At 69.3% G+C, this 56,622-nt stretch carries 49 protein-coding genes and 1 riboswitch (1 of these 50 cut by a window edge); of the genes, 21 read left to right on the top strand and 28 right to left on the bottom strand.

What is annotated here, in order from left to right; translation table 11 throughout:
* On the bottom strand, window positions 1-1,833 hold a 1,833-nt coding region (locus DEU37_RS13545; RefSeq protein WP_183043690.1), incomplete at its 3' end, for a leucine-rich repeat domain-containing protein.
* 518 nt (window positions 1,834-2,351) lie between these two features.
* Entirely contained in the window at window positions 2,352-2,975 is a 624-nt protein-coding gene (locus DEU37_RS13540; protein WP_121191147.1) for a hypothetical protein, read from the bottom strand.
* Window positions 2,976-3,325: 350 nt separating this feature from the next.
* On the opposite strand from DEU37_RS13540, the gene DEU37_RS13535 reads away from it, so the two are divergent.
* The 9 genes from DEU37_RS13535 (at window position 3,326) to DEU37_RS13490 (ending at window position 16,534) form a co-directional block, all read left to right on the top strand.
* Complete coding sequence (locus DEU37_RS13535; protein ID WP_220699850.1) at window positions 3,326-4,309, top strand: beta-ketoacyl-ACP synthase III; 984 nt, start codon at window positions 3,326-3,328, stop codon at window positions 4,307-4,309.
* A 381-nt stretch (window positions 4,310-4,690) separates the two neighbouring features.
* Window positions 4,691-5,014, top strand: coding sequence for a GNAT family N-acetyltransferase (locus DEU37_RS15185; protein ID WP_396652203.1), 324 nt, complete (start codon window positions 4,691-4,693; stop codon window positions 5,012-5,014).
* Window positions 5,015-6,179: 1,165 nt separating this feature from the next.
* Entirely contained in the window at window positions 6,180-6,758 is a 579-nt protein-coding gene (locus DEU37_RS13520; protein ID WP_220699849.1) for a CatA-like O-acetyltransferase, read from the top strand.
* A 68-nt stretch (window positions 6,759-6,826) separates the two neighbouring features.
* Window positions 6,827-8,965 (top strand): adenylate/guanylate cyclase domain-containing protein, encoded by a 2,139-nt coding sequence (locus DEU37_RS13515; protein WP_183043689.1) that lies wholly within the window; start codon window positions 6,827-6,829, stop codon window positions 8,963-8,965.
* The gene (locus DEU37_RS13510; RefSeq protein ID WP_121191142.1) at window positions 8,962-10,377 is read left to right on the top strand and encodes a mechanosensitive ion channel domain-containing protein; all 1,416 of its coding nucleotides are present in this window, start codon (window positions 8,962-8,964) and stop codon (window positions 10,375-10,377) included. Before DEU37_RS13515 ends, DEU37_RS13510 begins: the two co-directional genes overlap by 4 nt.
* Window positions 10,378-10,464: 87 nt before the next feature.
* Window positions 10,465-11,997 (top strand): DNA-3-methyladenine glycosylase 2 family protein, encoded by a 1,533-nt coding sequence (locus tag DEU37_RS13505; RefSeq protein WP_121191141.1) that lies wholly within the window; start codon window positions 10,465-10,467, stop codon window positions 11,995-11,997.
* A complete protein-coding gene (locus DEU37_RS13500; protein WP_121191140.1) occupies window positions 11,994-12,488 on the top strand; it encodes a methylated-DNA--[protein]-cysteine S-methyltransferase in 495 nt (164 codons plus the stop codon). Before DEU37_RS13505 ends, DEU37_RS13500 begins: the two co-directional genes overlap by 4 nt.
* A gap of 366 nt (window positions 12,489-12,854) precedes the next feature.
* Window positions 12,855-14,720 carry an ABC transporter ATP-binding protein gene (locus tag DEU37_RS13495; protein WP_121191139.1) on the top strand — a complete coding sequence of 622 codons (1,866 nt, stop codon included), beginning with the start codon at window positions 12,855-12,857 and terminating at the stop codon, window positions 14,718-14,720.
* Window positions 14,717-16,534, top strand: coding sequence for an ABC transporter ATP-binding protein (locus tag DEU37_RS13490; protein ID WP_121191138.1), 1,818 nt, complete (start codon window positions 14,717-14,719; stop codon window positions 16,532-16,534). The genes DEU37_RS13495 and DEU37_RS13490 overlap by 4 nt, the downstream gene beginning before the upstream one ends.
* Before the next feature lie 147 nt (window positions 16,535-16,681).
* Here DEU37_RS13490 and DEU37_RS13485 read toward each other — a convergent pair whose 3' ends face one another.
* From DEU37_RS13485 to DEU37_RS13450, 8 genes are all read right to left on the bottom strand, one after another.
* On the bottom strand, window positions 16,682-17,524 hold the full coding sequence (locus DEU37_RS13485) for an endonuclease domain-containing protein (protein ID WP_259457299.1): 843 nt from the start codon (window positions 17,522-17,524) through the stop codon (window positions 16,682-16,684).
* A 210-nt stretch (window positions 17,525-17,734) separates the two neighbouring features.
* A complete protein-coding gene (yicI, locus tag DEU37_RS13480) occupies window positions 17,735-19,969 on the bottom strand; it encodes an alpha-xylosidase (protein WP_121191136.1) in 2,235 nt (744 codons plus the stop codon).
* Window positions 19,969-20,862, bottom strand: coding sequence for a carbohydrate ABC transporter permease (locus DEU37_RS13475; RefSeq protein ID WP_121191135.1), 894 nt, complete (start codon window positions 20,860-20,862; stop codon window positions 19,969-19,971). The genes yicI and DEU37_RS13475 overlap by 1 nt, the downstream gene beginning before the upstream one ends.
* On the bottom strand, window positions 20,862-21,824 hold the full coding sequence (locus tag DEU37_RS13470; protein ID WP_121191134.1) for a carbohydrate ABC transporter permease: 963 nt from the start codon (window positions 21,822-21,824) through the stop codon (window positions 20,862-20,864). The genes DEU37_RS13475 and DEU37_RS13470 overlap by 1 nt, the downstream gene beginning before the upstream one ends.
* Before the next feature lie 63 nt (window positions 21,825-21,887).
* Entirely contained in the window at window positions 21,888-23,207 is a 1,320-nt protein-coding gene (locus tag DEU37_RS13465; RefSeq protein ID WP_121191133.1) for an ABC transporter substrate-binding protein, read from the bottom strand.
* A gap of 114 nt (window positions 23,208-23,321) precedes the next feature.
* Window positions 23,322-24,338, bottom strand: a complete 1,017-nt coding sequence (locus DEU37_RS13460; RefSeq protein ID WP_121191132.1) for a LacI family DNA-binding transcriptional regulator — start codon at window positions 24,336-24,338, stop codon at window positions 23,322-23,324.
* Between the two features lie 144 nt (window positions 24,339-24,482).
* A complete protein-coding gene (locus tag DEU37_RS13455; protein WP_121191131.1) occupies window positions 24,483-24,935 on the bottom strand; it encodes a GNAT family N-acetyltransferase in 453 nt (150 codons plus the stop codon).
* Between the two features lie 4 nt (window positions 24,936-24,939).
* Window positions 24,940-25,128: a hypothetical protein gene (locus tag DEU37_RS13450; protein ID WP_121191130.1), complete on the bottom strand. Its 189-nt coding sequence runs from the start codon at window positions 25,126-25,128 to the stop codon at window positions 24,940-24,942.
* A gap of 16 nt (window positions 25,129-25,144) precedes the next feature.
* On the opposite strand from DEU37_RS13450, the gene DEU37_RS13445 reads away from it, so the two are divergent.
* Complete coding sequence (locus tag DEU37_RS13445) at window positions 25,145-27,361, top strand: NADP-dependent isocitrate dehydrogenase (protein ID WP_121191129.1); 2,217 nt, start codon at window positions 25,145-25,147, stop codon at window positions 27,359-27,361.
* An 88-nt stretch (window positions 27,362-27,449) separates the two neighbouring features.
* Here the strand turns inward: DEU37_RS13445 and DEU37_RS13440 are convergent, their stop codons facing one another.
* Together DEU37_RS13440 and DEU37_RS13435 are read right to left on the bottom strand one after the other, a co-directional pair.
* A complete protein-coding gene (locus DEU37_RS13440; RefSeq protein WP_121191128.1) occupies window positions 27,450-28,961 on the bottom strand; it encodes a L,D-transpeptidase family protein in 1,512 nt (503 codons plus the stop codon).
* A gap of 106 nt (window positions 28,962-29,067) precedes the next feature.
* Window positions 29,068-29,517 (bottom strand): hypothetical protein, encoded by a 450-nt coding sequence (locus DEU37_RS13435; RefSeq protein WP_259457297.1) that lies wholly within the window; start codon window positions 29,515-29,517, stop codon window positions 29,068-29,070.
* A 111-nt stretch (window positions 29,518-29,628) separates the two neighbouring features.
* Here DEU37_RS13435 and DEU37_RS13430 point away from each other — a divergent pair, with 111 nt between their 5' ends.
* The 7 genes from DEU37_RS13430 (at window position 29,629) to DEU37_RS13400 (ending at window position 36,537) form a co-directional block, all read left to right on the top strand.
* Entirely contained in the window at window positions 29,629-30,804 is a 1,176-nt protein-coding gene (locus DEU37_RS13430; RefSeq protein ID WP_061683918.1) for an ROK family transcriptional regulator, read from the top strand.
* Between the two features lie 58 nt (window positions 30,805-30,862).
* Window positions 30,863-32,140 carry an extracellular solute-binding protein gene (locus tag DEU37_RS13425; RefSeq protein WP_036289583.1) on the top strand — a complete coding sequence of 426 codons (1,278 nt, stop codon included), beginning with the start codon at window positions 30,863-30,865 and terminating at the stop codon, window positions 32,138-32,140.
* Between the two features lie 185 nt (window positions 32,141-32,325).
* A complete protein-coding gene (locus tag DEU37_RS13420; RefSeq protein WP_121191126.1) occupies window positions 32,326-33,252 on the top strand; it encodes a carbohydrate ABC transporter permease in 927 nt (308 codons plus the stop codon).
* Window positions 33,252-34,091, top strand: a complete 840-nt coding sequence (locus DEU37_RS13415; RefSeq protein ID WP_121191125.1) for a carbohydrate ABC transporter permease — start codon at window positions 33,252-33,254, stop codon at window positions 34,089-34,091. Before DEU37_RS13420 ends, DEU37_RS13415 begins: the two co-directional genes overlap by 1 nt.
* Window positions 34,091-35,047, top strand: coding sequence for an ROK family protein (locus tag DEU37_RS13410; protein ID WP_121191124.1), 957 nt, complete (start codon window positions 34,091-34,093; stop codon window positions 35,045-35,047). The genes DEU37_RS13415 and DEU37_RS13410 overlap by 1 nt, the downstream gene beginning before the upstream one ends.
* A complete protein-coding gene (locus tag DEU37_RS13405) occupies window positions 35,040-35,819 on the top strand; it encodes a glucosamine-6-phosphate deaminase (protein WP_121191123.1) in 780 nt (259 codons plus the stop codon). Before DEU37_RS13410 ends, DEU37_RS13405 begins: the two co-directional genes overlap by 8 nt.
* A gap of 82 nt (window positions 35,820-35,901) precedes the next feature.
* The gene (locus tag DEU37_RS13400) at window positions 35,902-36,537 is read left to right on the top strand and encodes a hypothetical protein (protein WP_121191122.1); all 636 of its coding nucleotides are present in this window, start codon (window positions 35,902-35,904) and stop codon (window positions 36,535-36,537) included.
* 10 nt (window positions 36,538-36,547) lie between these two features.
* Here the strand turns inward: DEU37_RS13400 and DEU37_RS13395 are convergent, their stop codons facing one another.
* The 5 genes from DEU37_RS13395 to DEU37_RS13375 form a co-directional block, all read right to left on the bottom strand.
* The gene (locus tag DEU37_RS13395) at window positions 36,548-37,909 is read right to left on the bottom strand and encodes an FAD-binding oxidoreductase (RefSeq protein ID WP_121191121.1); all 1,362 of its coding nucleotides are present in this window, start codon (window positions 37,907-37,909) and stop codon (window positions 36,548-36,550) included.
* 13 nt (window positions 37,910-37,922) lie between these two features.
* The gene (locus DEU37_RS13390) at window positions 37,923-38,345 is read right to left on the bottom strand and encodes a YrdB family protein (RefSeq protein WP_005048002.1); all 423 of its coding nucleotides are present in this window, start codon (window positions 38,343-38,345) and stop codon (window positions 37,923-37,925) included.
* Window positions 38,346-38,383: 38 nt separating this feature from the next.
* Window positions 38,384-40,213, bottom strand: coding sequence for a sigma-70 family RNA polymerase sigma factor (locus tag DEU37_RS13385; protein WP_121191120.1), 1,830 nt, complete (start codon window positions 40,211-40,213; stop codon window positions 38,384-38,386).
* 437 nt (window positions 40,214-40,650) lie between these two features.
* On the bottom strand, window positions 40,651-41,787 hold the full coding sequence (gene nagA, locus DEU37_RS13380) for an N-acetylglucosamine-6-phosphate deacetylase (RefSeq protein ID WP_121191119.1): 1,137 nt from the start codon (window positions 41,785-41,787) through the stop codon (window positions 40,651-40,653).
* Complete coding sequence (locus DEU37_RS13375; protein ID WP_121191118.1) at window positions 41,784-43,358, bottom strand: family 20 glycosylhydrolase; 1,575 nt, start codon at window positions 43,356-43,358, stop codon at window positions 41,784-41,786. The genes nagA and DEU37_RS13375 overlap by 4 nt, the downstream gene beginning before the upstream one ends.
* Before the next feature lie 137 nt (window positions 43,359-43,495).
* Window positions 43,496-43,579: riboswitch (ZMP/ZTP riboswitch) on the top strand.
* A gap of 66 nt (window positions 43,580-43,645) precedes the next feature.
* On the opposite strand from DEU37_RS13375, the gene glyA reads away from it, so the two are divergent.
* A complete protein-coding gene (gene glyA, locus DEU37_RS13370) occupies window positions 43,646-44,920 on the top strand; it encodes a serine hydroxymethyltransferase (protein ID WP_036289598.1) in 1,275 nt (424 codons plus the stop codon).
* Window positions 44,921-45,066: 146 nt separating this feature from the next.
* Window positions 45,067-45,951, top strand: coding sequence for a bifunctional methylenetetrahydrofolate dehydrogenase/methenyltetrahydrofolate cyclohydrolase (locus DEU37_RS13365; RefSeq protein ID WP_121191117.1), 885 nt, complete (start codon window positions 45,067-45,069; stop codon window positions 45,949-45,951).
* A gap of 53 nt (window positions 45,952-46,004) precedes the next feature.
* Here DEU37_RS13365 and DEU37_RS13360 read toward each other — a convergent pair whose 3' ends face one another.
* Window positions 46,005-46,964 carry a cytochrome c oxidase assembly protein gene (locus tag DEU37_RS13360; RefSeq protein WP_259457296.1) on the bottom strand — a complete coding sequence of 320 codons (960 nt, stop codon included), beginning with the start codon at window positions 46,962-46,964 and terminating at the stop codon, window positions 46,005-46,007.
* Between the two features lie 7 nt (window positions 46,965-46,971).
* On the opposite strand from DEU37_RS13360, the gene DEU37_RS13355 reads away from it, so the two are divergent.
* Together DEU37_RS13355 and DEU37_RS13350 are read left to right on the top strand one after the other, a co-directional pair.
* On the top strand, window positions 46,972-47,910 hold the full coding sequence (locus tag DEU37_RS13355; RefSeq protein WP_121191116.1) for a DMT family transporter: 939 nt from the start codon (window positions 46,972-46,974) through the stop codon (window positions 47,908-47,910).
* Window positions 47,891-48,547 (top strand): GntR family transcriptional regulator, encoded by a 657-nt coding sequence (locus tag DEU37_RS13350; protein ID WP_121191115.1) that lies wholly within the window; start codon window positions 47,891-47,893, stop codon window positions 48,545-48,547. Before DEU37_RS13355 ends, DEU37_RS13350 begins: the two co-directional genes overlap by 20 nt.
* A gap of 109 nt (window positions 48,548-48,656) precedes the next feature.
* Here the strand turns inward: DEU37_RS13350 and DEU37_RS13345 are convergent, their stop codons facing one another.
* The 10 genes from DEU37_RS13345 to hpaE form a co-directional block, all read right to left on the bottom strand.
* Complete coding sequence (locus tag DEU37_RS13345) at window positions 48,657-49,415, bottom strand: amino acid ABC transporter ATP-binding protein (RefSeq protein ID WP_121191114.1); 759 nt, start codon at window positions 49,413-49,415, stop codon at window positions 48,657-48,659.
* Window positions 49,412-50,257 carry an amino acid ABC transporter permease gene (locus DEU37_RS13340; RefSeq protein ID WP_121191113.1) on the bottom strand — a complete coding sequence of 282 codons (846 nt, stop codon included), beginning with the start codon at window positions 50,255-50,257 and terminating at the stop codon, window positions 49,412-49,414. The genes DEU37_RS13345 and DEU37_RS13340 overlap by 4 nt, the downstream gene beginning before the upstream one ends.
* A gap of 22 nt (window positions 50,258-50,279) precedes the next feature.
* Window positions 50,280-51,143: a transporter substrate-binding domain-containing protein gene (locus DEU37_RS13335; RefSeq protein ID WP_121191112.1), complete on the bottom strand. Its 864-nt coding sequence runs from the start codon at window positions 51,141-51,143 to the stop codon at window positions 50,280-50,282.
* A 106-nt stretch (window positions 51,144-51,249) separates the two neighbouring features.
* Window positions 51,250-51,936, bottom strand: coding sequence for an NAD(P)H-dependent oxidoreductase (locus tag DEU37_RS13330; protein ID WP_121191111.1), 687 nt, complete (start codon window positions 51,934-51,936; stop codon window positions 51,250-51,252).
* The gene (locus DEU37_RS13325; protein ID WP_121191110.1) at window positions 51,933-52,385 is read right to left on the bottom strand and encodes a MarR family winged helix-turn-helix transcriptional regulator; all 453 of its coding nucleotides are present in this window, start codon (window positions 52,383-52,385) and stop codon (window positions 51,933-51,935) included. Before DEU37_RS13325 ends, DEU37_RS13330 begins: the two co-directional genes overlap by 4 nt.
* 86 nt (window positions 52,386-52,471) lie before the next feature.
* Window positions 52,472-53,269, bottom strand: coding sequence for a transglutaminase family protein (locus tag DEU37_RS13320; RefSeq protein WP_121191109.1), 798 nt, complete (start codon window positions 53,267-53,269; stop codon window positions 52,472-52,474).
* 81 nt (window positions 53,270-53,350) lie between these two features.
* Window positions 53,351-54,154 carry an HpcH/HpaI aldolase/citrate lyase family protein gene (locus DEU37_RS13315; RefSeq protein WP_121191108.1) on the bottom strand — a complete coding sequence of 268 codons (804 nt, stop codon included), beginning with the start codon at window positions 54,152-54,154 and terminating at the stop codon, window positions 53,351-53,353.
* The gene (locus DEU37_RS13310; protein ID WP_121191107.1) at window positions 54,139-54,924 is read right to left on the bottom strand and encodes a 2-keto-4-pentenoate hydratase; all 786 of its coding nucleotides are present in this window, start codon (window positions 54,922-54,924) and stop codon (window positions 54,139-54,141) included. The genes DEU37_RS13315 and DEU37_RS13310 overlap by 16 nt, the downstream gene beginning before the upstream one ends.
* A 26-nt stretch (window positions 54,925-54,950) precedes the next feature.
* Window positions 54,951-56,099 (bottom strand): 3,4-dihydroxyphenylacetate 2,3-dioxygenase, encoded by a 1,149-nt coding sequence (gene hpaD, locus DEU37_RS13305; RefSeq protein WP_121191106.1) that lies wholly within the window; start codon window positions 56,097-56,099, stop codon window positions 54,951-54,953.
* A 1-nt stretch (window position 56,100) separates the two neighbouring features.
* Window positions 56,101-56,622: the 3' portion of a 5-carboxymethyl-2-hydroxymuconate semialdehyde dehydrogenase gene (gene hpaE, locus DEU37_RS13300; protein WP_121191105.1), read on the bottom strand. Its footprint extends 993 nt past the window's final position; only the last 522 of its 1,515 coding nucleotides appear in the window; its start codon lies beyond the right edge, outside the window; its stop codon occupies window positions 56,101-56,103.

Genomic DNA, 56,622 nt, shown 5'->3' with positions numbered 1-56,622 from the left:
CCGGGTCGTGATGGTGATGGTGTATCTGTGGGTGACATTTGGAGCGAAGCCGTTGGTCCCGGTTACCTCGAATGTGAACGTGCCTGCCGCGGTCGGGGTTCCGGATAGCGCTCCCGTAGGGGAGAGGGTCAGTCCGTCGGGAAGGTTCCCCGCTGTGACCGAGACTGTTGGTGCGGTCGGAGTGCCCTGCAGGGTGAAGTCGTAGGAGTAGGGCACGCCCAGCTCGCCGTCGACGGGGGTCCCGGAGACCACTACCTCCGTGGTCGTGATGGTGATGGTGTATCTGTGGGTGACATTTGGAGCGAAGCCGTTGGTCCCGGTTACCTCGAATGTGAACGTGCCTGCCGCGGTCGGGGTTCCGGATAGCGCTCCCGTAGGGGAGAGGGTCAGTCCGTCGGGAAGGTTCCCCGCTGTGACCGAGACTGTTGGTGCGGTCGGAGTGCCCTGCAGGGTGAAGTCGTAGGAGTAGGGCACGCCCAGCTCGCCGTCGACGGGGGTCCCGGAGACCACCACCTCTCCGCTGACGGCGTACGTCACTACCCCTTCGAAGGAGCCGGTCGCTCCGCCAATTGTGACGGAAGTTGTCCAGGACGCTTTCCCCGTGCCGACTGTGTTCCAAGTGATGTTCGTCCCAGTCACACTTCCGTGACCCGACGACACCGTCAGAGGAACCAAGGCCCGGTCTGCCGAACGCACCGGAGAAGGTGAACTCACACCCACCACTGCTCTGGCGCTGATCACCTGCCCTCCGACGTTCAGGCTTGTGAGGTTAGTGAGTCCTGCTAGCGCCGACAGATCGCCGACGTGATTCCCATAAAGGTTGAGGTTCGTGAGCTTGGTGAGACCAGCCAGCGGTGAGACGTTCTCTACCCGATTCGAGAAGATGTCCAGACTTGTAAGGCTGCTGACACTCGCCAACGGCGACACGTCTCGCAGCTGGTTTTTGAAGAGAACAAGGTTTGTGAGCTTGGTAAGTGAAGCCAGGGACGAGACGTCCCCGATCCGGTTGTCGTTGAGATTCAGGTGTGTGAGGTTCGTGAGGCTCGCCAACGACGACAGATCATCAATCTGATTGCGCCCGAGGTACAAGGCTTTGAGGTTGGTGAGGCCCGCTAGCCCCGACAGATCAGAAATCTGGTTTCCGCTGAGACTGAGGGTTGGGAGCTTCGTGAGTCGCGACAGTCCTGTCACGTTCCTCAGCTGATTCTCTGAGAGGTCCAAAGTAGTGAGATTGGTAAGACCTGACAACCCAGATACGTCTTCAATCCGGTTGCGACTTAGGAATAGTTGCCTGAGGTTGGTGAGGTTCGCCAGCGGTGACACGTCCGCCACCTGGTTTCCGGCGAGGACGAGATGAGTGAGCTTCGAGAGGCCCGCCAGCGGCGATACGTCGCGCACTTGGTTCCCGTACAGGCTGAGGCTCGTGAGGCTGGTGAGACCGGCCAGGGGCGACACATTCCCAATCGGATTACCGCTGAGTTCCAGGGTTGTGAGGTGTGACAGCCTCGCCAGCGGGGACACGTCACCAATCTGGTTGTTCGAGAGGTTGAGGCTTCTCAACGCGGTGAGCCCCGCCAAGGCCGACACATCGCTGACCTCATTCTTGGTGAGGTCGAGGCTGTCAAGGCTGGACGCGTATGAGAGGGGCGCAACATCCCGGATGCTGTCGCCAGAGCAGTGCAAGGAACGGATCGATGCCATCTGCGACTCGGTGATGGGCGCGGTGGTTGGCAAGCCCAGCTGCCGGGTGATGCAGGCTTTCAGATTCCCGTCGGCGAACACCACCACGTCTGAGGGCGCGGCGTGAGCGGCTCCCGCCCCGACCGAGAACATCGCCACACCCATCAATAGGCCACTCGTGAACCTGCAAAAACGCCCCAAACGCCCCAAAGAAGACACGAATCCCACTACTCCAACGATCACGACAGAAGATGAACGCCTCAGCATCGCCCAGCTGTCACGTTCCGTCCCCGAACTGATCTTCAGATGTCACACAAAGTAGGTATGATGCCAAACCGTCCTCGGACGAGGATCCGTGCCAGGGCAGTGAAGCGCCGCCGGGGAGAAGTGCGGTCGGAGAGCCTTGCTCGTGGTTTCCTCAGCCCACCGGCGGCCGGCGTCAGCAACGTCTCCAATGACGCCGCACGCAATCTGTACGGGACTCGCGCCGACAGCCTGGCGCAGGTTCTTACGCTTTTGGCCATTGCCAGATGGACACCCCATCTGGCAATGGTGGGGCCCGAACCACGCAACGGCCCGCGCTTCACACCGACATAGCAACCTGTGGGACGCCTCCCCATCGGGTAACGTCTGGTCAGAACGACACGAACACGCTCGAAGGAAGCTACTGCTTACAACCCGTCTGGCCTCGCAGACAGCCATCCCTTGAAGTGTTCCCGAACTGCCTTGCGTCGCGATGGTTCGAGCATGAACGTGTCAATACCGCCGTCGTACGGTGCGTAGAGCGCGCTCAGATCGGGTGGGGCGATCAGTAAGTGAGCAGTACCGGCGGCGGCGAGATCCAGCAGCAGTTCTCTCCGTTGCAGGCCGAGGCTGGAGTCGACCCAGAAGAAGGAGGGTATCGCCATCCCTTCGATGTCGCCGGAACGTCCTTTCCGCCACGCGCGTCGACACGGAAGGGCTTCAGCGCTCCAACCAGCGGCGCCATCGCGCTCGTCCCAGTCCTCAGCGATCGCCACCAGCGTGCTCGAGCGACCCGCGATCTGAGTCAGCACCTCTCGCTGGCGACGGCGGACCTCCCAGCGGTCCTGGCTGCTGTCAGCGAGGCGTCGGCCATCCGGGAACGTGTGAAACCTGACCCACCGATCGGGGTAGGCGCGACGGAGCCCGTCGGCAGTCGGTTCCGACCGTGCCCACAGCGCCTGCCACCTCGCGGTCAACGTGGCAAGATCGTCGTCGGCAGAGGGAGCATCGAAGCCGCCTGCAAATCTGTCCGTAGTTGCCATCTCCTTCACGCGGTGATCAAGATGCCGCGGCGGCGGTTCGTCTGATCAAGGCGTCTCTGACGCCGCTGTTCACACCCTGCCATGGGCAGCGCTCCTTGTCACGAGCCGATCGTCCAAGCTGTCTGCACACGCTGCGCGCGCCGGAGGGAGTGGGTAGTGAGAAGTGACACGCCTACCGTTGAGAACAGCCGCACGGTGATCCTGAGAGCTATTGACAGGGCGCCGGCGGCTCGCTCCCACGCGCTCAAAGTCGGAGCAGTTCAAACCCTCGAAGGCTGTGGGACGAGCGCATGTCTCCAAAAGTTGATTTGAGTCGTCCGGGCGAGGCATGCGCTGTGACTCTAGTTACAGTCGCCTCCATGACTACGCGCGCGACGTCAACACAATCGCCAGGATTCACCCTCAACGTACGTATGGCTGGGTTCGGGCATTATCAACCGAGCCGTGTCGTGACCAACGACGATATTGCCGCCATTGTCGATACCAACGATGAGTGGATCAGGCAGCGCGTGGGCATCCGGGAGCGACGGTTCGCGGAGACCGAGACCGTGGCTGACATGGCCGCGTTCGCCGCTCGTGATGCACTGAACCGCACCGAGGTACCCGCATCGGCCGTGGACCTCGTGATTGTTGCTACGTGTACGAACGTCGACCGATCGCCGAATACCGCCGGGCGAGTCGCGGAAATGCTGGGACTATCCGGTGCGACGGTTTTCGACGTGAACGCCGCTTGCTCTGGTTTCGTACATGCTTTCGCGTTGGCGACTCAGGTAATCGCCACGGGCGCCGCCTCAACTGCGCTCGTGATCGGGTCCGAGCGGCTCAGCGACGTGACCGACTGGTCCGATCGCTCGACCTCGGTGCTGATCGCGGACGGCGCCGGAGCCGTCATATTGCGTGCGAGCGCCACCGGCGGCGTGTCTCGCGTTGTCTGGGGTTCAGCCCCCGGCCTCTCGAATGCGGTGCGTATCGAGCGACCATCCGAGAAGTTCAGCCAGGACGGTAGCGCCGTGCTCCGATGGGCTATCACTGAGGCGGCGGGTCATGCCCGATCAGCTATCGAAGCGGCCGGCCTTACACCCGAGGACATCGGTGTTTTTGTGCCCCATCAAGCCAACCTGCGGATCATCGATCCACTCGTCGAACAGCTCGGCTTCACCGAGACAGTGATTGCGCGGGATATCGAAGAGTCAGGCAATACCTCGGCTGCGAGCATCCCTCTGGCTCTCTCCAAACTCGCTAGTCGGGGAGAACTTCCGCCTTCGACACCGGTCCTTTTCTTCGGGTTCGGCGGAGGATTCTCCTATGCCGGGATAGTGGCGCTCTCACCCGAGGCGCGCTGAACGAGCGCGCTTAGCTGTGTTGCCAAGCGCGCGGCTAGCGCTTTACGAGCCCTGCTCATCGCTCAGCCGCAAGACGGTCGCCGCCTCGAGCGGTGTCGTACAGAGTGGGTGTGAGTTCGTGATGGTTCGCGTCCTGCCAACCTGCGCGATGCCGAAGAGGAAGGAAGCGGGGCGGGATTCGACGACAGTTTGGGGCGAGACTAGCTGGCGGGCGGTCGCCATGTTAGAGATGATGGCTCGGTGGCGACCGAAAGCGCTGGCTTAAGAGCACGGAAGCTTGCTGAGTCCGATTGGGAGTGGATCCAGCAGTGGTTCGCCGATCCCGTTCTCAACGCGCGCCTCGGCCCCTTGGATGACGCATGGCTACGCGAGGTCCTGGCTATGGAGCAAGGAGTGCAGCTCGTTATCTGCGGGCCCAGCGGCCAACCCGTGGCATTGGTCGGATGTGCTTGGGGTGCTGCCGGTGCTCCACACGCGCTTACAGACGTCGCCGTAAAGCCACAACTTCGTGGCTGCGGATATGGGCGAGAAGCTTTGTGCACGGCGACGAGCTACCCGGGGCACCCCGTAGGCGCTGGCTGGCTCGCCTTCGTCGACCCCAACAACTCCGATGCCTTCTCCTTCTTCACTCGATGCGGTTGGCAACACGAAGGCCTTGATGCGGGTATGCGCCGCTTCGCCACCCGTATGCCGGCGAGGCGATGACGGCTCTTCGCGTCAACCTTCGCAGCTGCGTTCAGCCGTGATGGCCACGATGCTGCCAGGCAACATCAATGCGTCGTCCGTTTGAGTTCGAGCCATCGATTGAGCAGATCTTTGGACGGAGTCGGATGCACCCGGCCTCTCTCGATGATCCCTTTCGTGTCCGCAGGACGGCGCTCTCGAGCGGGCCAGCGAGACCTAGTTGTATGAGGCCAGGAAGGCCGGTGTCGCTGAAGCGGGCGGCTTTCCGCGGTGAGCGCGGTCGGGCCGGTGGTGTTTGTTATGCAGGTTCTAGGCTTCCGAGGCGCTCTCGCGCCCTTCAGCGCGTTAGCGAATGCCGCAGAACGGCAGCAGAAGCCGTCGAGATCTACCAAGACACCCGGTGGCAGCCGGCTACCCGGCCCTGCTACCTCGACGTCCCGACCGCCCGCGCGCTCCGCCGAGATGGTGTGACCATGGTGAGGATCACCCGCCGCCGCTTCGGCGGGTCATGGCCGTTCCGGAGTCAGCGTCAGCGCCAGGGGCACGACATCTCGCTCAGCCGTAACCTCGAGTACAAGGCCGGCTGGTGACCCCGCGGGAAGCCATGGCGTTTCATCGGATCTGCCCGCGAAGATGAGCCGTCTGCGCACCCGTGTGGAGGGTGGTGTTCTCTGAGGATGCCGAGTGCGGGGTGCCAGCGGCGGCGGTGTCGCCGCTGCGGAGCGGCCCCGACGGTGAGTCGAGACGCCCTCGCCGCCGGGGCCGCGTCGACGCGAAGAGAGAAGGAGGAGGTGGGCACGATCGCCAACGACGCGTGAGCCCGATGGTAGTGATGAGGCATATCCCCGCGGTGACGGCGAGGAAAGTCAATGCGGACATGAAGCAGCTGGCCCATTCGGAGTCGGCAGCGGGAGAGTTCATCAGGGCGAGCGGAGCCGGCCCGAACGGGGCAATGAGTACCATGAGCCGGCTCCCGAGGTCTTTCTTCCTGAATGGAGTGATCGTCGCCACTGGCTCACCTCGGGGTCGCGTACATCCGGCAAATATCCACGAAAGTGGATCGGAATGCGGAGGTCATGGTCGCCGCGGAGCGTGTTCGGAACAATGGGACCGTGGCCCCCGTTACCCTGGACACCCGATCGTGGGCGCGACGCGAGCATTTCGATCACTATCGGGAAGCCTCGCCGTGTGTACGTACTCGATCACTGTTGAGGTCGACGTCTCGTCGCTCGTGGATGCCGTCCGCCGGAGCGAGAGCCGTCTGTACGTGACGCCGATCTGGGCCCTCGCAACCATCGTGAACCGACACGACGAGTTCAGGATGCGGCTCGATGAGAGGGGGCGTGCCGCCGTGTGGTCGGTGCTGCACCCGTCCTTCACGGTCTTACACGCCGAGTCGGAGAGTTTTTCGGCGGCGTGGACGCGCTACGACTCCGACTGCTCGACGTTTCATGATCGCGCCGCACTCATCGCGGACTCTCACGCGAAGCAGCAGAAGCCGTTCGCGGACCCGACGCTTCCTCCAAACGCATTCGACGTATCCAGCATCCCCTGGATCTCCTTCACGGCGTTCACCCTCAGCATTCGCGACGCCTGGCGTCACCTCGCCCCGATCTTCACCATCGGCCGGCACGGCACCCGCGATGACCGCGTCATGATGCCACTCGCAGTTGAGGCCCACCATGCCGCCGTCGACGGATTCCACGTCGCCCGGTTCTTCAATGAGCTGCAGGATCTGTGCGGTCACACCGATTGGGTCCGCTGACGCCGTTTGGCGGCGATGAAGAGTCGATTCCTGGCGCTAGAGTAAGCGGACTTGGGGAAGGGATGCGAATGTCCGGTGCGGTGGAGAAGCTCGGCGGAGATCGGCAGCGGCGCCCGTTCGGTCGGCTGAGCGTGCAGTCGCGGTTGCTCGTCATGCTGCTCGTCGTCGGCATCGTCGCGGCGGGTGTGGTCGGACTGATCGGCTACATCAGCGGTCGAGACTCGCTGCAGGCGGCGATCGTTGACAAGCTCACGGCGGCGCGGGAGCTGCGCACCGGCGAGGTCTCGGCCCTGATCGGCGAAATCCAGCGCGAATCCTCTCTCGCCACGGACAACTCCAGCGCCCGCGACGCATCGATCGCGCTGAACGCCGGGTGGGCGGCGTTGTCGTCGGCGGCGGTGACGCCGACCGAACGGACGGAGCTGGAGAGCTACTACCGGGAGTCGTTCCTGCCGGGCCTCGAGAAGGCGACCGGCGAGCGGTATGCGGATGGCGCGTTCATCCCGGACAGTGCCGCCGGCGCCTACCTGCAGTACTGGTACACACGTCAAGGCGGCGGCTCCGCGGCATCCCTCGACCTCAAGGACGCGGGCGACGGGAGTGCGTACAGCGCCGCCCACGCGATCGCGCAGGGGTACTTCGCGAACCTCGTCGAGACCGTCGGCTACCAGGACGTGCTGGTGATGAATCTCGACGCGGACGTGGTCTTCAGTACCTACAACACCCCCGCGCTGGGGACGAGCCTCGATGGAGGGCCGTTCCGCGACAGCAAACTGGCCGAGGGATATCGGAAGGCGATGGCGACGAACTCTGTCGACACCGTCGTGACCACTGACATCGAGTCATGGGCACCCTCCCAGGGCGCGGCTGCGATGTGGGTCGTCTCGCCCATCGGCGACGAGTCAGGCATCACGGGCGCGATGGCTCTGCAGATTCCCGTCTCATGGATCAACGACGTAACGACCGGCTACGAGCAGTGGAAGTCGCAGGGCCTGGGCGACACTGGGGAGGTCTACCTCGCCGGCACGGACGGCCTCATGCGGTCGAACTCGCGCCAGCTCATCACCTCCCCGGAGACATACGCGCAGGGCGTCATCGACAACGGCACATCCGCTGAGGATGCGAACCGCATCGTCGAGGTCGGCGACTCGACGATCCTGCAGAGCGTCGACCAAGAGCCCGTGCGCCGTGCACTGGCGGGACAGACGGGAAACATGGTCTCCGGGCAATACATCGGCTCGGAGAGCATCACGGCGTACGGCCCTGCGAACATCGAAGGACTCGATTGGGTGGTGGTCGCGCGGATGGAGACAACCGAAGCGTTCGCTCCGGTTGCAGACTTCACCCGCACGCTGCTTCTATCGGTGCTGGGCCTGATCCTCGCCATTAGTGTGCTCTCGCTGCTGCTGTCGCAGGCCTTCACCGCCCCGCTGCGGCGGCTCGCAGCTGCCGTTCGCCGCGTCGCCGGGGGCGACTACGGCGTGCGCGTCGCCGTCGGCGGCGTTGACGAGATGGGGGAGCTGTCGCGGGACTTCAATGAGATGGCGGCGGGACTCCAGATAAAGCAGGACCTCATCGATAGTCAACGCGAGGAGAACGAGCGGCTCTTGCGCACCCTCATGCCGGACAGCCTGGCGGCTCGCTATCGCGAGGGTGAGCAGACGATCGCGGAGCAGCACGAGGACGTCGCCGTCGTGTACGCCGAGCTGCTCGGCGTCGATGACTTCTCCCGCGCGCTCGACGGTCAGCAGGAGACCCACGCGCTCAACGAGCTCATGCGAGGCTTCGAGGAGGCTGCGGAGCGTGTCGGTGTCGAGTCCGTGCGTACACTGCGGGGCGGCTACCTCGCCAGCTGCGGGCTGACGATCCCCCGCGTGGACAATGCGCGCCGCGCTGTCGAGTTCGCGCTCGAGATGCACACTCATGTGCGACGTTTTAACGAGCGCACCGGCTCGAGTCTGGAACTTCGCGCCGGTGTCGACACCGGCGCCGTGACGAGTGGCCTCGTGGCTCGTTCGAGCCTCGCCTACGATCTTTGGGGCGAAGCCGTCGACCTCGCCAGTCGCGTCCGTCGCGCCGTGGACGCGCCGGGCGTCTACGTTAGCGACGCCGTGCACGACCGCGTGCACGGGCTCTGGGAGTTCACTGAGGTCGGCACCGTCGACTCCTCCGGTCGTACGAGCGCGGTCTGGCGGGTCACCGAATGATCCCCGTCCTCGCCGAGGGGTGGGTGTGGTGGGCCGCGGCCCTCGCCATCGGCGTTCCGCTGGTTCTTGTAGCGCTTACGGAGATCATCGGCGTGCTGCGTCGTCGTCGGAACCCCGCCGTGCGCCCCTTGCTCCTCCTGCGCAATGCGGTCGTCCCGGTGGCAGCCCTCGTCGCGCTGCTCGCCTTCGCGACACGGTCCGACCAGGACCTCGTCTGGGTGCGCATCGTCGGTACGATGCTCGGGTTCCTGCTCATCCTGCTGGTGCTCAGCGGTGTCAACGTTGCCTTGTTCTCGACGGCGCGCGAGGGGACATGGCGCGAGCGTGTGCCGACGATCTTCGTCGAGATCGTGCGGCTGCTGCTGGTCGTGGTCGGCCTCGCCGTGCTGTTCCAGGTGGTCTGGAACGCCGATATTGAGGGGTTGATCGCAACCCTCGGCGTCACCTCCATCATCGTGGGGTTGGCGTTGCAGAATGCGGCCGGCGGCATCGTCTCCGGACTGCTCGTCCTTTTCGAGCAGCCCTTTAAGCTCGGCGACTGGATCGAGACGGATGGTGCGTCGGGGCGCGTGGTCGAGGTCAACTGGCGCGCTCTGCATATCGACACCGGTTCGGGGCTGCAGGTGATTCCCAACGCGACTCTCGCCGGCGCATCATTTCGCAATCTGAGCCGGCCCGCCGGGCCCTTCGTCGTCGTCGTTCCCGTCGCGTTCGCACCGAGCGATGCGCCGCACGAGGTGGCGGCTGTGCTGCGCCGCACGGCGGACGACATGCCGATGCGGATCCCCGAACGGCCCTCGGCCGTGCAGTACGGCGGATCCGGTGCCTACACCGTGGAGATCCCCGTCGCCGCGCCGAGTCAGTCGGACGAGACGGTCGCGGAGTTCTTCGGGCGGCTGTGGTACGCGGCGCGTCGCCACGGCCTGTCGCTCGACAAGGTAGGGCCCGACGACGCCGCGAACGAGGCGCGCGTGCGCGCGGCGGTCGAGGTTTCGGCCCGCGCCCTCCACCTCGACGATGAGCTGCGCACGGCGGCTCTGAGCGCGTGCACTACCGAGCAGTACGCGCCGGGGGAGTACCTCGGTCGAGCGGGAGCCGTGCCCTCTGTCGTGTGCTACCTCGTCGAGGGCTCCGCGCGGCTGACCGTGCCCACACCGCGGGGAGACGTCGTCTGCGGAGATCTGCGCGAGGGTGAGTTCGTGGGGACGGCTGCTGTGACGCGCGAGCCGGCTCTCGTGACCGCTGTCGCCGCGGCTCCGACGACCCTGCTCGTTCTGCCCGTCGATCTCGTCGCCCGGATCATTCGGGCCTACCCGATGTTCGCATCGGAGTTGGGCGCAGACATGGAACTGCGGCGAGCGCAGGTGGAGCGCGCGCTGCGGGACCGTCCACCCGTCCCCGCCTCTGGGTGACGTCCGGCGGCCAGGTCGCTGACGCTGCCCTGCCGCCGTGTCCGATTTCCGCGAGCCACCGCGCGTCGAGCGTGTCAGGCTGGGAACATGAACTCATCGCCCGGCACCTCCGCGATGACGTTCGACGAGCGCTACCGCGCCATCGACGCCCGTGACGCGCGCTTCGACGGTCAGTTCGTCACGGCGGTGCGTTCGACCGGCATCTACTGCCGTCCCAGCTGTCCCGCGCGCACGCCCAAGCCCGCCAACGTCACGTTCTATCCCACGTCGGCCGCGGCCCACGAGGCGGGGTACCGGGCCTGCAAGCGGTGCCTGCCGGAAGCCGCGCCCGGCTCACCCGCGTGGGACCTGCGCGGTGACATCGCCGGACGCGCGATGCGGCTCATCGCCGACGGCGTCGTCGAGCGCGAAGGCGTTCCGGGGCTCGCGCGCCGCCTCGGCTACTCGGCTCGCCACCTCACGCGCCTGCTGACCGCCGAGCTCGGCGCCGGGCCCCTCGCCCTCGCCCGCGCTCAGCGGGCGCATACCGCGCGGATGCTCCTCGTCTCCACCGACCTACCGGCCGCCGACGTCGCCTTCTCCGCCGGATTCGCCAGCGTCCGTCAGTTCAACGACACGGTGCGCGAGGTGTTCGGCCTCTCGCCGAGCGACCTGCGTGCGCGCCGACCGGCGGCGGCGCGCGCAGTGAGCACACCTGCGGCGGGGACGATCGACCTCGTGCTGCCGTACCGTGCACCGTTCGATGCCGCGGGGCTCTTCGCGTGGATGCGCGCCCGCGCCGTCGCGGGAGTCGAAGAGGCCGGCGACGACGCATTCGCCCGCGTTCTGCGTCTGCCCGGGGGCCCGGTCTGGTTCGCGATCCGGATCGATGGCGCGGGGAAGCTGCGGCTGAACGCCCGGTTGACCCACCTCGGCGATCTTCCTGTGCTGGTGAGCCGCGTACGGCGGCTGTTCGACCTCGACGCCGACCCGACGGCGGTGGATGCCGCGTTGTCGGCGCATCCTGCCGTCGCGCCGCTGGTCGCCGCGACCGGCGGCATCCGGGTGCCCGGCACCGCCGACCCGCACGAGATGCTCATCCGCGCGATGATCGGTCAGCAGATCACCGTCGCGGCCGCACGCACGGCTCTGACCGCGCTGACGGCCGAACTGGGGGAGCGCGTGGCGCCGCATGACGGCCTCGACCGCCTCTTTCCCACGATGACGGCCATCGCCGAGCACGGGAGCGAGGTGCTGCGCGGCCCCGCCGCGCGCATCCGCGCGGTCACCGGTGCCGCTGCGGCGCTCGCCTCGGGCGCGCTCGAGCTGGGTCCCGGCGATGACAGCCTCGCGCAGCGCGAGGCGCTGCTGGCACTGCCCGGCGTCGGACCCTGGACCGCCGACTACGTGCGCATGCGCGTGCTCGGCGACCCCGACATCACCCTGCCCGGCGACGTCGCCGTCCGCGCCGGAGCGGCAGCGGCGGGCATCCCCGGCGACCCGCGCGGGTACGAGGCGTGGGCCGTCCGTGCCGCGCCCTGGCGCAGCTATCTCACCGCCCACCTCTGGCGCGCCGCGCCGACCACGGCGATCCGTGACCCCCGCGCACGCACCGCACCCCGCGAACGGAGCCCTCGATGACCGCGACCATCCAGACGATCCCCACTGCCGACGGCCCCTTCACGCTGCTCGCCGATGACCGCGGACGCGTGCTCGCGAGCGGCTGGAGCGCTGACCCCGCCGCCATCCTCGGCCGGATCGCCCTCGCCCCCGGGGACGTCCGCGAGGGGGAGACGGATGCCGCATCCGCCGTGGACGCGTACTACTCGGGTGACCTGACGGCGATCGACACGGTCGCCGTCGCCCAGACCGGCACCGCTCTGCAACTCGAAGGGTGGGCGGCGTTGCGCCGCATCGCCGCGGGCCACCCCCTCACGTACGCGGAGTTCGCCGCCGCGCTGGGACGGCCCGCGGCCGTGCGCGCCGCGGCATCCATCTGCGCCCGCAACGCCCCGGCCCTGTTCGTGCCCTGCCATCGGGTGCTCCGCACGGGCGGTGCCCTCGGCGGTTTCGCCTGGGGTCTCGACGTGAAGCGCGCGCTGCTCGCGCGGGAGTCGGTCGCGCGCGCCTGAGGCGCCGCTGTGAAAAAATCCTTGCCCCCGGTGAACGCAGCGGCATAGGCTGGAGGGCTGTCGCGCCCGTGCGGAAACCGCGTGGGCCGCAGTCCCCGTTCACCGACTCCCTGGAGGAAGCCATGTCCACGGCCATCGTCACCACGAAGCCCGCCTTCCTCCGTCCGTCGAACGCCGCCCCGGCCGCGTTCGAGGCCGCCGGAGTCGGTCGGGGATAACGCGCCGCGCGTCCTCCTTCGGCGGCATCGTCCCGCCGCGCGTTACCTCCGACAGGGCCTCACCGTCCTGCCGCGCCTTCGTGCGCCCACCCGTCACCTCCTGCCGGCCGCGTGACCCCGGCATCCGTTCCACCCCTCCGCAAGGATCATGACCTCTTCCTCTTCGCCCTCCGAGCTCGCCCCTCCTGCCGCGCGCCTGTCGACGGTGCGCGCGCTCGCACGCCTGTATCCCTTCGCCAAATCCGTCCTGCCCCGACTCGTGCTCGGCGCCGTCAGCGCGCTCGTGGCGAGTCTGCTCGCCCTCTCGATTCCGCTCGTGCTCGAAGTGCTCGTGCAGGGTCCCATCGCCGCGGGAGCGAGCGCCACCGGCGATCGCAGCCAGCTCGTGTGGGGCGCCGCTCTCATCCTGGTGCTCGGCCTGCTCGAAGCCGTCATGGTGTGGCTGCGGCGCTGGTTCGTGCTGGCACCGTCGACCAAGGTCGAGTACGACCTGCGCACGAGCTTCTACGAGCGCCTCCAGCGCCTGCCGGTCGCGTTCCACGACCGCTGGCAGTCGGGACAGCTGCTCTCGCGCATGATGCAGGACATCAGCATGCTGCGGCGCTGGATGGCCTTCGGCATCGTCCTGCTCGTCGTCAACCTGCTGACGATCCTCGTGGGGATGGCGCTGCTGTTCCGTTGGCACTGGGCGCTCGGCGTCACCTTCCTGATCGTCTGCGCCCCGCTCTGGTACGCCGGCTACCGGTTCGAGAAGACCTACGGCACGCTCGCGCGCCAGAGCCAGGACCAGGCCGGAGACCTCGCGACCAGCGTGGAGGAGAGCGTCCACGGCATCCGGGTGCTGAAGGCGTTCGGGCGCGGCAAGCATGCCCTCCTCAAGTTCACCCGTCAGGCCGAGACCCTCCGCGAGACCGAGCTGAGCAAGGCGCGCGCCGTCGGCTGGATCTGGTTCTGGCTCGTGCTGCTGCCCGAGATCGCGTTCGCGTTGTGCCTCGGCGTCGGCATCGTGCTGCAGCAGCTCGGCCAGCTCGGCATCGCCGAGCTCGTCGCGTTCTTCGCGATGGCCACCGTGCTGCGCTGGCCGATGGAGTCGATCGGCTTCCTCTTCTCGTTCCTGCTCGACGCCCGCACCGCGAGCGACCGCATCTTCGAGGTGTTCGACGAGGAGAACACGATCACCGATCCCGCCGCGCCCGTCGTGCTGGGCGCATCGCGCGGCGCACTCGCGTTCGAGGGCGTGCACTTCCGCTACCAGGATGCCGTGGCGCGGGAGCGGGATCTGCTCGACGGCATCGATCTCACGCTCGTGCCGGGCGAGACCATGGCGCTCGTGGGGCTCACCGGATCGGGCAAGACGACCTTGACCACCCTGCCCGCTCGCCTGTACGACGTCACCGCAGGGCGCGTGACGATCGATGGCGTGGACGTCCGCGACCTCACCCTGAAAGAGCTGCGCACCCACGTCGGCATGGCCTTCGAGGACTCGACACTGTTCTCCCAGACCGTGCGCGAGAACGTGCTGCTGGGTCGTGAAGACCTGGCGCCGGCCAGCGCGCAGGCCGAGGCGGTGCTGCGTGAGGCGCTCGCCGTCGCGCAGGCCGGTTTCGTGGACGAGCTGCCCGACGGGGTCGACACGATCATCGGCGAAGAGGGGCTCTCGCTCTCGGGCGGTCAGCGCCAGCGCCTCGCGCTGGCCCGTGCGATCGCGGCCCGTCCGGCCGTGCTCGTGCTCGACGACCCGCTGTCGGCGCTCGACGTCGACACCGAGGCGCTCGTGGAGGACGCCCTGCGCGATGTGATGGCCGACACGACGACCCTCGTCATCGCGCACCGACCCTCGACGGTCACCCTCGCCGACCGGGTGGCGCTGCTCGAAGAGGGGCGCATCACCGCCGTCGGCACCCACACCGAGCTGCTGCGCACCAGCGAGCACTACCGGCACGTCATCTCGAGCCTCGAGGATGCCGAAGCACAAGAGAACACCCGCCTGCGGGAGACGGAGGTGAACCTGTGAGTACGGCATCCGTCGCCGGAACCACCGGTGAAGACCGCTCGGACTACACGCGCGACGAATCGCGTTCCATCCGGCAGCGTTCGCTGCGGCTGCTCGGATCGCTCGTCGATCCGCTGCGGTGGCAGCTCGTGCTGGCTCTCGTCGTGCTGGTGATCTCCACCGCGCTGCGCGTGGCCGGCCCCGCTCTGATCGCCTACGGCCTCAACACGGCGCTTCCGCAAGCCATGCAGGATGCCGACTGGATGCCCACCATCGTCATCGTCGTCGTGTACCTCCTCGCCGGCGTCGGCGGTGCTGCGCTCATCGGCTGGTACGCGGTCGTGGCCGCGCGGCTGACGCAGGCTGTCATGCTTGACCTGCGCACCCGCATCTTCCTGCACACGCAGCGACTGAGCCTTGAGTTCCACGAGTCTTACACGTCGGGGCGCATCATCTCGCGTCAGACGAGCGACCTCGACTCCATCCGCGAGCTGCTCGACGGGGGCCTGAACGAGCTGGTCTCGGGCGTGCTCTACGGGGCGTTCACCCTGATCGCGCTGCTGCTGCTGGACTGGCAGTCGGGTGTCATCCTCGCGGTCGCCGGCATCCCGCTGTACCTGCTGATGCGCTGGTTCTACCGCAACTCGCAGCGTGCGTACCGCGAGTCGCGAGTGGTCAGCGCGAAGGTCATCGTCAAGTTCGTCGAAACGATGACCGGCATCCGCGCCGTCAAGGCGTTCCGCAAGGAGCCGCGCAACGACGAGGAGTTCGGCGAGCTGTCGGGTCAGTACCGCGACGTCAACATGCGCTCGCTGCGCCTGTTCGGAACGTTCGAGCCGGGCATGATGGCGGTCTCCGCGTTCGCCGTGGCCGGTGTGCTGCTCTGGGGCGGTCTGCGGGTGGTGGACGGGGCGCTGCTGGTGGGAACGCTGCTGGCCGCCGTGCTGTACGTGCGGAACTTCTTCTCGCCCCTCCAGGAAGTGGCGATGTTCCTGAACTCGTACCAGTCGGCGACCGCCGCCCTCGAGAAGGTCTCGGGGGTGCTGGAGGAGCAGCCCACCGTTCCCGACCCTGCACGTCCGGTCGACCTGTGGAAGGCCGCGGGGCACGTCGAGTTCCGGGACGTCGTCTTCGGCTACTCCGACGAGCGCACGATTCTGCCGCACTTCTCGCTCGACATCCCCGCCGGTCAGACCATCGCCCTGGTGGGAACGACCGGGGCCGGCAAGTCGACGCTCGCCAAGCTCGTGTCACGGTTCTACGACCCGTCGCGAGGCGCCGTGACACTCGATGGCGTCGATCTGCGGGAGCTGCACCCCAAGGACCTCCGCCGCGCCATCGTGATGGTCACGCAGGAGGCGTACCTCTTCAGCGGCACGGTCGCTGACAACATCGCGCTCGGAAAGCCCGACGCGACGTTCGAGGAGATCCGCGCGGCTGCCCGTGCCGTCGGCGCGGACACCTTCATCGAGCGGCTGCCGGACGGGTACGACACCGACGTGAACAAGCGCGGCGGTCGCGTGTCGGCAGGACAGCGTCAGCTGATCTCCTTCGCGCGCGCCTTCCTCGCCGACCCCGCGGTGCTCATCCTCGATGAGGCGACCGCGTCGCTGGACATCCCCAGCGAGAGGCAGATCCAGGCCGCGCTGCAGACGCTGCTGGCCGACCGCACCGCGATCATCATCGCGCACCGGCTGTCGACGGTGTCGATCGCCGACCGCGTGCTGGTGATGGAGCACGGCCGCATCATCGAGGACGACACCCCCGCGGAGCTGATCGCCGGTACGGGCAAGTTCGCCCAGCTGCACAGCGCCTGGAAGCAGTCGCTCGTCTGACGCCGCCGACGCGGCCATCTCCACAACCGCAGATTCGGAGATGAGCAACAGAATCGGATGCCGGGGCTCTCGGCATCCGATTCTGTTGCGTTGGTCCGCTTCTGATGCGCGCCGGGTCGCCGCGCGCGGGGGCACGGTGCGGGCGCGTCAGCGGGCGAGGTGCAGGCCCTGCGCGATCGCGCGGAGGATCGCCGTCTCGACGCGCGGCCACTGGTGCACGACCTCGGCGTACGTGAAGCGGAGCACCGTGTAGCCGTGGGCGGTCAGTTCGCGGTCGTGGTGCAGGTCGCGGCCGCGGTCGGCGGCCGAGGAGTGGAAGGCATAGCCGTCGAGCTGGGTGACGAGCCGGTCCCCGATGAGGCCGTCGACGCGGTGTCCGAGCAGCAGCACCTGCTGGCGCACCGTCACACCGAACGCGCGGATCCGCGAGGCGAAGAGCGTTTCGATACCCGAGTCGCTCAGGCCCGTGACGTCGGCGGCCACCCGCCGCGCGTCGGGGGTGCGCCAGCGGTACCGCCGCAGCACCGGGAGCGGCAGTCGCTCGAGGCGGACGGCCGACTCCCACACCACCAGCGCGTCCTCGTACGGCAGACACCCGGCGATTTGCGCGAGGGCATCGGGCACCGACTCCACGAGGGTGTGCGGGTGCGACGGCACCATCGGCGCATCCCAGTGCATCACCGCCGCGTCGCCGGCCCGCGGCCGGTGTGCGTGAGCGCGGACGTGCAGGTGCGGCCGGAGCGTCGTGGCCGGCGGCATCCACCACCCTCGGTGCTTCGCGGCGGAGACACACGCCAGTCGGGCGCTGACCTCGGCGGCCTGCACCAGGGCTTGCGGGGCCGCGGACGTCGCCACCCAATAACGGCGCACGCGGCGCACTTCCCCCGCCGCAATGGCTGCCCGCAACGCCGTCGGGCGGATGCCGGCATCGAGCACCACCTGTCGATGCACGATGCCGCCACCCGCCGCCACCAGCTCCCCGATCCCCACCGTGTCAGCCTCGCCCACCGCGCACGGCCGCGGACACATCTGCGGGCGATCGTGCATAACCTGCTCGTGTCCGCTCCTGGGGAGGAGCCTCCGCCAGAGGAGCGGATGCGGACCAGATGAACAGATGCGGATGCCGAGGCGTGCGGCATCCGCATCTGTTGCTCATCTCCGCATCTGTTCAAGCGGGTCAAGCGGGTCAAACCGCGGCGATCAGTCGGATGCCGTGTCGAGGTCGACCTCGAAGGTCTCGCTGCGCCCGTCGGGGGTCGTCACGACCACCTCCCGCGTGCCGGAGCCGCCGGGGAACACCCGCAGCTCGAGGCCGTCGAGGTAGTCATAATCCGGACGGTCTTCGCGTGCGCCCCACGCCAGCACGGCGCCGGGGCGCACGTACAGCGGCAGCGTGTCGAATCCGTGGCTCTCGCGGCGCCACCGCCCGCCGGTGACGTGCTCGCCGCTCAGCAGCGAGGTCCACTCGCCGTCCGGCAGGTAGAACTCCACCTCCCCGCTCGCCGACATCACCGGCGCGACCAGCAGCGACGGGCCAAGCATGTACTGGCGATCCAGGTAGGCGACGGCCGGGTCATCCGGGAACTCCAGGGCCATCGGACGCAGCAGGGGGATGCCGGTGCGCGCGGCATCCACGCCGAGCTGATGCAGGTAGGGCATGAGCCGCATCTTCAGGTGGGTGAAGCGGCGGGTCACCTCCACCGCCTCCTCATCGAAGGCCCAGGGCACGCGGTAGGAGTCCGACCCGTGGAAGCGGGAGTGGGAGCTGAGCAACCCGAACGCCGTCCAGCGCTTGAACACCGCGGCATCCGGTGTCCCCTCGAAGCCGCCGATGTCGTGACTCCAGTACGCGAACCCGCTCATCGCGAGGGACAGGCCGCCGCGCAGCGTCTCGGCCATCGAGGTGAAGGTCGAGGTCGAGTCGCCGCCCCAGTGCACCGGCATGCTCTGGCCGCCCGCGGTCGCCGACCGTGCGAACAGCACGGCGTCGCCCTCGCCGCGGCTGGCGACGAGGACGTCGTGAACGGCGCGGTTGTACAGCTCGGTGTAGAGGTTGTGCATACGCTGCGGGTCACTGCCGTCGGCCCACACCACGTCGGTGGGGATGCGTTCGCCGAAGTCGGTCTTGAAGCAGTCGACGCCCTGTGCGCTCAGCGCGCGCAGCTTCTCCTGATACCACGCCGCCGCGTCGGGATTCGTGAAGTCGACCAGCCCCATCCCGGCCTGCCACAGATCCCATTGCCAGACGGAGCCGTCGGCGCGGCGCACGAGGTACCCGGCATCCGCCGCCTCGCGAAACAGCGGTGAGCGCTGTGCGATGTACGGGTTGATCCAGACGCACACGCGCAGGTCGCGCGCGTGGAGTCTCGCGAGCATCCCGTCGGGGTCGGGGAACACGCGCGCATCCCACTCGAAGTCGCACCAGTTGAACTCGCGCATCCAGAAGCAGTCGAAGTGGAACACCGACACCGGCAGCTCGCGGGCCGCCATCTCGTCGATGAACGAGGTGATCGTGGCTTCGTCGTACGCGGTCGTGAAGCTCGTGGACAGCCACAGACCGTAGGACCACGCGGGCACGATCGGCGGACGCCCGGTCAGTGCCGTGTAGCGGCCCAGCACGTCGGCGGGGGTCGGGCCGGCGATGACGAAGTACTCCAACACCTCGCCGGGCACCGAGAACTGCACGCGCTCGACGGCCTCCGAGCCCACCTCGAACGACACGTGACCGGGGTCGTTGACGAGCACGCCGTAGCCGCGGTTCGTCAGGTAGAACGGCACGTTCTTGTACGCCTGCTCGCTGGAGGTGCCGCCGTCGGCGTTCCAGATGTCGACGGTCTGGCCGTTCTTCACCAGCGGGCCGAAGCGCTCGCCGAGGCCGTAGACGAGCTCGCCGACGCCGAGATCCAGCTGCTCGTGCACGTACGCCGGCGCGACGCTCTGGCGCTCCCCGGCGCGGGCGTTGCCGACGATGCCGGTGTCGACCTGCGCGTCGGCGGCCACGCGCAGGTAGCCCTGCGACTTGAGGCCGCTGCCCGTGACCCGGCGGCCGTCGACCTCGAAGGAGAGATCCCACGGGGCGCCCGCCCTGATGCGAGCGGTGAGGATGCCGGCGCGGACGAGACCTTCGGTGTCCGTGATCTCGATGCCCTCGGCCGAGCCTCCCGCACCGGGGAGCGCAAAGCCGCCCTGCCACGGGGCGCCGGTGTGATGCGCGATCCGCACGCGGATGACGCCTTCGGCGGGGGAGGAGAGCGTCGTGGTCAGCACCGGTCGGTTGAGCACATCGCCGCGCCGTGCGATGACGGCGGTGGGGGCGGTGATCATCAGGCCGGGGCCGTCGGGGGTGTCGGGGATCTGCCACAGGTCGTACGCCTCCTGCGCATACAGGGCCGCGACACCGGGTCGTAGCTGCCAGAACCCGTCGGTGAACTTCATTACTTGACTGCTCCTGCCGTGATGCCCCGGGTGAGGGTGCGCTGGAAGATGAGGAAGAAGATGAGCGTCGGGACGATGCCCAGCAGTGCCGACGCGCTGGTCGTGGTGACGTCCATGAGGCGGTCGCCCTGCAGGACGCTGATGGCCACCGGAACCGTCTGGTTCGCGTTCGACGCGAGGAAGGTCAGCGGGATGAGGAACTCGTTCCACGTCCAGATGAAGAAGAAGATGAGCAGCACCGAGAGCGTCGGGCGGCTGATCGGGAAGACCACCCGCCAGAGGATCTTCCAGCGTCCGGCCCCGTCCAGGGACGCCGCCTCCAGCACCTCCTTGGGAAACGTCCCGTACACCGACGACAGCAGATAGGTGCCGAACGCGGCCTGCACCACGGTGAAGACGATGATCACCGACCACACGTTGTCGTAGAGACCGACCGACTTGAACATGTAGTACAGCGGGTACAGCAGCGCCTCCTGCGGCAGCAGGTTGGCGAGCAGGAACAGCAGCACGATCCAGGTGCGCCCGCGGACGCGCCCGATGCCGATCGCGAACGCGTTGAGCATGGAGATCAGCACCGCCAGCACCGCGACGATGCCGGAGATGAACACCGAATTCCACACCTTCTGCGGGAAGTTGACCCGTTCCCAGAACTTCGTGATGCCGGTGAAATCCAGTGCCTGCGGCAGGGCGAGCGGGCCGGAGGTGGCGTAGTCGGTGGGGGATTTGAACGAGTTCACGAGCACGAGGTAGAACGGCGCGAGGATGAGCAGCGCGCCGACGATGACGAGGGCCAGCAGCAGCCAGTCGACTCCGCGCTTGGTCACCATGCCGCCCCGACCCCGCGGGGCGCGGCGGCGGCGTGACGTCGTGGAGAGTACGGTTGCGGCAGCCATCACAGACCCGCCCTTTCTTTGCGTTCGAGGGAGTTCTGCACCCGGATGAAGACGATCGAGACGATGACGACGAGGATCGTGAGCACCGTGGCGATCGTCGCGCCGTAGCCGACGTCGCGCTTCGTGAAGAACTCCTGGTAGGCGTAGTACGACGGCACGAGAGTCGCTCCGGCCGGCCCGCCGCGGGTGATGACGTAGACCGGGCCGAAGACCTTGAGAGCGGCGATCGTGCAGGTGAGGGTCACGACGAAGATCTCCGGACGGATGATGCTCACGGTGATCGACGAGAAGCGCTGGAACCAGTTCGCGCCGTCGAGTTCGGCGGCCTCGTACAGCTCCGGGTCGACCCGCTGCAGCGCCGCCATGAAGACGACCACCGGGTACCCGATCTGCACCCAGACGAGGACCACCATGAGCACGAGAAGGGCGGACGGCATCTGTCCCAGCCAGTCGTAGGGGGCGATGCCGAGACCGCCGAGCAGCTGGTTCAGGGCGCCGTCGCTGCCCGGGCGCACGATCCAGCCGATCACGATGCCGGCGACGGCGACCGGGAGGATCTGCGGCAGGTAGTAGGTCGCCCGCAGGAAGCTGCCGACCTTGCCGCCGAACTTGCGCCCGACTACGTCGAACAGGACAGCGGCGATGAGAAGGCCCATGATCGTGGGGACGATCACCATCGCGATGACCATCCACACCGAGTTGAGGAACGAGGTCCAGAAGGCCTCATCGCCCACCAGCTTGATCCAGTTGGCGGCCCCGATGAACTCGGGTGCGCGCACTCCCTTCCAGCGGGTGAAGGTGAGGTAGACGTTCCAGATGAGTGGGACGATGACGATGATCAGCAGCAGGACGAAGCCCGGCAGCAGGTAGAACCAGTAGGTGCCGCGGCCGCGCCCGCGCTGCGGGATGGCGGGTTCATCGTCGATGACGCGGGTGCGGCGAGCGCGTGCGGTGAACGACATGGGGGTGCTTTCCGTTCGGCGGTGGGGGCGGCTGTCGGCCGCCCCCACCGGGTCTCACAGGGCTCAGCGGTAGTCCGCGGTGCCGTCGTCGTACGCCGTCCCCAGGTTCGCGTTCGTCGTCGCGGCATCCTGCGTGCCCGTCACCAGGCCCTGCAGCTGCTGGACGATCACGTCGTAGAAGCCGGGAGCGGGCCAGTCCGGGTAGAACGACAGTCCGTCCTGGCCGAGGATGCCGTTGAACGTCGAGATGAGGTCCTTGCTCTTCGCGTCGGTGATGTCCTTCGGATCGGCCGAGACGGGCAGGCCGCCGTTGTTGCCGATGATGGCCTGGATCTCGGGCCGCATCGTGATGTCGATGAACTTGTAGGCGAGGTCCTTGTTCTTCGCGTTCTCCGGCACGACCCAGAGGTTGCCCGAGGAGCCGAGCGAGAGCTTCGAGCCGGGGAAGGCCTGCATGCTCCAGTCGAACCCGGTCGCCTGCTCCGTGAAGCGTCCGTACCACCACGAGCCCGATACGAAGATGGGGGAGGTGCCGTTGATGAAGGCCACTCCGGCGTCTTCGGCCTTGATGGAGGAGACGTCCTTCGCGATGTAGCCCTTGGCGACGTAGTCCTTCAGGGTGTCACTGGCGTAGGTCGTCTCCGCGCCCTGCCAGTCGACCGGGTTCTTGTAGAGCTGGTAGTCGTTCACCCAGCCGCGGTCGGCCTTGGACAGGGCCAGCTGGTACCAGAGCTGTCCGAGCGGGTACTCGGCGCCTGCTTCTGCGAGCGGGGTGATGCCCTTCGCGACGAACGCGTCCAGCACCTTCACGAACTCGTCGTAGGTGGTCGGGATCTGCAGGCCCGCCGCGGCGAACGCGTTCTTGTTGTAGTAGACGCCGACGAACTCGCCGTAGTTGGGCACGCCGTACCATTTGTCCCCGCCCATGACGCCCTTCTCGGTGTACTTGGCAGTGGTCTGCAGCGACGGCGCCAGCTTGTCGGCCCAGCCGTACTGGGCGACCGCGTCGGAGATGTCGCTGATCAGTCCCGTGGAGGCGAGGAAGCCCGCGGTCGCGTTGCCCTTGTTGAACTCCATGACGTCGGGGGCGGCGTCGGTGTCCAGCACCTGGCTGGCCGTCTTCTGGATCTGTTCGAACGACTTCTCCTCGAACTCCACCTTCGCGCCGGTCTCCTTCTCGAAGACGGTGATGGCCTCGGCCCACGCCTTGCCCATCGCACTGTCCGCGCCCTCGTAGTGCCAGAGCTTCAGGGTCTGGCCGGCGCCGTCGGTGCTGCCACCGCCGGTGTCGCCGGAGGACGAGCAGGCGCTGACGCCCAGTGCTGCGGCGGTGAGAACGGCGGCGGCGGTCAGTACCCGCGCCCGCCCGGTGATGCGTGCCATCGACGGCACTCCTTTCGGTGGGCCGTCATCGGCCCGGTCTGTGGTTGCGGTGTTCAGTTGAAGGTGTCGAAGCGCTTCGATGAGGAGCGAACGAAAGCGCTTCCGGGGGAGGGGTCAGATGTGCAGGGGTGCGGTCACCGAGCCCGCGTCGCGGTAGACGGGTGCGAGGAGGTGGATGCCGGTCGGACGGCGCGGATCGTCGATCCTTGCCAGGGCGAGGTCGACGGCGAGATCGCACGAGGCCTCGGGGATCAGGGGGATGGTGTCGACCTGGATCGGCAGCTTCGTGGTGTCGAAGGAGGCGGCGATCGACACGATCGAGATGTCCTCGCCCACCCTGAGCCCGCGTTCGCCGAGGGCGGCGAGGACGGCGGCGTGCATGTCGTCGACACCGTGCAGCAGCAGTGCGCTGACACCGGCGTCGATGGCATCGCCGACGGCGGTGCGCACGGCATCCGTTTCGGTCACGACGTCTCCGGTCGTGGCGAACGTGTGCGTCAGCCCGCGCTCGTCGGCGCGGGCGGCGACGGCCCGGCGAACGCGCGGGGGGAAGTTCGAGAGTCGGTAGGTGCTCTCGGGTTGACCGATGAGGGCGATCTGCCGGTGGCCGGCGTCGGCCACCCGGTCGACGGCCAGGCGAGCGGCCGCTTCGAAGTCGAGGTCGACGCAGTCGACTCCCTCGTGGTCGTCCGGGATGCCGATGAACACCGTCGGGGTCGTGATCGCGCGGGCGATCTCGACGCGCTCGTCGTCGGGGGCGACGTCCAGGACGAGGATCGCGTCGACGAGTCCCGATGCGGTGACCCGATGCATCCCCTCGGAGGCCTGCTGATCGGTCAGCAGGAGGATGTCGTAGTCGTGTCGGCGGGCGGCCACGGCGGCGGCGAGCACGAAGGACATGTGGGTGGGCGCGTGGGTCTCGCGGCGCAGCGGCTCGGTCAGGGCGAAGATGTGCGTCACGCGTCCGGCGAGCATGCGCGCCCCCGCGTTCGGCGCGTATCCGAGGCGGTGCGCCGCGTCGACGACCCGGCGGCGGGTGTCGGGGGAGATCGGGCGCTTGCCGCTCAGCGCGTAGGAGACGGTGCTGATCGACACGCCGGCAGCCGCGGCCACCTCATCGATGCGTGCCATGCCGACTCCTCTGTCGTGTCGAAGCGCTTCGAGCGAAGCTGGTGATCACGATAGAGCGGTCGGCGTCGCCGACGCAAGAGTTTTGTGGAGATTGGCAACAAACAGAGGCGGCGAGCGGATTCTCGTCGCGCGGCCGTGCTGCTCCTAGAAGCGGACCTCGGCGACGACCTCGCCGAACTCGGTCTCACCGACCGGCGTGAACCCGACCCTGCGGAAGAACGCGTCGGGGCCGCCCTGTCCCTCCTCGTAGATCACGTGGACGTGGTCCATGCCGCGGGTGCGGGCCTCTTCGAGGAGCTGCTCGACGGCGAAGCGGCCGACCCCGCGGCCCTGGTCGTCGGCGTCGACGTTGATGCGCCAGAGCACGGAGCGGAAGTGTTCGCTCGGCGCGTCGGGATCGAAGTTCGCGCTCACGAAGCCCACGACCTCGTCGCCGTCGAGCACCACGCGCTGCCAGGCGGTGCTGGGGTTTGCCACCGTGCCCGCGACGGCATAGCTGGTGGGGGCGAGATACTGCTCCTGCCCCGGCTTGAGCGACATCGTGTTGACGGCGACGATCGTCGCGGCGGACAGTTCCTCGAGGCGCAGCTCGGTCATGCCCTCAGGCTACCCCGGGGGTGAGGGTGGTCGGCACCCTCCGAATGGTGAGAAAACACGCAGTGCCGCGCGTGCCGACGAGGATGCCGTGGCGCATGCCGAGAATTATCTTGACGTCAAGATAGTTTCTGTCGATGCGATAGCCTGGAGACGACCCCGCGACGCTCACCACGACGCCCACGACGACGCTCACGACGGAGAGATCACACGTGCCCGAGTCCACCATCATCTACACCCACACCGACGAGGCGCCGGCGCTGGCGACGGCGTCGTTCCTGCCGATCGTGAAGGCCTTCGCCGGTCAGGCGGGCGTCGAGATCGACACCCGCGACATCTCGCTGGCCGGTCGCATCCTCGCCGCCTTCCCGCAGCGCCTCGCGCCCGAGCAGCAGGTCGGCGACGCCCTCGCCGAGCTCGGCGGACTCGCCACCCTCCCCGAGGCCAACATCATCAAGCTGCCGAACATCTCGGCATCCATCCCGCAGCTGAAGGCCGCGATCGCGGAACTGCAGTCGCAGGGCTACGACATCCCCGGCTACCCGGACGACGCGTCGACGGTCGAGGAGAAGGACATCCGCGCCCGGTACGACCGCATCAAGGGGTCGGCCGTGAACCCCGTGCTGCGCGAGGGCAACAGTGACCGCCGTGCGCCGCTCGCGGTCAAGAACTACGCCAAGAAGCATCCGCACCGCAACAAGCCCTTCGCGGCAGGATCCAAGACCCGCGTCGCCACGATGGGCCGCGACGATTTCAAGAGCAACGAGAAGAGCTGGATCGCCGCTCACGATGACGTCCTGAGCGTCCGTCACACCGCCGTCGACGGCACGGTCACGGTTCTCAAGGAGGGGCTGAAGGTGCTGCCGCGCGAGGTCGTGGACGCCACGTTCCTCTCGGCGAAGGCTCTCGACGCCTTCCTCGCCGACACGATCGCGCAGGCCAAGGCCGAGAACGTGCTGTACTCCGTGCACCTGAAGGCCACGATGATGAAGGTCAGCGACCCGATCATCTTCGGTCACGTCGTGCGCGCCTTCTTCGCCGACGTGTTCGACACGTACGGTGCCCAGCTGACCGCCGCGGGGCTCAACGGCAACAACGGGCTCGGATCGATCCTCGCCGGCCTCGGCGAGCTCGCCGACGGTGAGGCCATCTCCGCCCGCATCGCGCAGGACCTCGAGACCGGCCCGCGCCTCAGCTACGTCAACAGCGACAAGGGCATCACCAACCTGCATGTGCCCTCCGACGTCATCGTCGATGCGTCGATGCCCGCTCTCGTCCGCAACGGCGGCAAGCTGTGGGGCGTCGACGGCGCCGAAGACGACACCATCGCCGTCATCCCCGACTCGTCCTATGCCGGCGTCTACCAGGCCGTGATCGACGACGTCATCGCCAACGGTCCCCTCGACCCGGCGACGATCGGCACCGTGCCGAACGTGGGCCTCATGGCGCAGGCCGCCGAGGAGTACGGCAGCCACGACAAGACCTTCGAGATCCCCGCCGACGGCGTCGTCGAGGTGCTGGACTCCGCCGGCACGGTGCTCATCGAGCACCACGTCGAGAAGGGCGACATCTGGCGCGCGACCCAGGCCAAGCACATCGCGATCATGGACTGGGTGCGCCTGGCCGTCACCCGCGCTCGTGCCACCGGCGCGCCCGCCGTCTTCTGGCTCGACGTCAACCGCGCCCACGACGCCCAGCTCATCGGCAAGGTGCACCAGGCGCTCGCGACGCTCGACACCGGTGACATCACCATCGTGATCCTGCCCCCGGAGGAGGCGACCCGCTACACGCTCGCGCGCCTGCGCAAGGGCGAGGACACGATCTCGGTGACCGGAAACGTGCTCCGTGACTACCTCACCGACCTGTTCCCGATCCTCGAGGTCGGCACCTCGGCCAAGATGCTCTCGATCGTCCCGCTGCTCGCGGGCGGTGGTCTGTTCGAGACCGGCGCGGGTGGCTCCGCTCCCAAGCACGTGCAGCAGCTCCTGGAGGAGGACTACCTGCGGTGGGACTCGCTCGGGGAGTTCTTCGCGCTGGCGGCGTCGTTCGAGCACCTCGCCGAGTTCACCGGCAACGCCAAGGCGAAGATCCTCGCCGACACCCTGGATGCCGCGACCGGCACCTTCCTCGAGGAGGACCGCTCGCCGGGGCGTTCGCTCGGAACGATCGACAACCGCGGCAGCCACTTCTACCTCGGTCTGTACTGGGCCCAGGAGCTGGCGCGCCAGACGGCTGATGCGCAGCTCGCCGCGGCGTTCGCCCCCATCGCCGACACGCTCGCCGCGGCCGAGCAGCAGATCGTCGCTGAGCTGAACGGGGTGCAGGGTCACCCGGTCGACATCGGAGGCTACTACCACCCCGACGCGGCGAAGGTCTCCGCCGTGATGCGCCCCTCCGCGACGCTCAACGCGGTCATCGACGCGCTCTGATCGACAAGCGGATACGGAGAACGGCCCGGGTCGACACCCGGGCCGTTCTCGTTGCGGCGTGCGCAGCGACTGACGTGCGAAACGTGCGTCAGTCGTGGATCCAGACGTCCACGCCCGTGGGAGACCAGTCGTAGATCTGCTTGGCGCGGTAGTTGGGCATGCCGACGCAGCCGTGGCTCTGCGCCGTGCCGAAGTTGTTGTGCCAGTAGACCCCGTGGAACGCCTCGTCGCCGTTGAAGTACATGACCCATTCGACGTTGGGGACGTCGTAGTTCCAGTACGGGTTGTTCGGGTCGGTGCTGGTCATCGTCTGCGAGCGGATGTGGCTGTTGATGCGGAAATGCCCCGTGTATGTCGGGGACGCCGCGACGCCGCTGGAGATCGGCCACGAGTCGACGACGCCGCCGTTCTCCTTCAGATACAGCATCTGCTCGCTGAGGTTCACCTCGAGCAGGCGCTGCAGCGTGACGGTGGATGCCGGGGTCAAGGTCACCGGCAGGACGAAAGCGGCCTTGCCGGCAGTCAGCTGCGCGGCGAACTCCTTCGCCACCGCGCTCGTGTCGCCGAGCGTGCGGCCATCGGCGCCGGGGACGCTGGTCTCGAGCACCGTTCCGTCGGAGTTGGTGATGACGGTGCCGTTGGCGGGGGCGCGGTTGACGGCCGCGGGCAGGGCATCGACGGAAGCCTGGATCTTGGCGGCATCCGCGGTGATGGAGAACGTTCCCGATGCGTCGGGCGTGATCTTCAGCCACGACGCGGCCGTGGCCGGATCGACCGGCACGGTGCGCTCCTCGCCGACGTAGAAGCCGATCGTCTGCAGCATGGCGTTGAGCTGATCGGCGGTGGACTGGGCCTTCTCGCTGCTGGCCGGTGCGGCGACCGGCACGGGGGAGGCCGAGACGGTCACGGTGCCGGTTCCCGCGACGAACGCGTCGTGGAGGGCTGCGGCGATCGCGTCGACGTCGAGACCCGTGCCCGCGACGGCCGGCGTGACGGCGTAGGACGTGCCGGTGAAAGACACCTGCGCCGGGACCGAAGCCGTGAAGGCGGACGGCAGTGCAGCGCGGAGGGCGGCGTCGGCCCGGTTGGCATCGAGCGTCACGGGCGCGTCGAGACTGTCGCCGAACCACTGCGTGACGTTCCACATCGGCCGCGCGTCGAAGGCCGATTCGGCGAGGCCGCGGGCATCGACGGCCGCGCCGAGCTGCGCGGCGGTGACGGTCGGACCGCCGTCGCCGAGGACGATCGTGGTCGCGCCCAGGCGCTGGTTGATCGCGTCGGTGGCGGCACCCGCGGTCATGAAGCCCACCGGCACTCCGGCGACGGCCGTTCCGGGGGCGATGAGCACGAGCGATGCGGTGGCGACTCCCGCGGCGAGGAGCGCGGCCGGGACGCCGATCCACAACCACAGGCGTCGCTTGCGCTTGGGCGAGGGTTCTGCGGGTGCCCACTGCACGGGAGGGGCGTCTTCGGGTGGCAGCTGTGCACCGTCGATCGCGTCGATCGGGCCGTCCAGGACGGCGGTCGCGGCGGTCGCGGGGCTCGCTGAGGAGGCGTCGGGCGAACCCTCTGCCTCTCGTCCCGTTGCAGGATCGGTCACCGAAACACCCCCGTGTTCTGCGCGGCCGCGCTCTCTTATGGTACGGGATGGACGCCGATCGCCGGCAGAGGTGTCCATCGGCGGCTGCCGACGCGCGTGCCGAGGGTCAGGGGGTCGGGCACGCGGCGGCGAACGCGCTCAGTGCCGACTGGATCTGCGCGGCGGCGCTCTGCAGCGACGCCAGGCGGGAGAGGTCGCCGCCCGCGATGGCGGACAGGTCGGCGGATGCCGTCGTGAAGCCCGATCGCAGCGGCGGCAGCAGATCGGCGACGCTGCGGTTGCCCACCGCTTGCGCGGCGTCGTCGAGGCGGGCGGCGACCTCGTCGAATGCCGCCACCGCCGACGACGGGTCGCCGGGGTCGAGGCGTTGCACCTGGGTGGCGGCGTCCTGGACGCTCGCGCGGACCGTCTCGCACGCCTGGCTCGTCGTCTGGGTGTCGCCGCCCGACGGCGCGGGGCCCGTCCCGCCGTCGGCGGCGCACCCGACGAGGCCGGCGAACGCTACGGCGGTCAGGAGGATCGCGGCGAGGCGGCGGGTCCGTGTCGTGACGGTCAACAAGTTCTCTCCTCTGGTCGGGCGTCGTGCAATGTAACAGTTTTGTAAATCGTCCTTCCGAATCCACGTCGATGCTTGCGGATGCGGCTTTCGTAAGGTCTACTAACAAACATGTCCGGATCTGATCTCCCGCGCGGCGCCGTCGAGGCGACATCGCCGGCCCGCTCCATCGTGGCGGGTCGCGCACTGCGCCACGCAGCGAAGGTGCTGCCGGAGCATGCGCGGGCGCACAATCGCGCGCTCGTGCTGCAGACCCTCTTCCACCAGGGTGCCATGAGTCGCGCGGACCTTTCCCGTGAGACGGGTCTGACCCGGGTGACGATCTCCGATCTGGTCGCCGAGCTCATCGACGACGGCTACGTGGCCGAACGCGGGATGCGCGAGGTGACGGGGCCGGGAAAGCCGGCGATCCTCGTCGACCTCGACCGGGACGGCCATCGCATCGTCGGGCTCGACCTCTCGGGCTCCGATCGTTTCCTCGGCGCGATCCTCACGCTCGACGGAGAGATCGTCGCGCGCCGGGACGTTGCGGTGCCGACCGACCCCGCCGACATCCTCGGCGCCGTCAGGGAGCTCGCGCGCCGCCTCGTGGCCGACGCGCATGCCCCGGTGCTCGGCGTCGGCGTCGGCAGTCCCGGCATCGTGGACGATCGCGGCGTCGTTCTCACGGCGCCGAACTTCGGCTGGCAGGGCGTCGACCTGGAAGCGGCCCTGCGCGCCGACCTGGGCCTGCCCGTGCTCGTCGCCAACGACGCCAACGCCGCGGTGCTCGCCGAGTACACCTTCGGCGGGGCAGCCGATGACGTGCTGCTGGTGCGCGTGGGCCGAGGCGTCGGATCAGGTCTGCTCGCCGGCGGCCAGCCCATGGCCGGCAGTCGTTTCGCCGCCGGAGAGATCGGTCACGTCACCGTCGGCACGGACGGCGGCCCGCGCTGCGTGTGCGGCAAGGTAGGCTGCCTCGAGGCCTGGCTGTCGGTTCCGGCCCTGGACGCACGCGTGGCCGAGCCCGGCGCGGACCGCGATGCCGTGCTGCGCGACGCCGGCGAGCGCCTCGGCATCGCCCTCGCCCCGATCGTGGGCGTGCTCGATCTGTCGGAGATCATCCTCTCCGGCAGGCCCGATCTTCTCGACGGAACCCTCGCGACCGCGACCGTCGAGACTCTGCGCACGCGGACGCTCGCCTCGTTCCACGACGGCGTCCAGGTGCGGATGACGGCGCAGGGGGAGGACATCGTCCTCCGCGGCGCGGCCGTCATGGTCCTGTCCGGACAACTCGGGGTGTCCTGACCCCATCACCGCGGGGCACAGCGCCCCGACACCACCAAGAGAGACAAAGGAAGACACCATGAACAAGAAGCTCGGCGCCTTCGCGCTCCTCGGCGTTTCGGCTGTCGTTCTCGCCGGCTGCGCGGCCGGAGACTCGGGCGGCAACGACGCCTCCGGCACTCCGGCGCCGGCCCAGCTGCGCGTGTGGTTGAACGGCACCGACACGCCGCAGGATGCCCGCGACTATCTCGTGAAGACCTTCGAAGCCCAGAATCCGGGCTCGACGCTCGTCATCGAGGAGCAGCAGTGGACGGGCCTGGTCGACAAGCTCACCACGAGCCTGTCTTCCAACGACACGCCCGACATCGTCGAGATGGGCAACACCCAGTCGCCCGCGTTCACCTCCAGCGGAGCACTGCTGGACATCTCCGACATCAAGGACACCATCGGCGGCGACGACCTGCTGCCCGGCTTCGTGGAGGCCGGCTCGTGGGACGGCAAGCTGTACGCAGCGCCGTACTACTCCGGTGCGCGCATCGTGTTCTACAACACGGCCCAGTACGCCACCGCCGGCGTCCAGGTGCCCACGACCCTCGACGAGTATGTCGCCAACGGCAAGAAGCTCGCGCAGGCTCTGCCCGGCGTCTCGGGCGTCTACTTCCCGGGCAAGGACTGGTACAACGCGCTGCCCTTCATCTGGGAGAACGGCGGCGAGATCGCCGTGCAGAAGGACGGCAAGTGGGAGGCGCAGATGTCCAGCGACGCCTCGGTCAAGGGCATCGAGCAGGTGCAGCAGCTGATGACCACGGCCTCGCTCGCCCCGAAGGACGGCGACGAGACCGAAGCCTGGGTTCCGTTCCGCACCGAGAAGGCAGCCACCCTGTCGGCGCCCAGCTGGGCGTACTGGTCGATCGTCGCCGATGAGAACAAGGCCGACACCGCCCTGACCAAGACCGTGGGCTTCTACGCGCTGCCGGGCAAGAACGGAGGCGCCGCGCAGGTGTTCGCGGGCGGCTCCAACATCGGCATCTCCGCCAAGTCGGCCCACCCCGAGCTCGCCAAGAGCGCGCTGGAGATCATGCTCAGCGACGACTACCAGACGCTGCTGGCCAAGGCCGGCCTCGTGCCCGCCAAGAAGTCCCTCGGCAGCCAGGTCGCCGCGGCGACTCCGGAACTCGCGAAGATCATCTCGGATGCCGCCGCGAACGCGAAGCTGACGCCGGCCTCGCCGAAGTGGGCGGACGTGGAGGCGAAGGGCCTGCTGCAGGACTTCTTCGTCCAGGTCGCGGCCGGCGGTGACGTCAAGACGCTCGCCACGGCTCTGGACGAGCGGATCGACTCCATCCTCAACGGCTGAGCCCGCTCGACCCGTTTGCGTATCGACTCGTCTGCGTGTCGACTCCTCGCTCCGCTCCTCGCTCAACGACCGGGAGGGCTATCTCGCCCACCGGTCGTTGAGCGAGCGCGGCGAGTCGAGACGCCCCGACACACCCGAAACCCCGACACACACGAAACCCCGACACACACGAAAGGACGGCCGGCATGACCGCCACTCCCGCGCCCGCGGCATCCCCGCGTCGGCGGCGGCGGGACCGCACGCCGCTGGTCCTGCTGCTTCCCGCCCTGACGATGCTGCTGATCTTCATCGGCTGGCCCCTCGTGCAGCTGATCGTCATGTCGTTCCAGAAGTACGGGCGCGAGCAGATCTTCGGCAAGCCGCCCACCTTCGTCTGGTTCGACAACTACGTGCGTGTCCTGACGGACTCCGAGTTCTGGGTCGTCCTGGCCCGCAGCTTCGGTCTGATGGTGGTCTGTGCCGCCGCCACCATGGTGCTCGGGGTTGCGATCGCGCTGATGATGACCTCACTCGGCCGCGTGATGCGCACCGTCGTCTCGGTGGGGCTACTGCTGGCCTGGGCGATGCCCGCGCTCACCGGCACCATCGTGTGGGGCTGGATCTTCGACACGTCCTACGGCCTCGTCAACTACGCGCTGACGCGGATCACCGGGCAGAACTGGATCGGACACAGCTGGCTGTCCGACCCCCTCAGCTTCTTCGGCGTCGCGGCGATCATCATCACGTGGGGCGCGATCCCGTTCGTCGCGTTCTCCACCTACGCCGGACTCTCGCAGGTGCCCGACGAGGTGCTGGAGGCGGCATCCCTCGACGGGTCGGGCGCGTGGCAGCGGTTCCGCTTCATCGTCGTGCCCTACATCCGCTCGATCCTCGTCGTGCTGCTCATCCTGCAGGTGATCTGGGACCTGCGCGTGTTCGCACAGATCTATGCGCTGCAGACCGTCGGCGGCATCCGCGCCGACACGAACACCATCGGCGTCTACATCTACAGCGTCTCGATGGCCACCGGCGATCTCGGTTCGGGAGGGGCGATCTCAGTGATCCTCGTCATCGTGCTGCTCGCCATCTCCGCCTACTACATCCGCACCATGCTGACCTCGGAGGACGACTGATGAGCGCCCGCACGAGACGCGCCACCGGGCGTGTGCTCCTCAACCTCGCCGCCGTCGTCGTGTTCGTCTGCTCGGTCTTCCCGGTGTACTGGATGGTCAACACCGCCTTCCTGCCCGGCTCGGCCGTCAAGAGCGAGACGCCGCACTTCTGGCCCGACCAGTTCACCCTGCAGAGCTTCCGCGCCGCGTGGGACGGCGGGTTCGTCCCGGCGCTGTGGGTCTCGCTCGCCGTTACCGTGCTGACCGTCGCCGCGGCTCTGGTCTTCGCCTTCCTCGCCGCCATCGCGGTCTCGCGCTACCGCTTCCGTTCCCGCAAGAGCTTCATCGTCGCGATCCTCGTGATCCAGATGATCCCCGCCGAGGCGATGATCATCTCGACCTTCCGGGTGCTCGACGGGTGGCACCTGCTGAACACCGTGATCGGTCTGTCGGCGGTCTACATCGCCATGGTGCTGCCTTTCACGATCTGGACCCTGCGCGGGTTCGTCAACGGCATCCCCGCCGACCTCGAGGAGGCGGCGATGATCGACGGGTGCAGCCGGGCACAGGCCTTCTGGCGCGTGACGTTCCCGCTGCTCGCGCCGGGACTGGTCTCCACCGGGATCTTCGCGTTCATCCAGGCGTGGAACGAGTTCATCTTCGCCCTCGTGATCATGACCCGCCCCGAGGCGCAGACGCTTCCCATCTGGCTGCGCAGCTTCGTCCAGGCGACGAAGGCGACCGACTGGGCCGTCGTCATGGCCGGCTCGACCCTCATGGCCATTCCGGTGATCATCTTCTTCCTCATCGTGCAGGGCAAGATGACCAGCGGTCTCGTGTCGGGAGCGGTGAAGGGCTGATGCGACTCGGATTCGACGTCGGGGGCACCAAGACCGACGCCGTGGTCGTCGCGTCATCCGACCCGCGCGGCGGCGACGCGGCGGATCAGCGGATCCTCGCTCGTGTGCGCCGGGCGACCGGGTGGGGCGCGGATGCCGTGATCACGACGATCCTCGACGCGGTGGACGAGCTGGCTGCCGCCGTCGGCATGCCCCCTGCCGCCTTCACCTCGCTCGGCGTCGGGATGCCGGGTCAGGTCGCGTCGGGAGGCGCGGTGGTCACCCATGCGGTCAACCTCGGGATCGACGAGCTCGATCTGGCCCTCGCGCTGGGGCCGCGCCTGGGCATTCCGGTGCGGGCCGAGAACGACGTCAAGGCCGCTGCCGTCGGTGCCTCGGTGCTGCGCGGTGCGGACACGCTGCCGTCGATGGCGTACCTCAATCTCGGCACCGGCATCGCCGCCGGCTTCGTGCACGGCGGCCGACTCTGGCGGGGCGTCCACGGAGCCGCGGGGGAGGTCGGACACATCTCCGTCGATCCGACGGGACCCCTCTGCCGCTGCGGACAGCGCGGCTGCATCGAGGCCTTCAGCGGGGGAGCCGCCGTCGCGGAGCGATGGGGCCGGCCCGCCGCGCTGCCCGTGCGCGACGTGTTCGACGCCGCCGACGCCGGCGACCCGCTCGCCGTGCAGCTGCGCCGAGGGCTCGCGTACGGCGTCGCGTCGGCGATCCGCGTGATCGTGCTGTCCACCGATGTCGACGCCGTGGTGCTCGGGGGAGGCGTCACGGCGCTCGGCGACCGTATGCTGAGGCCCGTGCTCGCCGAACTGGACACCAGCGCCGCGGCATCCCCGTTCCTGCGGTCGCTGCGGCTCAGCGAGCGCGTCGATCTGTTGCCGCCGGGATCGCCCGCCGCAGCACTGGGCGCCGCCATCCTCGGCGCCGAATCCGAGCAGGAGGCTGTTTTCCATGGCTGAAGTCGTCATCGTCCCCTCGCCCGCGGATGCCGGGGCGCTCGTCGCCGACGAGATCGTCCGCCTCATCGCGGCCCGCCCGGACGCGGTGCTGGGGCTGGCGACCGGGTCGACCCCGCTCCCCGTCTACGAGGCGCTGCGGCCCCGGCTCGCCGGCACCGACGTGTCGCGGGTGCGCGGGTTCGCGCTGGACGAGTACGTGGGCATCGATCCGCGGCATCCGCAGAGTTACCGCTCCGTCATCACGACGGAGGTGGTCGAGCCGCTCGGTCTCGATCCCGAGCGCATCCACACGCCGAACGGCGATCTCGCGAGCATCGCGCACGCCGGAGAGGACTACGAGCGGGCCATCGCCGACGCGGGCGGCATCGACCTGCAGATCCTCGGGATCGGCACCTCCGGTCACATCGGCTTCAACGAGCCCGGCTCCTCGTTCGCATCGCGCACGCGCGTGAAGACGCTCATCGAGCAGACGCGACGCGACAATGCCCGCTTCTTCGCCTCGATCGACGAGGTGCCCATGCACTGCATCACCCAGGGGCTCGGCACGATCCTCTCGGCCCGTCACCTGTTCCTCCTCGCCTTCGGCGAGAGCAAGGCCGCCGCCGTCGCGGGCGCCGTCGAAGGCCCCGTGACGTCGTCGCTGCCGGGCTCGGCGATCCAGCTGCACCCGCACGTGACCGTCGTGGTCGACGAGGCCGCGGCATCCCGCCTGGAGCACGCCGACTACTACCGCTACGCCTACGCGAACAAGCCGGCCTGGCAGGGTCTCTGACGGCGCTCATCCGTCCCCTCTCGCCGGTTCGCGTCGGCGAAAGCGACATGACGGGACGGACGAGCGGCGGTAGGGTCGGGCCATGACGGATGCCGAGATCCGAAAGCCCGTGCCCGCATGGATCTGGGGCGGTGCGCTGCTCGCCGCCAGCGCGGTGGTGCCGACGGCGGTGCGGGCGGTGGCGCCGGGAGGCCTCGGCTCGGGCGTCGCGATCGTGACGGCGGTGCTGTTCGCGGCATCCCTCCTCGTGTTCGCCTTCGGGCTGCGTGGGCAGGGATCGATCGTCGCACGGCGTCCACCGGGCATGGCGGCGCTGCTCGTGCTTGCGGTCCTCCCGCCGGTCGTCGAGCTGGCGCTGTCGGCCCTGGCGACCGGGCAGGACATCTCACTCCTGCAGATCTTGTCGTTCACGCAGCTGGCCGTCACCGCCGCCGCGGCGCTGGTCGCCGTGGTCGCGATCGGGCGCGCCGCCGTCGTGCCGCGGCCGTGGCAGTGGGCGCCCGCCTGGGGGCTCGCGGTGATCGTCGCCACCTCGGCGCTGCCCCAGATCGCGCTCGTCGGGGCGTCGGGTCAAGACCCGCAGGGGCTCCTGTGGCTGTTCGCGCTCGGATCGCTCGTGATCCTCACCGTGCCGCTGGCGCTGGGGATCCTCGCCATGGTGCTCGGCGCGCGCGGGCAGGCCGCTCCGAGCCCGCAGATCTACCCGCCGGCCGTCTGAGCGGTCCCGCTCAGTCGGTGAAGACCTTGCCCGGATTCAGGATGCCGAGGGGGTCGAACACCCGGGTGATCTGGCGCTGCAGCTGCCACTGATCCTCGCCGAGCTCGTCGACAAGCCAGCGGCGCTTGAGCACGCCGACCCCGTGTTCGCCGGTGAGGGTGCCGCCGAGGCGCAGGGCCGCGCGGAACAGCTCGTCGGCGGCGCGCCAGACGATCTCGGGAACCTCCTCGCCGTCGAAGACGAAGTTGGGGTGCAGGTTGCCGTCGCCCGCGTGGCAGACGGTCGGGATCACGAGGTCGTAGGCGCGCTCGATGCGCGCGATCTCGTCGAACATCGCGGGAAGGGCGCTGCGGGGAACCGACACGTCCTCGATCAGGGTCGTGCCCATCGCCTCCATGGCCGGATGCATCGAGCGGCGGATGGTCCACAGCAGCTCGGCCTCGGCGTCGTCGCGCGCCGCGCGCACGGCGCCCCCGGCCGCCTCGAGGACCGCGCCGATCCTCTCGGCGTCGACGGAGGCCGAGGGGCCGTCGGTCTGCACGGTCAGCTGCGCCGCGCCGACCGGAGGAGCGGGCAGCTCGAGCAGGCGGTGCACGGCCGCGAGGCACGCGGCATCCATCAGCTCCATGATCGCGGGCTGCGCGCCCGAGGCGGTCACGGCGGCCGCGGCGGCGGCGCCGGCGCGGACATCGGGGAAGAGGGCCGTGAGGGTGCGTGCGTTCCCCGCAATGAGGCGTCGCAACTTCAGCGTGGCTCCGACGACCACGCCGAGCGTGCCCTCCGAGCCGATGACGAGAGCCGTCAGATCCAGGCCCGTCACGCCTTTGACGCTGCGGTGTCCGAGGTGCAGCAGCCGGCCGTCCGCGAGCACGAGGTCGACCCCGAGGACGGCGTCGCGGACGACACCGTACTTCGCGCACAGCAAGCCGCCGGCACCCGTCGCGATGTTGCCGCCGACCGTCGAGATGGCGCGACTGGCAGGGTCGGGCGCCCACCACAGCCCGTGCGCGGCGAGGGCGTCGTTGAGGTCGGCGTTGAGGATGCCGGGCTCGACAACCGCCAGCAGGTCGTCGGCCCGCACCTCCAGGATGCGGTCCATTCCGCGCATCGACAGCACGATCTCGCCGGCACCGGCGTTCGCGCCGCCCGCCAGCCCCGTGCCCGCGCCGCGGATCACGACGGGTGTGCCCGTCGCGGACGCGATGCGCATCGTCGCCTGGACGTCGGCGACGGATGCCGCGTGCACGATCGCCACCGGCGAGCCGGCGGCCGCGTGCCCGGACTTGTCCGCGCGTGCGGCCTCGAGGGAGGCGGGGTCGGTGTCGATGCGATCGGCGAGCTCGGCGGTGAGCAGGTCGAGGACGGTGCTCATGATCTGGAGCGCCTCAGGCGGCGAGTCGGCGTCGGCCGGAGACCAGTCCGACGGCCACGGCGACGACCGCGTACGCCAGGCCGATCCAGGCATTGCCGCTGGTCCACCAGACGATCGTCGCGGAAGCGTAGACGAGGAGCTCGACGAGGGCCCGAACGAACGGGTGCACGGCGAAGACGGCGCGGGGCGAGACGAACAGCGCCCACAGCAGGATTGCGATCAACGGAGCGCCGATTCCGGCGACGATGTTCCAGGGGAACGGCCAGGCGGTGAAGCCCCAGACCGCGAGGGTGGCGAAGGCGAACAGTTCGCAGAGGAAAGCGAGCAGATCCACCGCATCCAGCGCAGGGCGCACGCCCGCCGGACGCGCGGCGGCGCCGTCGGCCGATCGCGGGGCCTCGGGGGCGGCGGGACGGACGTGGGGCAGGTCGGACATTCGGCCAGTTTACGCGGCGTGGCCGTGGCTCAGAGGGTTCAGACGGCGGGCGGAGGTCCCCACAGGTACACCGTGTACTCCGGGCCGAGGTCCTCGCCGTTGACGTATTGGATGGTGGCGGGCGCATGCAGCGCGGCGAGATAGGTCGTCGGGAAGGAGAAGGTCGTGAAGCCATCGGCGTTCAGGACCTGTTGACCGCGCTCGATGCCTGCCACGACCAGTCGAACGGTCGCGTCGGGGGTGCCGGCGACGTTGAGGACGATCGTCCCCATGGTCTCACCATCGCGGACTCCGATGAAGTCGCCGGATGTGAACGTCGGCGTCGGTGCCGGTGTGGGTGTCGGTGTAGGTGTGGGCGTGGGCGTAGGAGTGGCGGTGGGCGTCGGTGTGGGCGTCAGTGTCGGTGTGGGTGTGGGTGCGGGTGTGGGTGTGGGTGTGGGTGTGGGAGTCGGAGTCGGAGTCGGAGTCGGAGTAGGAGTAGGGGTCGGTGTGGGGGTGGGAGGCAGCGTCGGCGACGGGGTGGGCAGCGGGACGGGCGTCGGCTGGGGCGCGGGCGTCGGCTGCGGCGCGGGTGCCGGCGGCAGGACCGGCCGGCGCGTGGGCGCGGGCTGCGGCTTCGCATCAGGTGTCGCCGTCACCGACGGCACGGGGACGGCGGTGGGAGTCGCGGAGGGGATCGTGCTCGGGGAGGGTGTGGTCGCCGGAGCTGCGATGACGACATCTCCGCCCCCGTTCGCGCCGCCGCCGGTCGCGCCCGATCCGTCGGCCGGCGCTGACGCGCTGCTGGCGATCACCTGAGGCACGACGATCACTGCTGCCACTGCCGCCCCGGCCACGAGCACGCCGGCGGCGACGAGACCGACGACGGCTCCGGCTCCGGCTCCGGCGAGCGCGCCGCCGCCCCCAGCAGACCCGGCAGCTCCGGCCGAGCCTCCGGCTCCCGTGGAACCGCCCCCGCCGGCACCGCTTGCCGCCCCGACGACCGGTGCAGAGCCTGCCCCGACCGTCACCGCGCCTGGCATGGTCCCCGACGCGCCCGCAGCCAGCGCGACCAAGGGGGCCGCGCCGCCCTGGAGGGTGGCGAGGTAGGCGGTGGCGGCGCCGGCACCGATCGTCAACGGCAGCAGCACCAGCGCAAGGCGGTGCGAGACCTCGGCGGCCTCGGCGGCCACGATCGTGCATCGCGCACAATCGGCGAGGTGCGCCTCGAGCTTCTTGTGGTCGCGGGTCCCCAGGTTGTTGCGGGCGTAGGCGCCGAGCCGTTCGATCGTCCACTGACAGTCCGATCCGTCGGCCACTGTCTGCAGGTGCGCTTGGATCCACGCTTCACGCAGGCCTTCGCGCGCGCGGAAGGCCAGTTGGGCCACCGCCGTCGCCTTCATCCCCAGCAGCGGAGCGATCTCCGCCGGCTTCATCTGCTCGATCTCGGTGTACCAGAGCACCTCCTGCCACCGCGTCGGCAGGCTCCGGAACGCACGGTGCGTGAGGCTCCGATCGAGCGCCTCGTCGGTCGCGTGCGCGTCGGCATCCGGATCGGGAAGGGCCTCGAGCTCGTCGATGGCCGTCTCGCGACGGGCGCGGCCCCACCCGGCGGCCGTATTGCGGATGCTCGTGAACAGGTACGCGCGGAACGAGCCCGTCGGGCCCCCGCCCTTCACGATCGCCTGGTAGATGCGCGAGTACGCCTCCTGGACGAGGTCGTCGGCGTCGAAGGTCGAGGTGATCGACGAGGCGACGGTCAGTCCCGACCGGTAGTGGCGGCGCCACAGCTCGGCGAACGCCTGACGGTCTCCGGCGCGCGTGCGCAGCACGAGGTCGGCGTCGGCGATGTCGGCGGCATCGGGGCGCGGCTGATCGGGCGTGTCCATGACGAGAGAGTCCTGTCGGAGTGGGCGTCGTTCGTTGTCATCCAAGAGACGGCCACGGCGGCCGATTATGACGCGGGTCGCGCCATTGGTTCCTATTTTCACAGGTCCGGAGGGGGAACGGCCGGTGGCGGGGGAGCGATCTGAGCGCCGTCGGAAAAAGTTCGAGAAAAATCCACAACCCGCGTAATGGATCGTGCGGTGCGCGCTCTCTTGGTGTGAAGGGCTTCCCGTCGCGTGCTCTCCAGGGGGATCCAGGAGCAGCGCCGACGGGAACGGCCAGGGGAACGGAGCGATCCGTGGCCAGGACCGGAAGCGCGGAATCTCGGGGGAGGATCTGCGCGGTACCGGTGGACGGGGTAGAGCGGGGCGGACGGCGCGGGGGCGCCCTCCGCCCCGCTTCTGTCATCCGGTCCGGTCGCCGTCGGGCGCGGATGCCGTCAGACGCGGATGCCGTCGACCCACACCGTCCGCACCCGGAGGTGCTCGTCGAGCAGCACGACGTCGGCGACGCGATCGCTCTCGAGAGTGCCGTAGCGATCCTCGAGGCCGACGGCACGCGCGGGGACGCGGGTCAGCGCGTCGACGGCGCTCGTCAGTGCGATGCCGTGGCCGACGGCGAGCCGCAGGGCAGCGTCCTGGGTGAGCGTCGAGCCGGCGATGGCGCCGCCGTCATCGAGCCGTGCGGTGCCGGCGGTGACCGTCACGGCGAGCCCGCCGAGCTCGTAGTGCCCGTCGGCGGCGCCGGCGGCCGCCATCGCGTCGGTGATGAGCGCGACCCGACCCGGCGCCTGCGTGAACGCCAGCGCGACGACATCCGGATGCACGTGCACCCCGTCGGCGATGATCTCCAGCGTCACCCGCTCGTCGCGGAGCGCGGCCACCACCGGCCCGGGTTCGCGGTGGTGGATGCCGGGCATGGCGTTGAACGCGTGCGTGAGGATCGTCGCGCCGGCGTCGAAGGCGGCGAAGGCGTCGTCCTCGGTGGCGTTCGTGTGGCCGACCGCCACCGCGACACCTGCGGCGACGAACTGCGACACCGCCGCCAGCGCGCCCGGCAGCTCGGGTGCGAGGGTGACCTGCCGCACGGTGCCGCGCCCGGCGTCGAGCAGCCGTCCCACGGCCGCGGCATCGGGCGGGCGCAGCAGGCTGAGGGTGTGGGCGCCCTTGTGGCCGGGATCGAGGAACGGCCCTTCGAGGTGGGAGCCGAGGATCGTCGCGTCGCGCTCGACGAGATCGGCGATGACGGCGGCGCGGGCGGCGAGATCGTCGAGCGATGCCGTGACGAGCGAAAGCACCGCGCGGGTCGTCCCGTGCGCACGGTGCACGGCGCGCGCCGTGGCGATGGCCTCGGCGCCGTCATCGAACGAGGCGCCCCCGCCGCCGTGGCCGTGGATGTCGATGAACCCGGGAGCGAGCACCCCTCCCGCGGCGTCGATCACCTGGGCCGCCCCCAGGGTGCGCCACGTCGTGCCCGTGCCGCGGCCGTCGATGACCCCGTCGGTGAAGGCGATCCAGGCGTCGGGGGTGAGTGTTCCGGCGGTGACCAGTTGCGCCGAGTGGATGACGGTGGTCATGTGTTGTCCCCTTGCACGGTGATCGGCTCCGCGGGTGTCCAATCGATCTCGGACAGCGCGGTGAAGCGGATGCCGAGTGAGGTCCACAGCGGCCCGAGCCCGCCCACGCGGGCCCGGAAGGACTCCCATGTTCGCAGAGGGAGGGTTCCCAGCGCCGGGGACCACGCCGCTTCGGCAGCGGCGGCGATGCGCGGGAAGGCGAGGGCGTCGATGTCGGCGGACGTGCGGGCGGTCTCGCTCCACAGCGGCGCCTCCACGCCGAGAATCTGCGCCCGATCGATGCCGTCGATGACGGCAGTCGGCTCCCACTCGTAGGAGCGGCGGGCACTGGTCACTCCACGCGCCCACGTCAGCCCGAGGGGCGAGTCGGGGTCGAACTTCATGTCGAGGTAGATCGCGTCGGCGGGTGAGAGGATGACGCGCCCGCCGCGGCGGACGAAGCCCCGGGTCTTCTCGTCCATGCCGTCGGTCGGCGACACGAAACCCCAGTACTGCCCGATGGTTCCCTCCGCGAGGCCGCCGCAGACGCCGGCCTCGTGCCAGGCGATGGCGGTCTTGCCGGTCTCGGACACCAGCCGCGAGACGCGTGCGATGTAGCGGTCGTAATCCTCGGCATCCGTCCCCAGCGCCTCGTCGCCGCCGATGTGCAGGTACGGACCGGGAGTGAGAGCCGCCAACTCGGTGAGGACGTCGGCGAGGAAGGCGTACGTCGCCTCGTCGCGGATCCGCAGCGACGAGAAGCCCACGCCGATGCCTTCGTAGGCGACGCCGCCGAGCGGGAGGGCGCTGCCGTGCTCCTCCGACTGCTGCCGCAGCTGTGCGCTCACCACCGGCGGTGCGCACAGCTCGGGGTAGGCGAGGGAGATGGCGTGGGTGTGACTGGGACCGTCGATCTCGGGCACGACGATCATGTGCCGGCGGCCGGCGTACGCGACGATGGCGCGGTAGTCGTCGTGGGTGTAGAAGCCGCCGCCGTCCGCGCCGACCGAACTCGACGCGGACTTCTCCGTGAGCCGGGGGCGGGAGTGCATCTGGATGCGCCATCCCTGGTCGTCGGTCAGGTGCAGGTGCAGGGCGTTGAACTTCAAGCCGGCGGCGCGGTCGATGTAGCCGCACACCGTCGCGACATCGAGGAAGTGACGGGCGACGTCGAGCATGACGCCGCGATACGCGAAGCGGGGGGCGTCCTCGATCTCCATCGCCGCAATCCGCCAGCCCGAGGCGTCTGTCGTGATCGCCTGCACGAGCGTCTGCACGCCGTAGAAGAGGCCCGCCGCATCGGCGCCGGCCACGTGCACGGCGCCGGCGTCGCTGCGCAGCCGGTACGACTCGGCGGGCCCGTCGTGCTCGAGGCTCAGTCGGAGGTGTGGCTCCTGGCCGTTCGCGGGTGTCGGAGCGGCGAGGCGGATGCCGGTGCGCGCCGCGATCAGCCGGCGGAGCTCCGCGGCGGCGTCGGCGACTCCCGCGGCATCCGTCGTCATCACGAGTGCGACGTCGCTCGCGAGGAGGAAGGGGCTGCCCTCGTCGAGGGTCAGCCGCGCGGGCGCGGGGACGAGGCAGGGCTGCGACACGGTGTCTCCATTCTGCGTGGCGGCCGGGGATCGGGGCCAGCGGCTGCGGCCCGAGCCTGCGGCGGTGATGTAAGGAGTCCTAACAAATCCGATGACGCCAGCCTAGCCGTGTGCCGGCGGCGTCGCATCCGATATGCTCGCACTGTCGCGACTGGCGTTGAGGTGGGTCACCATCGGGGAGCGGCGAACACGGCAATCGACCGCACGCCTGGGCCGGCCTTCGTTTGATACACCGGCGTGCGCCCGGCGCACACCGGCATCCACCCGACGAATGGCAGGAGACCGTCATGACCGATCCGTACTTCAACGCCCCGCTCGCCGAGGTCGACCCCGAGATCGCGCAGGTTCTCGAGCGCGAACTCGAGCGTCAGCGCGGCTACCTCGAGATGATCGCCTCGGAGAACTTCGTTCCCGTCTCGGTGCTGCAGTCGCAGGGCTCCGTGCTGACGAACAAGTACGCCGAGGGCTACCCCGGCCGCCGCTACTACGGCGGCTGCGAAGAGGTGGACGTCGCCGAGGAGCTCGCCATCCAGCGCGCGAAGGCGCTGTTCGGCGCCGAGTTCGCGAACGTCCAGCCGCACTCGGGAGCCTCCGCCAACGCCGCGGTGCTCCACGCCATCGCTCGCCCCGGCGACACCCTGCTGGGTCTTTCGCTCGATCACGGCGGGCACCTCACGCACGGCATGAAGATCAACTTCTCCGGCCGGCTCTACAACATCGTCGCCTACGGCGTCGACCCCGAGACCTCGACGATCGACATGGACGAGGTCGAGCGCCTCGCCGTCGAGCACCAGCCGAAGGTCATCATCGCCGGCTGGTCGGCTTACCCGCGTCAGCTCGACTTCGCGCGCTTCCGCGCCATCGCCGACAAGGTGGGCGCGCTGCTGTGGGTCGACATGGCGCACTTCGCCGGCCTCGTCGCGGCGGGCCTGCACCCCTCCCCGGTGCCGCACGCGCACGTCGTGAGCTCCACGGTGCACAAGACGATCGGCGGCCCGCGCTCGGGCTTCATCCTGACCAACGACGCCGACCTCGCGAAGAAGATCAACTCGGCCGTCTTCCCGGGCCAGCAGGGCGGTCCGCTCATGCACGTGATCGCCGCGAAGGCGACCGCGTTCAAGCTCGCCGCGACCCCGGAGTTCAAGGAGCGCCAGGAGCGCGTCGTGCGCGGTGCGGCGATCCTCGCCGATCGCCTCTCGCAGCAGGACGTGAAGGATGCCGGGATCTCCGTCCGCTCCGGCGGTACCGACGTGCACCTCGTGCTCGTCGACCTCCGCGACGCCGCGATCGACGGCAAGCAGGCCGAGGACCTCCTGCACGAGATCCACATCACCGTCAACCGCAACGCGGTGCCCAACGACCCGCGTCCGCCCATGGTGACCTCGGGCCTGCGCATCGGCACCCCGGCGCTCGCGACCCGCGGCTTCGGCGACGCGGAGTTCACCGAGGTCGCCGACATCATCGCGCTGGCGCTGCTGCCGGACGCCGACGTCGAGTCGCTGCGCACGCGCGTGGCCGCCCTGACCGCCGCCTTCCCGCTGTACCCCGGCCTCACGCAGTAACCCGCCCGCGGCATTCCCCGCCCGCGCGGGTGCGCCGCGGCATCCACGGTCCGCGAGACACCGCCTGCGCACCGAGACACGCGCCGTCGACGCGTGTCTCGGTGCGGGAACCGTGTCTCGCGGGGAGAACACGGAGGAGACAACGCATGACTGCACACAAGCTCGACGGCCGCGCGACGGCCGCGGCCATCAAGGCGGAGCTCGCCGAACGCGTCGCGAAGCTGAAGGCACGGGGAGTGACCCCCGGCATCGCGACCGTGCTGGTGGGTGCCGACCCGGCATCCCAGCTGTACGTCGGGATGAAGCACCGCGAGTCCGAGGCGATCGGCATGAACTCGATCCAGGTCGAGCTGCCGGCCGACGCGACACAGGCCGACGTCGAAGCCGCGATCGATCGCCTCAACGCCGACCCGACCTGCCACGGCTACATCGTGCAGCTGCCGCTGCCGCGGCACATCGACACCGATCGCATCCTCGAGCGGATCGATCCGGCGAAGGATGCCGACGGCCTGCACCCGACCAACCTCGGCAAACTCGTGTTGAACGTCAACGACGAGATCACCTCGCCGCTGCCGTGCACGCCGCGCGCCGTGATCGAGCTGCTGGAGCGCAACGGCTTCGCCTTGGCGGGAACGCACGTCGTGGTCGTCGGCCGCGGGGTCACGATCGGCCGCTCGATCGGTCTGCTGCTGACGCGCCGCGCGGTCAACGCGACGGTCACGCTCACCCACACCGGCACCCGCGATCTGCCCTCCTACCTGCGGCAGGCCGACGTCATCGTCGGCGCCGCGGGGGTCAAGCACCTCGTGCGCCCGGAGGATGTGAAGCCCGGCGCTGCCGTGCTCGACGTCGGCGTGACCCGCGAGAGCGACCCCGAGACGGGCAAGAGCAAGGTCTACGGCGACATCGCCCCGGGCGTCGAGGACGTCGCCGGCTGGCTGTCGCCGAATCCCGGCGGCGTCGGACCGATGACCGTCGCCCTGCTCATGACGAACGTGGTCGAGGCGGCCGAGCGCAGCATCCGGGCCTGACCGTCGGCGGAGCGCGGATGCCGCGGCATCCACCCGGCTCGTGCGGGAGCCGGTCAGGCCTCGGCGGTGCGCTCTCCGCGCAGGTGCGCCTGGACGAGGGCGTCGTGCTCCTCGTCGCTCAGCGCGTCGTAGCCGGCCGCCTCGACGCGGTCGCGGCGTCCCCAACGCACCAGCAGGATGATCAGGATGGGAACGTCGGCGACCTCGGCGATGAACCAGAGCAGGTCTCCGGCGAGGTGCTGATCGTGCAGCGGGTTCGGCCACCAGCCGGCGCCCGTCGCGGCCGCGACGCCGTCGACGACCGTGTCGTTCAGGCGCAGCAGGATGCCGGGGATCGAGTCGATCACGAGTTCCACGAAAGCCAGCAGGAACTCCACCGCGAGGAACGTGCTGGTGTGGATGCCGGTGAGTGCCATGAGGGGAACGACCAGCAGCAGTCCGACGACGAGGGAGACGAGCCCGAGCGCCTCACCGATCGCGGGGGAGGTGCGGAGAACTCCCGCGAGGGGGGTCAGGAACACGCAGAAGATCGCCGCCACGAAGATCGTCGCGAACATCGCATTGCCCAGCACGCGGAACACGCGGCCGTCCAGGGCTGCGTCGAGGCGCTGCCGGGCGGCATCCGACAGGCCCGCGCGGAGCAGGTCGAGGGGGCGTCCGAGGCAGATGAGCCCCGGAACGGCCATCAGCAGCAGCGCGATGCGGGCGACGAACGCCCAGCGGAGCTCGGCCGACCACGTGCCGAGGAAGCCGAGTTCCACCACGGCGTACGAGCCGAGCCCGAGGGCGAAGAAGAGCACCGTGCGGTGGGCCGGCCAGGAGGTGCCGCGTCGCCGTGCGCGTCGCACCCCGAGGGCGTAGAGCAGCGCCGCGCCGACCAGGACCGCGATCGTGACGGGGTCGGCGCGCCAGGTCGTGAGCAGGGCATCGATGGGAGGCGTGGGCCCAGCGTACGGCGGACGGCTATGCGTGCGCGGTGAACCGGCATCGCCACCAGCAGGATTGTGTAACAATGTTCCGGTGAGCCGTTCCCTGTCCGTCGTCGCCGTCCTCGTCGCGGCGCTGTGCTTCGCCACGACGGGAACGTCGCGGGCGCTCGCCGGCGTGGATGCCGACGCGCTCTCGATCGGCGCGGCGCGCGTGCTCATCGGCGGCGCGCTGTTGGGCGTGATCGCGCTCGTCTCGCGGGCGCGGCGCACAGCGTCGCCGGCGGCGGTCGACAGCCTCCCGGTCCGACGGGGGGTCCCTGCGTTCGTCATCGTGCTCGTCGGAGCCGCCGGGGTGCTGGCGTACCAGCCGACGTTCTTCTCGGGAACCGGGCTCAACGGCGTCGCCGTCGGCACGGTCGTGGCGCTCGGTTCGGCGCCCATCGTCACCGGTGTGCTCGACAGCGTGCTGCGCCGCCGCCGCCCGAGCCTTCGCTGGAGTGTTGCGACAGCCGTCGCGATCGTCGGTGTCGTGCTGGTGTCGGGCGTGTTCGGCGACGGTTCCGCCGCACCGACCAGCCTCCTCGGCGTCGCCGCCTCCGTGGGCGCCGGCGCGTCGTACGCGCTCTACGCGATCGCGAGCAAGATGCTGCTCGAGCGCGGCTGGACGGCGCCGGCGGCGATGGGCGCCGTGTTCGGGACCGCCGCGGTGCTGAGCGTTCCCGTGCTCTTGTCGACCTCGACCGCGTGGCTGGGCACCGCGAACGGCCTCGCGCTCGCCCTCTGGCTCGGCGTCGTCACCGTCACGATCGCCTATCTCCTGTTCGGTGCGGGCCTGCGCGGCCTGAGCCCGGCGACCGTGTCGACCCTCACGCTCGCCGAGCCGCTCGCCGCGACGGTGCTCGGCCTCGTCGTGCTGCACGAGCAGCTCTCCGCCGTCTCGGTGGCAGGGCTCATCGTCATCGCTGCCGGGCTCGTCCTGGTCGCCGCCCCCGCCCGTCCCCGGAGCGCCGGTGTCTCCGCGCCGGCGTGAGGGCGCGCCGCGGCCGACGGTCGACGTGCGCGTGGCCGATGCGCTGCGCGGCGAGATCCTCAGCGGCGCGCTGGCGCCGGGCGCGCCGCTGCGCGAAGAGGAGATCGCCCGCGCGCACGACGTGTCGCGGCATACCGTGCGTGCGGCCCTGGCCGCGCTCGGGGCAGAACGCCTCGTCCAGCTCGTCCCCTATGCCGGCGCCCGGGTCTCGGCGCTCGACGACGACGATCTGCGGGCACTCCAGCAGCTGCGGGCCGCGCTGGAGACCGAGGCCGTACGGCTGATCACCGAGGCGCAGGGCGTCGCGTGGTCGGCCGCGACGCGCGCGACGATCGAGGCGGCGATCGGCGACCTCGCGGATGCCGAGGCCCGCGCTGACTGGGCCGCGACGATCCGCGCGCATGCCGCGGTCCACCGCGCGATCGTCGATGCCGCCGACAGCCCTCGTCTCGCGGAGGCCCACGCCGGCCTCGAGTCGGAGGTGCTGCTCCTGCTGACGCACGTGCGTCCCCACTACGCGCCGGGCGCGCTCGCCGCCGAGCACCGCGCCTACCTCGACGCGCTGCCCCGCGACGGGGGAGCGGCCGTTCGCGCGCATCTCGACCACTCGACGCAGCTCATCCGCGCCGCGCGCTGACCGGCACGCGCGGACGTCCTCCGCAGAAAGTGACGAACTCCGCATGTTTTCGCGGCATCCGTGCGGAGTTCGCGCGATTCTGCGGAGTTCGTGCGCCGCGCGCTGACCCTCAGCCGGAGAAGCGCGAGAGGAACGCCTGCGTTCGCGGATGCTGCGGCGCGGCGAACACGGATGCCGCGGCACCTTCCTCCACGATGACGCCGTCGTCGAGGAAGACCACGCGGTCGGCGACGTCGCGGGCGAAGGCCATCTCGTGGGTCGCCATCAGGATCGTCGTGCCGTCCGCGGCGAGGGCGCGCACGAGTTCCAGCACCTCGCCGACCAGCTCGGGGTCCAGCGCTGAGGTGATCTCATCGAGCAGCAGCACTTCGGGATCTGTCGCGATGGCCCGCACGATCGCCGCGCGCTGCTGCTGGCCGCCGGAGAGGCGGTCGGGGTGGGCCGCCGCGAACTCCGCGAGGCCCACGCGTGCCAGCAGATCGTGGGCGCGCTCCTCGGCCCGTGCCCGCGGCATCCGGTGCACGACGCGCGAGGCGAGCGTGACGTTTTCGAGCACCGACAGGTGGGGGAACAGGTTGTAGCTCTGGAAGACGGCGCCCAGGCGTGCGCGCACGCGGTTGCCGTCGACGCGGGGGTCGGAGATGTCGAGCTCGCCCAGCCAGATGCGCCCGTCGTCGATGGGCTCCAGGAGCCCGAGGCAGCGCAGCAGCGTCGACTTTCCCGACCCGGACGAGCCGATCAGGGCCACCACCTCGTGCGCGGCCAACGAGACCGAGACGCCGCGCAGAACGTCGCGCTCGCCGAACGACTTCCAGAGGTCGTCGGCGCGCAGGACGGGGGCGCCGGATGCCGCGACGTGCCCGCTCACAGGATCGATCCCTGCTGCTCGCGCTCGCGCAGCCGCGCGGTGTACCAGTCGGTGACGCGGATCGTCGGGATGGCCAGCAGGATGAACAGGATGCCGGCGACGACGTAGGGCGTGAAGTTGTAGCTCAACGACGCCGAGGAGCGGGCGGCGGCGATGGCGTCGATCGCACCCAGGATCGAGATCAGTCCCACGTCCTTCTGCATCGAGATGAAGTCGTTCATCAGCGGCGGCGTCACCTTGCGGACGGCCTGTGGCAGCACGACCCGGCGGAGGGTCTGCACGTAGCCGAGGCCGAGGGCACGCGCCGCCAGTCGCTGCGAGGGATGCACCGCCTCGATGCCGGCGCGCAGCACCTCGGCCACGTATGACGAATACGTCAGCGTGACCGCCACGACGCCGAGCACCACGACCGGGATCCGCGTGTTCATGATCGTCGGCACGCCGAAGCCGATCAGGTAGAGCACGATGATGAACGGCAGACCGCGGAAGAGGTCGGTGTAGGCCGCCGCGAGCACGCGCAGTGGAAAGAACACCGGCCCGCGCACGGTGCGCAGCACCGCGATCAGGAGCGCGACGGCCGACACGGTGACGAGCGAGATGCCCAGCACCTGCAGATTGATGAGGAAGCCGTCCCAGATCTTCGGCAGCGACTGCAGGGCGATCTGCGGGTCGAAGAACGCCTGCTGCACGCTCGCCCACCCGGGCGTGTTGATGATGCTCGCCCAGACGATCGCCGCGAACACGAGGCTCGAGGCGATCGCGACGAGCACCGAGCGTCGCTCGCGCCCGCGGCGGAACGCACGCCGCTCGAGCTCGAGCGCGCTGGGGGAGTGAATGGTCACGGACCGACGTTACCCGAGCGGGTCACTTCAGCTGCGGTACGCCTTCGGTCAGCACCGACAGCCACTGCTTCTTCAGCTCGTCGAGGGTGCCGTTGTTGCGAAGGGTGTCGACCGCGGCGCTCACCTTCGCGGTCAGCGGCGAGTTCTTCGCGAGCAGCAGTCCCCACTGGTCGGGGATGCCGGCGGCGGGCAGTTCGCCGACCACGAACGAGTTGTCGATGTAGGGTGCGTTGACCGCGACGTATGCGGTGGGCGTGTCGAGCACGATCGCGTCGATCTGGCCGGCTTTGAGGGCGGCGACGGCGTCTTCGTTGGAGTTGTAGAGCGACGGCGCCGTGGTCGGGGCGATCGCCTTCTCCAAGGTGGCGGCGCTCGTCGAGCCGGTCATCGCGCCGATCGCGAGGGGCTTCAGCCCCGCGATGTCGGTGATGCCCTGGGCTTTTCCGCCCTTGATCGCGACGACCGACTGGCTCGCCTCGTAGTAGGGCGTCGAGAAGTCGACGGCCTGCTTGCGCTCGTCGGTGATCGTGTACTGCTGGATGTTGATGTCGAAGTTCTTCGGTCCCGGCGCGATGGCCGACTCGAAGGAGGTCCGCACCCAGACGACGTCGTCCTTCGCGAACCCGAGCTGATCGGCCACGGCGTAAGCGACCGCTGCTTCGAAGCCCTTGCCGGAGGCCGGGTCGTCGCCGTACACGTACGGCTCGTATGCCGTCTCACCCGTGGCGAAGGTGAGTTTTCCGGGGGTGATGTAGCCGGCATCCGCGTTCGCGGAGTCGGACGCCGCACCTCCCGGGCCCGAGGCCCCTCCGGCGCAGCCGGCGAGGGTGAGGGCGAGAGCGGCCGCGGTGGCGGCGAGGGCGGTGCGCAGGATGGGACGCGGCATGGAGACCTCCGGGTGGGATGAGCGGCGCGCCGAATGCTGTGTGCGGATGCCGCGACATCCATCTTCGCCGCTGGCGCGGTGTCGGGCGTCGCCGGGCGACGCTTTGTTACAGGGTCTTCACCGGTGCCGTCCGGGGCGGGGAGGGCGCTTCGCCCGTCGACGGGTGGTCGGCGCGGCGGGAGGAGGCGGCATCCGCGTGCCCGTGCCGTGCCACGCGCTCGATCCAGCCGCGGCGGGCGGTGTCATCGCTGAAGCGTACGGGCGTGAAGCGTGTGATGCCCACGGTGCGTACGCCGCAGTAGCCGAGGGTCGCCCGGGAGAGCGATGCCTCGGCGGCGCCACGGTAGACGAGACGGTTCCAGAACCGCGGCGAGTCCATCGTCATGACGATGCGTGCCGTGCGTCCGGCGAGCAGGCGGTCGGACAGGGCCGACCGTTCGCGATAGCGGAACGTCGCGTTGGAGAGGAAGACGCGGTCGATGAACGCCTTCAACGCTGCCGGCACAGTGCCCCACCACTGCGGGTGGAAGATCGCGATGTGGTCGGCCCAGAACAGGTCGTCCAGGTAGCGGGCGACGTCGGGATCCAGCGGCAGGTCGTCGGTGCGCCCGCTGCGCGGCGCGCGCAGCTGGTCACGGCTGCGCGGATGGTCGGGAATGGGGTCGTGGGCGAGATCGATGAGGCGCACCTCGGCGCCGGCGGCGCGGGCGCTCGCCGCGTAGCTCTCCGCCAGCGCATGGGTGAGGGTGTCCGCCAGCGGCGTGCCGACGATGACGAGCAGACGGCGATTCATGAGGTGCGACCTTTCGCGAGAACGATGTCGGTGAGTGCCGACAGGTGAGCGTTGAGCGCGGCCGGGGTGATGCCCGTGCCGGATCGGAGCGTGTCCAGGCGCGGATCGGTGAGCATCTGGGTGAACTCGGCCTCGAGCTCGCCGCCCGCGATGCGCACCAGCTCGACGCCTTTCGGGGTCAGCTCCAGGATGATGCGGCGTCCCTCGCCCGCAGTGGCGGTGAGCCAGCCGTCGGCGACCAGCCTCGGCACGCGCTTGCTGACCGCCGCCTTCGTCACCCGCAGGCAGTGCGCGAGCCCGGTGATGTCGATCGGAGCGCGCTCGGCGAGGGTCGCCAGGATCTCGAAGAGGTTGATGTTCACGCCGTGCTTCTCGCGCAACCATGCGTCCGCGAAGAGGTCCAGTTCGCCGACGAGCTCGTGGAGGGTGACGGTGAGACGGACGGCCATGAGGCGAGTCAACCAGTTGACACTCTAAGAGTCAACTGGTTGACTCCCGCACTCTTCTCGCTCGCGTAGTTGTGCGCCCCGCGGTGTCAGACGAGGCGGATCAGGCGGTCCAGATCGTCGTCGGGGAGCACGTCGGCGGTGGCCGTCACCTGCAGGTCCACGAGGTCGGCGCGTCCGCGCAGGATGTTCAGGAAGGCGGTGTCCGCGGCATCCCGCCCCGTCGAGATCCGCACCAGCGTGTCGCGCGGGGCGAGGGTGGTGGCGTCGACGACGCACCAGGCGCCGTCGATCCACGCCTCGGCCACGGCGTGGAAGTCCATCGGGTCGAGTCCGGGCGCGTACACCGCGACCAGCCGCGCGGGCACGCCGCCGGCGCGCAGAAGGGCGACGCACAGGTGGGCGTAGTCGCGGCACACGCCGCGGCGAGCCAGGAGCGTCCGGGTGGCCCCGTCGGTCGGCAAGCTCGAGCCGCTCACGTACGACAGCTCGGTGCCCACCCACGAGGACACCGCGATCAGCAGCTCGCGCGGATCGGTGATGCCGCCGAACTCGGACGCGGCCGTCGGCGCGAGCGCGTCGGATTCCGCATAGCGGCTGGGGCGACCGTAGACGAGCAGTTCGGCCTCGTCGGCGCCCAGGGGTGCGCCCGTGCCGTCGATCGTCGCCGCGTAGTCCAGTCGGAGGTGGCCGATCGGGGCGTCCACACGGTGAAGGCGACCTCCGTGCGCGTCGGCGAGTTCGCGCACCCGTACGGGGGCGCCGTCGACGCTCACCTCGAGCGTCTCGGATGCCGCGGCATACGCCCGCGACACGGCGACGGCGAACACGAGGTCGGCGGGGGCGGAGACGTCGAGCTCGATGCGGGCGGTGACGATTCTCTGCATGCACACAGCGTGGCACGGCGCGGCATGGTGCGCCGGGGGCTTGACAGCGCCGCGACACGTGTCGACACGCGGCGCCCCGCGTCAGTACGAGTCGCGCTCCGCGTGGTCGTGCTCCGCCACCCACCGCGCCGCGAGGGCCTCCGACCCGCGGGCCAGCAGCGCCACGTCGGCGCCCACCAGGATGAATGCGGCGCCGTCGTCGAGGTAGGCCTGCGCGAGCTGCGGGTCGAACGCGTTCACCCCGACGGGAAGGCCCGCCGCGCGGACGGCCGCGAAGGTGCGCCGCACGGCGGCGACGACGTCGGGGTGCGTCTGCTGCCCGAGCAGTCCCAGAGAGGCGGCGAGGTCGCTCGGTCCGACGAACACGCCGTCGATGCCCTCGACGGCGGCGATCTCGGCTGCCGCGTCGACGCCGTCGGCGTTCTCGATCTGCACGAAGACCGACACGGACGCGTCGGCGGTGGCCAGGTAGTCCTCGACCCTGTTCCATCGCGCCGAACGTGCCAGGGCCGAACCGACGCCGCGGCGACCGCGCGGCGGATAGCGTGTGGCGGCGACGACGGCGCGCGCCTCGTCGGCCGACGACACCATCGGCACGAGGATGTTCTGTGCGCCGAGGTCGAGCACCTGCTTGATCGTGACGGGGTCACCGATCGGTACGCGCACCATCGGGGTCGCGTCGGACCCGTCGATGGCCTGCAGTTGAGCGAGCACGCTGTCGAGCGTGTTGGGGCCGTGCTCCATGTCGACCAGCAGCCAGTCGAGCCCCGACCCCGCCATGATCTCTGCGACCAGAGGTGAGCCGCTGCAGACCCAGCCGCCGACGAGGGGGCGGGATGCCGCCGCCAGCCGATCGCGGAAGGTCGCCCTCAGACGAAACGACACTCGATCACCCCCATCTGTCCGAAGTCGCACCGCACCGCGTCGCCGCGATGCACCCACATGGGCCGCGTGAACGATCCTGCCAGGATGATCTCGCCCGCCTCCAGCCGCGCGCCGTGCTCGTGGAACTTGTTGGCGAGCCACGCGACGCCGGTCGCGGGGTGGCCGAGCACGCCGGCGGCGACGCCCGTCTCCTCGATCTCGCCGTTGCGGCTGAGCACGCCGGGCACCCAGCGCAGATCGATCTCGTCGGGGCGCTTGCGCACGTCACCCAGCACCATCGCGCCGTACGCCGCGTTGTCGCTGATGGTGTCGACGATGGTCCGCCCCTCCAGCTCGATGTGCGAGTTCAGCACCTCGAGGGCCGCAACCGCGTGATCGATCGCGGCGAGGGCGTCCTCGAGTGTGCAATCGGGTCCTTCGAGCGGCGTCTTCAGTACGAACGCCAGCTCCACCTCGATGCGCACGTTCGAGAAGTGATCCACGGGGATCTCGGCGCCCGAGCGGTAGACCGTGTCGTCGAACATGACGCCGTAATCCGGCTCGCTGATACCCGTCGCCTGCTGCATCGCCTTCGAGGTTAGGCCGATCTTGCGCCCCACGAGCGTGCGCCCGGAGGCGATCTGCGTGTCGCGCCAGCGCCCTTGGATCGCGTACGAGTCCTCCACCACGGCATCCGGATACCGCGCGGTGATGCGCGGGATCACGCTGTGCGTGCGGTCGGCCTCGGCGAGCTCCGCCGCGATGGCGTCGATCTGTGCGTCGGTCAGCATGGCGTCCTTTCGGGTCGGCCGGCGGGCTAGAGCTGGTTGCCGAGCTTGAACTCCCCGGCGCCGACCTCTTCGGGAGCGCGGGTGTAGCTGAAGCCGTCGGCGCCGATCGTGACCGCCATTTCGCTCGCATCGGTGCGGGCGCGCACGGGCTGCGGGTTGCCGTCGAGGTCGAGCACGACGGAGCCGTCGGTGTACCAGGACGGCACGACGGGATTTCCCCACCAGTCGCGACGTTGGTTGTCGTGGACGTCCCAGGTGACGACAGGGTTGTCGGGGTCGCCGGTGTAGTAGTCCTGCGTGTAGATCTCGACCCGGTGACCGTCGGGGTCGCGCAGGTACAGGTAGAACGCGTTGGAGACGCCGTGTCGGCCCGGGCCCCGCTCGATGGAATCGGATCGGCGCAGCGCTCCGAGCTTGTCGCAGATCGCCAGGATGTTGTGCTTCTCGTGCGTCGCGAAGCACACGTGGTGCATGCGGGGTCCGTCGCCGCCGGTCATGGCGGTGTCGTGCACCGTGGGCTTGCGGCGCATCCAGGCGGCGTAGACGATGCCGTCCTCGTCCTGGATGTCCTCGGTGACGCGGAAGCCGAGGGATTGCATGAATCCGACGGCGCGCGGCACGTCGGGCGTGATCTGGTTGAAGTGGTCCAGGCGGACGAGCTCACCGGGGGAGTAGAGATCGTAGCGCCACGACAGGCGCTCCACGTGCTGCGTCTCGAAGAAGAACTCGTACGGGAAGCCCAGCGGATCCTCCACGCGCACCGAGTCGCCGATGCCCTTCGTGAACCCCTCCCGGCGCCGCTCGACGCGGCATCCGAGCTCGGAGTAGAACGCGACGGCCTTGTCGAGGTCCTCCGCCGACCGCACACGGTACGAGAAGGCGGCCACCGCGGCGACCGCACCCGTGCGCAGGACGAGGTTGTGGTGGATGAACTCCTCCGTCGAACGGAGATAGATCGCCTCGTCGTCCTCCTCGGTGATGTGCAGCCCGAGGACGTCGACGTAGAACTCGCGGGATGCCGCCAGGTCGGTGACGACGAGCTCCATGTACGCGCAGCGCAGGATGTCGGGGGCCGGGGCGGAGGGCGTGGCGATGGGGTTGTCCGCGTGGATCGGTGCCTCCTGCGAGACGAAGAATCCCGAGGAGGTTCGGATCATCTGGCTGCGGTCGGTCATCTCAGGCTCCCTTGCCGAAGGTGGGGTTGTGGGCGGGGCCGAGCGTGATGTGCACGGCCTGCTGGTCGGTGTAGAAGTCGATGGAGCGGTAGCCGCCCTCGTGTCCGAGGCCCGAGGCCTTGACCCCGCCGAAGGGCGTACGGAGGTCGCGGACGTTGTTGGAGTTCAGCCAGACCATGCCGGCCTCGACGTTCTGTGCGAAATTGTGTGCGCGCTTCAGATCGCTGGTCCACACATAGGCGGCCAGGCCGTACTTCGTGTCGTTGGCGAGGGACAGCGCCTCCTCGTCGGTGTCGAACGGCGTGATCGCGACGACGGGACCGAAGATCTCCTCCTGGAAGATGCGCGCGTCGGGGGCGACGTCGGCGAACACGGTGGGGCGCACGAAGTTGCCGTGCTCGAAGCCTTCCGGCCGGCCGCCGCCGGCGACGAGGCGGCCCTCGCTCTTGCCGAGCTCGACGTACGACATCACCTTGGCGAAGTGCTCCGGGTGCACGAGCGCGCCGACTTCGGTCGCGGGGTC

This window comes from Microbacterium sp. AG790, assembly GCF_003634765.1.
Taxonomy (GTDB): Bacteria; Actinomycetota; Actinomycetes; order Actinomycetales; family Microbacteriaceae; genus Microbacterium.
Note: the sequence above shows the minus strand (reverse complement) of the source record. Positions and strands in the feature narration are given on the sequence as shown.

What these genes read in the sequence shown, in the direction of transcription:
- DEU37_RS13535 (WP_220699850.1), top strand. Translation starts at nt 3,326, where the DNA reads ATGACTACGCGCGCGACGTCAACACAATCGCCAGGATTCACCCTCAAC.
- DEU37_RS15185 (WP_396652203.1), top strand. Translation starts at nt 4,691, where the DNA reads ATGGAGCAAGGAGTGCAGCTCGTTATCTGCGGGCCCAGCGGCCAACCC.
- DEU37_RS13515 (WP_183043689.1), top strand. Translation starts at nt 6,827, where the DNA reads ATGTCCGGTGCGGTGGAGAAGCTCGGCGGAGATCGGCAGCGGCGCCCG.
- DEU37_RS13510 (WP_121191142.1), top strand. Translation starts at nt 8,962, where the DNA reads ATGATCCCCGTCCTCGCCGAGGGGTGGGTGTGGTGGGCCGCGGCCCTC.
- DEU37_RS13505 (WP_121191141.1), top strand. Translation starts at nt 10,465, where the DNA reads ATGAACTCATCGCCCGGCACCTCCGCGATGACGTTCGACGAGCGCTAC.
- DEU37_RS13500 (WP_121191140.1), top strand. Translation starts at nt 11,994, where the DNA reads ATGACCGCGACCATCCAGACGATCCCCACTGCCGACGGCCCCTTCACG.
- DEU37_RS13495 (WP_121191139.1), top strand. Translation starts at nt 12,855, where the DNA reads ATGACCTCTTCCTCTTCGCCCTCCGAGCTCGCCCCTCCTGCCGCGCGC.
- yicI (WP_121191136.1), bottom strand. Translation starts at nt 19,969, where the DNA reads ATGAAGTTCACCGACGGGTTCTGGCAGCTACGACCCGGTGTCGCGGCC.
- DEU37_RS13475 (WP_121191135.1), bottom strand. Translation starts at nt 20,862, where the DNA reads ATGGCTGCCGCAACCGTACTCTCCACGACGTCACGCCGCCGCCGCGCC.
- DEU37_RS13470 (WP_121191134.1), bottom strand. Translation starts at nt 21,824, where the DNA reads ATGTCGTTCACCGCACGCGCTCGCCGCACCCGCGTCATCGACGATGAA.
- DEU37_RS13465 (WP_121191133.1), bottom strand. Translation starts at nt 23,207, where the DNA reads ATGGCACGCATCACCGGGCGGGCGCGGGTACTGACCGCCGCCGCCGTT.
- DEU37_RS13460 (WP_121191132.1), bottom strand. Translation starts at nt 24,338, where the DNA reads ATGGCACGCATCGATGAGGTGGCCGCGGCTGCCGGCGTGTCGATCAGC.
- DEU37_RS13455 (WP_121191131.1), bottom strand. Translation starts at nt 24,935, where the DNA reads ATGACCGAGCTGCGCCTCGAGGAACTGTCCGCCGCGACGATCGTCGCC.
- DEU37_RS13430 (WP_061683918.1), top strand. Translation starts at nt 29,629, where the DNA reads ATGTCCGGATCTGATCTCCCGCGCGGCGCCGTCGAGGCGACATCGCCG.
- DEU37_RS13425 (WP_036289583.1), top strand. Translation starts at nt 30,863, where the DNA reads ATGAACAAGAAGCTCGGCGCCTTCGCGCTCCTCGGCGTTTCGGCTGTC.
- DEU37_RS13420 (WP_121191126.1), top strand. Translation starts at nt 32,326, where the DNA reads ATGACCGCCACTCCCGCGCCCGCGGCATCCCCGCGTCGGCGGCGGCGG.
- DEU37_RS13415 (WP_121191125.1), top strand. Translation starts at nt 33,252, where the DNA reads ATGAGCGCCCGCACGAGACGCGCCACCGGGCGTGTGCTCCTCAACCTC.
- DEU37_RS13410 (WP_121191124.1), top strand. Translation starts at nt 34,091, where the DNA reads ATGCGACTCGGATTCGACGTCGGGGGCACCAAGACCGACGCCGTGGTC.
- DEU37_RS13405 (WP_121191123.1), top strand. Translation starts at nt 35,040, where the DNA reads ATGGCTGAAGTCGTCATCGTCCCCTCGCCCGCGGATGCCGGGGCGCTC.
- DEU37_RS13400 (WP_121191122.1), top strand. Translation starts at nt 35,902, where the DNA reads ATGACGGATGCCGAGATCCGAAAGCCCGTGCCCGCATGGATCTGGGGC.
- DEU37_RS13395 (WP_121191121.1), bottom strand. Translation starts at nt 37,909, where the DNA reads ATGAGCACCGTCCTCGACCTGCTCACCGCCGAGCTCGCCGATCGCATC.
- DEU37_RS13390 (WP_005048002.1), bottom strand. Translation starts at nt 38,345, where the DNA reads ATGTCCGACCTGCCCCACGTCCGTCCCGCCGCCCCCGAGGCCCCGCGA.
- DEU37_RS13385 (WP_121191120.1), bottom strand. Translation starts at nt 40,213, where the DNA reads ATGGACACGCCCGATCAGCCGCGCCCCGATGCCGCCGACATCGCCGAC.
- nagA (WP_121191119.1), bottom strand. Translation starts at nt 41,787, where the DNA reads ATGACCACCGTCATCCACTCGGCGCAACTGGTCACCGCCGGAACACTC.
- glyA (WP_036289598.1), top strand. Translation starts at nt 43,646, where the DNA reads ATGACCGATCCGTACTTCAACGCCCCGCTCGCCGAGGTCGACCCCGAG.
- DEU37_RS13365 (WP_121191117.1), top strand. Translation starts at nt 45,067, where the DNA reads ATGACTGCACACAAGCTCGACGGCCGCGCGACGGCCGCGGCCATCAAG.
- DEU37_RS13335 (WP_121191112.1), bottom strand. Translation starts at nt 51,143, where the DNA reads ATGCCGCGTCCCATCCTGCGCACCGCCCTCGCCGCCACCGCGGCCGCT.
- DEU37_RS13330 (WP_121191111.1), bottom strand. Translation starts at nt 51,936, where the DNA reads ATGAATCGCCGTCTGCTCGTCATCGTCGGCACGCCGCTGGCGGACACC.
- DEU37_RS13325 (WP_121191110.1), bottom strand. Translation starts at nt 52,385, where the DNA reads ATGGCCGTCCGTCTCACCGTCACCCTCCACGAGCTCGTCGGCGAACTG.
- DEU37_RS13320 (WP_121191109.1), bottom strand. Translation starts at nt 53,269, where the DNA reads ATGCAGAGAATCGTCACCGCCCGCATCGAGCTCGACGTCTCCGCCCCC.
- DEU37_RS13310 (WP_121191107.1), bottom strand. Translation starts at nt 54,924, where the DNA reads ATGCTGACCGACGCACAGATCGACGCCATCGCGGCGGAGCTCGCCGAG.
- hpaD (WP_121191106.1), bottom strand. Translation starts at nt 56,099, where the DNA reads ATGACCGACCGCAGCCAGATGATCCGAACCTCCTCGGGATTCTTCGTC.